Origin of the sequence: Enterobacter sp. SST3 (assembly GCF_000286655.1) — a bacterium.
GTDB lineage: Bacteria > Pseudomonadota > Gammaproteobacteria > Enterobacterales > Enterobacteriaceae > Enterobacter > Enterobacter roggenkampii.
The window spans coordinates 56,119-113,789 of sequence record NZ_ALNS01000016.1 but is presented as its reverse complement, the minus strand read 5'-3'; the positions used below and the strand labels follow the sequence as shown (position 1 = coordinate 113,789).

The 57,671-nt window shown below is 55.1% G+C and carries 47 protein-coding genes, 1 tRNA gene and 1 pseudogene (2 of these 49 only partly in view); 20 read left to right on the top strand and 29 right to left on the bottom strand.

The features are described from left to right. From B498_RS10925 to B498_RS10940, 4 genes are all read left to right on the top strand, one after another. Nucleotides 1-1,057, top strand: partial view of a lactonase family protein gene (locus tag B498_RS10925; RefSeq protein WP_008501403.1) — the 3' portion only. Its footprint begins 80 nt before the window's first position; only the last 1,057 of its 1,137 coding nucleotides appear in the window; its start codon lies off the left edge, out of view; the stop codon is at nucleotides 1,055-1,057. A 19-nt stretch (nucleotides 1,058-1,076) separates the two neighbouring features. Then, nucleotides 1,077-2,987 carry a BglG family transcription antiterminator gene (locus B498_RS10930; RefSeq protein WP_008501401.1) on the top strand — a complete coding sequence of 637 codons (1,911 nt, stop codon included), beginning with the start codon at nucleotides 1,077-1,079 and terminating at the stop codon, nucleotides 2,985-2,987. 77 nt (nucleotides 2,988-3,064) lie between these two features. Then, nucleotides 3,065-3,307: a type II toxin-antitoxin system RelB/DinJ family antitoxin gene (locus B498_RS10935; protein WP_008501400.1), complete on the top strand. Its 243-nt coding sequence runs from the start codon at nucleotides 3,065-3,067 to the stop codon at nucleotides 3,305-3,307. Beyond that, nucleotides 3,297-3,581, top strand: a complete 285-nt coding sequence (locus B498_RS10940) for a type II toxin-antitoxin system RelE family toxin (RefSeq protein WP_008501399.1) — start codon at nucleotides 3,297-3,299, stop codon at nucleotides 3,579-3,581. Before B498_RS10935 ends, B498_RS10940 begins: the two co-directional genes overlap by 11 nt. Before the next feature lie 3 nt (nucleotides 3,582-3,584). Here B498_RS10940 and nrdG read toward each other — a convergent pair whose 3' ends face one another. The 5 genes from nrdG to treR form a co-directional block, all read right to left on the bottom strand. Then, nucleotides 3,585-4,049, bottom strand: coding sequence for an anaerobic ribonucleoside-triphosphate reductase-activating protein (nrdG, locus tag B498_RS10945; RefSeq protein WP_008501398.1), 465 nt, complete (start codon nucleotides 4,047-4,049; stop codon nucleotides 3,585-3,587). Nucleotides 4,050-4,154: 105 nt separating this feature from the next. Then, nucleotides 4,155-6,293: an anaerobic ribonucleoside-triphosphate reductase gene (gene nrdD, locus B498_RS10950; RefSeq protein WP_008501397.1), complete on the bottom strand. Its 2,139-nt coding sequence runs from the start codon at nucleotides 6,291-6,293 to the stop codon at nucleotides 4,155-4,157. 376 nt (nucleotides 6,294-6,669) lie between these two features. Continuing rightward, complete coding sequence (treC, locus tag B498_RS10955) at nucleotides 6,670-8,313, bottom strand: alpha,alpha-phosphotrehalase (protein WP_008501396.1); 1,644 nt, start codon at nucleotides 8,311-8,313, stop codon at nucleotides 6,670-6,672. 51 nt (nucleotides 8,314-8,364) lie between these two features. Then, nucleotides 8,365-9,783 carry a PTS trehalose transporter subunit IIBC gene (treB, locus tag B498_RS10960; RefSeq protein WP_008501395.1) on the bottom strand — a complete coding sequence of 473 codons (1,419 nt, stop codon included), beginning with the start codon at nucleotides 9,781-9,783 and terminating at the stop codon, nucleotides 8,365-8,367. Between the two features lie 129 nt (nucleotides 9,784-9,912). After that, nucleotides 9,913-10,860: a trehalose operon repressor TreR gene (gene treR / locus B498_RS10965; protein ID WP_008501394.1), complete on the bottom strand. Its 948-nt coding sequence runs from the start codon at nucleotides 10,858-10,860 to the stop codon at nucleotides 9,913-9,915. Between the two features lie 391 nt (nucleotides 10,861-11,251). Here treR and mgtA point away from each other — a divergent pair, with 391 nt between their 5' ends. Together mgtA and B498_RS10975 are read left to right on the top strand one after the other, a co-directional pair. Further along, nucleotides 11,252-13,960, top strand: a complete 2,709-nt coding sequence (gene mgtA / locus B498_RS10970; RefSeq protein WP_008501393.1) for a magnesium-translocating P-type ATPase — start codon at nucleotides 11,252-11,254, stop codon at nucleotides 13,958-13,960. Between the two features lie 199 nt (nucleotides 13,961-14,159). Beyond that, nucleotides 14,160-16,544 (top strand): beta-N-acetylhexosaminidase, encoded by a 2,385-nt coding sequence (locus tag B498_RS10975; RefSeq protein ID WP_008501392.1) that lies wholly within the window; start codon nucleotides 14,160-14,162, stop codon nucleotides 16,542-16,544. 51 nt (nucleotides 16,545-16,595) lie between these two features. On the opposite strand, the gene ridA is transcribed toward B498_RS10975, so the two are convergent. The 4 genes from ridA to B498_RS22290 form a co-directional block, all read right to left on the bottom strand. Further along, the gene (gene ridA / locus B498_RS10980; RefSeq protein ID WP_008501391.1) at nucleotides 16,596-16,982 is read right to left on the bottom strand and encodes a 2-iminobutanoate/2-iminopropanoate deaminase; all 387 of its coding nucleotides are present in this window, start codon (nucleotides 16,980-16,982) and stop codon (nucleotides 16,596-16,598) included. 73 nt (nucleotides 16,983-17,055) lie between these two features. Then, nucleotides 17,056-17,517, bottom strand: a complete 462-nt coding sequence (pyrI, locus tag B498_RS10985) for an aspartate carbamoyltransferase regulatory subunit (RefSeq protein WP_008501390.1) — start codon at nucleotides 17,515-17,517, stop codon at nucleotides 17,056-17,058. Between the two features lie 12 nt (nucleotides 17,518-17,529). Beyond that, nucleotides 17,530-18,462: an aspartate carbamoyltransferase gene (gene pyrB, locus B498_RS10990; protein WP_008501389.1), complete on the bottom strand. Its 933-nt coding sequence runs from the start codon at nucleotides 18,460-18,462 to the stop codon at nucleotides 17,530-17,532. Nucleotides 18,463-18,496: 34 nt separating this feature from the next. After that, nucleotides 18,497-18,601 (bottom strand): pyrBI operon leader peptide, encoded by a 105-nt coding sequence (locus B498_RS22290; RefSeq protein ID WP_022646880.1) that lies wholly within the window; start codon nucleotides 18,599-18,601, stop codon nucleotides 18,497-18,499. Here B498_RS22290 and B498_RS23120 point away from each other — a divergent pair. Then, nucleotides 18,581-18,698, top strand: a pseudogene (locus B498_RS23120) (hypothetical protein). The gene B498_RS22290 and the pseudogene B498_RS23120 overlap by 21 nt on opposite strands. 3 nt (nucleotides 18,699-18,701) lie before the next feature. Here the strand turns inward: B498_RS23120 and B498_RS10995 are convergent. The 5 genes from B498_RS10995 to arcA form a co-directional block, all read right to left on the bottom strand. Next, the gene (locus tag B498_RS10995; protein WP_025912003.1) at nucleotides 18,702-19,181 is read right to left on the bottom strand and encodes an arginine repressor; all 480 of its coding nucleotides are present in this window, start codon (nucleotides 19,179-19,181) and stop codon (nucleotides 18,702-18,704) included. 80 nt (nucleotides 19,182-19,261) lie between these two features. Then, on the bottom strand, nucleotides 19,262-20,665 hold the full coding sequence (locus B498_RS11000) for a YfcC family protein (RefSeq protein WP_008501387.1): 1,404 nt from the start codon (nucleotides 20,663-20,665) through the stop codon (nucleotides 19,262-19,264). Nucleotides 20,666-20,712: 47 nt separating this feature from the next. Next, a complete protein-coding gene (argF, locus tag B498_RS11005) occupies nucleotides 20,713-21,717 on the bottom strand; it encodes an ornithine carbamoyltransferase (RefSeq protein WP_008501386.1) in 1,005 nt (334 codons plus the stop codon). Between the two features lie 26 nt (nucleotides 21,718-21,743). Then, nucleotides 21,744-22,655 (bottom strand): carbamate kinase, encoded by a 912-nt coding sequence (gene arcC / locus B498_RS11010; protein ID WP_008501385.1) that lies wholly within the window; start codon nucleotides 22,653-22,655, stop codon nucleotides 21,744-21,746. A 10-nt stretch (nucleotides 22,656-22,665) separates the two neighbouring features. Next, nucleotides 22,666-23,886 (bottom strand): arginine deiminase, encoded by a 1,221-nt coding sequence (gene arcA, locus B498_RS11015; RefSeq protein ID WP_008501384.1) that lies wholly within the window; start codon nucleotides 23,884-23,886, stop codon nucleotides 22,666-22,668. Between the two features lie 675 nt (nucleotides 23,887-24,561). Between arcA and B498_RS11020 the strand changes: the two genes are divergently transcribed. The 5 genes from B498_RS11020 to B498_RS11040 all read left to right on the top strand — a co-directional run bounded on the left by B498_RS11020 (nucleotide 24,562) and on the right by B498_RS11040 (nucleotide 31,381). Beyond that, nucleotides 24,562-25,014 carry a YhcH/YjgK/YiaL family protein gene (locus B498_RS11020; RefSeq protein WP_008501383.1) on the top strand — a complete coding sequence of 151 codons (453 nt, stop codon included), beginning with the start codon at nucleotides 24,562-24,564 and terminating at the stop codon, nucleotides 25,012-25,014. Between the two features lie 245 nt (nucleotides 25,015-25,259). Then, entirely contained in the window at nucleotides 25,260-26,168 is a 909-nt protein-coding gene (yagE, locus tag B498_RS11025) for a 2-keto-3-deoxygluconate aldolase (RefSeq protein WP_008501382.1), read from the top strand. A gap of 14 nt (nucleotides 26,169-26,182) precedes the next feature. Continuing rightward, a complete protein-coding gene (gene yagF, locus B498_RS11030) occupies nucleotides 26,183-28,150 on the top strand; it encodes a xylonate dehydratase YagF (RefSeq protein ID WP_008501381.1) in 1,968 nt (655 codons plus the stop codon). A 226-nt stretch (nucleotides 28,151-28,376) separates the two neighbouring features. Further along, complete coding sequence (locus tag B498_RS11035) at nucleotides 28,377-29,759, top strand: MFS transporter (RefSeq protein WP_008501380.1); 1,383 nt, start codon at nucleotides 28,377-28,379, stop codon at nucleotides 29,757-29,759. An 11-nt stretch (nucleotides 29,760-29,770) separates the two neighbouring features. Then, nucleotides 29,771-31,381: a glycoside hydrolase family 43 protein gene (locus B498_RS11040; RefSeq protein WP_008501379.1), complete on the top strand. Its 1,611-nt coding sequence runs from the start codon at nucleotides 29,771-29,773 to the stop codon at nucleotides 31,379-31,381. 4 nt (nucleotides 31,382-31,385) lie between these two features. Here B498_RS11040 and xynR read toward each other — a convergent pair whose 3' ends face one another. The 5 genes from xynR to argL form a co-directional block, all read right to left on the bottom strand. Beyond that, entirely contained in the window at nucleotides 31,386-32,144 is a 759-nt protein-coding gene (gene xynR / locus B498_RS11045; RefSeq protein WP_008501378.1) for a DNA-binding transcriptional repressor XynR, read from the bottom strand. Between the two features lie 175 nt (nucleotides 32,145-32,319). Further along, entirely contained in the window at nucleotides 32,320-32,754 is a 435-nt protein-coding gene (locus B498_RS11050; protein ID WP_008501377.1) for a DUF3828 domain-containing protein, read from the bottom strand. 1 nt (nucleotide 32,755) lies between these two features. Continuing rightward, the gene (locus tag B498_RS11055) at nucleotides 32,756-33,118 is read right to left on the bottom strand and encodes a hypothetical protein (protein ID WP_008501376.1); all 363 of its coding nucleotides are present in this window, start codon (nucleotides 33,116-33,118) and stop codon (nucleotides 32,756-32,758) included. Between the two features lie 277 nt (nucleotides 33,119-33,395). Next, complete coding sequence (gene argF, locus B498_RS11060) at nucleotides 33,396-34,400, bottom strand: ornithine carbamoyltransferase (RefSeq protein ID WP_008501375.1); 1,005 nt, start codon at nucleotides 34,398-34,400, stop codon at nucleotides 33,396-33,398. Further along, a complete protein-coding gene (gene argL, locus B498_RS23365) occupies nucleotides 34,370-34,465 on the bottom strand; it encodes a putative translational regulatory protein ArgL (RefSeq protein ID WP_213375672.1) in 96 nt (31 codons plus the stop codon). The genes argF (B498_RS11060) and argL overlap by 31 nt, the downstream gene beginning before the upstream one ends. Before the next feature lie 99 nt (nucleotides 34,466-34,564). On the opposite strand from argL, the gene rraB reads away from it, so the two are divergent. The 4 genes from rraB to B498_RS11080 all read left to right on the top strand — a co-directional run bounded on the left by rraB (nucleotide 34,565) and on the right by B498_RS11080 (nucleotide 36,739). After that, nucleotides 34,565-34,990, top strand: a complete 426-nt coding sequence (rraB, locus tag B498_RS11065) for a ribonuclease E inhibitor RraB (protein WP_008501374.1) — start codon at nucleotides 34,565-34,567, stop codon at nucleotides 34,988-34,990. A gap of 46 nt (nucleotides 34,991-35,036) precedes the next feature. Continuing rightward, the gene (miaE, locus tag B498_RS11070; RefSeq protein WP_008501373.1) at nucleotides 35,037-35,795 is read left to right on the top strand and encodes a tRNA isopentenyl-2-thiomethyl-A-37 hydroxylase MiaE; all 759 of its coding nucleotides are present in this window, start codon (nucleotides 35,037-35,039) and stop codon (nucleotides 35,793-35,795) included. A 30-nt stretch (nucleotides 35,796-35,825) separates the two neighbouring features. Next, nucleotides 35,826-36,548: a hypothetical protein gene (locus B498_RS11075; protein WP_008501372.1), complete on the top strand. Its 723-nt coding sequence runs from the start codon at nucleotides 35,826-35,828 to the stop codon at nucleotides 36,546-36,548. 106 nt (nucleotides 36,549-36,654) lie between these two features. Beyond that, nucleotides 36,655-36,739 (top strand) — tRNA-Leu (locus B498_RS11080). Nucleotides 36,740-37,312: 573 nt separating this feature from the next. Here B498_RS11080 and B498_RS11085 read toward each other — a convergent pair. The 9 genes from B498_RS11085 to B498_RS11125 form a co-directional block, all read right to left on the bottom strand. Further along, complete coding sequence (locus B498_RS11085) at nucleotides 37,313-38,443, bottom strand: hypothetical protein (protein WP_008501371.1); 1,131 nt, start codon at nucleotides 38,441-38,443, stop codon at nucleotides 37,313-37,315. A 38-nt stretch (nucleotides 38,444-38,481) separates the two neighbouring features. Next, nucleotides 38,482-40,566 carry a protease Lon-related BREX system protein BrxL gene (gene brxL, locus B498_RS11090; RefSeq protein ID WP_008501370.1) on the bottom strand — a complete coding sequence of 695 codons (2,085 nt, stop codon included), beginning with the start codon at nucleotides 40,564-40,566 and terminating at the stop codon, nucleotides 38,482-38,484. 10 nt (nucleotides 40,567-40,576) lie between these two features. After that, nucleotides 40,577-43,174 (bottom strand): BREX-1 system phosphatase PglZ type A, encoded by a 2,598-nt coding sequence (gene pglZ / locus B498_RS11095; RefSeq protein ID WP_008501369.1) that lies wholly within the window; start codon nucleotides 43,172-43,174, stop codon nucleotides 40,577-40,579. 189 nt (nucleotides 43,175-43,363) lie between these two features. Then, entirely contained in the window at nucleotides 43,364-46,945 is a 3,582-nt protein-coding gene (gene pglX / locus B498_RS11100) for a BREX-1 system adenine-specific DNA-methyltransferase PglX (protein WP_008501368.1), read from the bottom strand. A gap of 45 nt (nucleotides 46,946-46,990) precedes the next feature. Next, nucleotides 46,991-50,632: a BREX system P-loop protein BrxC gene (gene brxC / locus B498_RS11105; protein ID WP_008501367.1), complete on the bottom strand. Its 3,642-nt coding sequence runs from the start codon at nucleotides 50,630-50,632 to the stop codon at nucleotides 46,991-46,993. Nucleotides 50,633-50,643: 11 nt separating this feature from the next. Further along, on the bottom strand, nucleotides 50,644-51,246 hold the full coding sequence (locus B498_RS11110) for a DUF1788 domain-containing protein (protein ID WP_008501366.1): 603 nt from the start codon (nucleotides 51,244-51,246) through the stop codon (nucleotides 50,644-50,646). Continuing rightward, nucleotides 51,243-51,845, bottom strand: a complete 603-nt coding sequence (locus B498_RS11115) for a DUF1819 family protein (RefSeq protein ID WP_085930306.1) — start codon at nucleotides 51,843-51,845, stop codon at nucleotides 51,243-51,245. The genes B498_RS11110 and B498_RS11115 overlap by 4 nt, the downstream gene beginning before the upstream one ends. A 297-nt stretch (nucleotides 51,846-52,142) precedes the next feature. Then, nucleotides 52,143-52,733 (bottom strand): class I SAM-dependent methyltransferase, encoded by a 591-nt coding sequence (locus B498_RS11120; RefSeq protein WP_008501364.1) that lies wholly within the window; start codon nucleotides 52,731-52,733, stop codon nucleotides 52,143-52,145. Beyond that, nucleotides 52,733-53,746: an HNH endonuclease domain-containing protein gene (locus B498_RS11125; RefSeq protein ID WP_008501363.1), complete on the bottom strand. Its 1,014-nt coding sequence runs from the start codon at nucleotides 53,744-53,746 to the stop codon at nucleotides 52,733-52,735. Before B498_RS11125 ends, B498_RS11120 begins: the two co-directional genes overlap by 1 nt. Nucleotides 53,747-54,384: 638 nt before the next feature. On the opposite strand from B498_RS11125, the gene B498_RS22285 reads away from it, so the two are divergent. The 4 genes from B498_RS22285 to B498_RS22735 all read left to right on the top strand — a co-directional run bounded on the left by B498_RS22285 (nucleotide 54,385) and on the right by B498_RS22735 (nucleotide 56,782). Then, on the top strand, nucleotides 54,385-54,900 hold the full coding sequence (locus B498_RS22285) for a DUF2778 domain-containing protein (RefSeq protein WP_008501362.1): 516 nt from the start codon (nucleotides 54,385-54,387) through the stop codon (nucleotides 54,898-54,900). Further along, the gene (locus B498_RS11130) at nucleotides 54,881-55,399 is read left to right on the top strand and encodes a hypothetical protein (protein ID WP_008501361.1); all 519 of its coding nucleotides are present in this window, start codon (nucleotides 54,881-54,883) and stop codon (nucleotides 55,397-55,399) included. Before B498_RS22285 ends, B498_RS11130 begins: the two co-directional genes overlap by 20 nt. Nucleotide 55,400: 1 nt before the next feature. Continuing rightward, nucleotides 55,401-55,886 (top strand): Hcp family type VI secretion system effector, encoded by a 486-nt coding sequence (locus tag B498_RS11135; RefSeq protein ID WP_008501360.1) that lies wholly within the window; start codon nucleotides 55,401-55,403, stop codon nucleotides 55,884-55,886. 440 nt (nucleotides 55,887-56,326) lie between these two features. Continuing rightward, nucleotides 56,327-56,782 (top strand): SymE family type I addiction module toxin, encoded by a 456-nt coding sequence (locus tag B498_RS22735; protein WP_008501359.1) that lies wholly within the window; start codon nucleotides 56,327-56,329, stop codon nucleotides 56,780-56,782. A 44-nt stretch (nucleotides 56,783-56,826) separates the two neighbouring features. On the opposite strand, the gene trpS is transcribed toward B498_RS22735, so the two are convergent. Then, nucleotides 56,827-57,671: the 3' portion of a tryptophan--tRNA ligase gene (gene trpS, locus B498_RS11140; RefSeq protein ID WP_008501358.1), read on the bottom strand. 157 nt of this gene lie beyond the right edge of the window; the window shows 845 of its 1,002 coding nt (coding positions 158-1,002); its start codon lies beyond the right edge, outside the window; its stop codon occupies nucleotides 56,827-56,829.

Below are 57,671 nucleotides of genomic sequence, written 5' to 3'. Positions count from 1 at the left end.
GGGTACCTATAATCCAAACGGTGAAGGGCTGTACCGTTTTACTGTTAACCCGCAAACCGGCGCGCTGAACGATAAAACGCGGGTAAGCAAACTGCCGAATGCGGCGCAGTTGACCCTTTCACAGGACGGCAAAACGCTGTATCTGGCAAGCGAAGTGGAGCAGGGCGTGGTGCAGGCGCTGCGCGTCGGCGATAACGGTGAGCTGAGCCAGCTCAATCAGGTGGCCTCCGGCGGTGCCGGGCCGGTGTATCTCTCCCTGACGCCGAACGGCCAACATCTGCTGGTGGCGAACTATGTCAGCGGCTCAATTGCCGTTTTACCCGTCAACGCAGACGGTAGCCTGGGTGAAGCCACGGACATACATCAGGATCAAGGCGAACCGGGCGCGGCGAAGCCGGCAGCTGCCGTCGAGGGCAGTTTCGCGATCAGCGATCATAACGGCCCCCATGCGCATATGATCGCCGCCGATCCGAGCGGGAAATACGTGTTTTCCACCGATCTTGGGCTGGATCGCATCTACCAATACCGCTTTGACGATCGGACAGGAAAGCTGACGCCGAACGATCCGCCGTTTATCAGCGCCTCCTCGAAAGGCGCCGGGCCGCGCCACTTTGTCTTTACGCCGAAGGGCGATGCCCTGTGGCTGATTAACGAAGAGGCGTCTACGCTCACCCGGTATACCGTGAATACCAACGGCACCCTGAAAGAGGGTAAAACGGTTTCTGCCCTGCCGGAAGGTTACAAAGGCACCAGCTTTGCTGCCGGGCTCGCATTAAGCGCCGATGGCAGGCAGCTGTATGTGGCTAACCGTTTGCATAACAGCATCGGGCACTTTACCGTAACGGCGGAGGGCACGCTGACGCATCAGGACGATGTGTGGACGCGCGGTGACTACCCGCGCACCCTGACGCTCGATAAACAGGGGCGCTGGCTGTACGTCATGAACCAGCGCAGCGACAACATTACCCGCTTCCGCGTGGCGCAGGACGGGAAATTGAGCTTTGAGCCAGACTATACCCCGGTCGGCAGCCCATCCCAGATGGTCATTTCACCTTAAGCCGTAAGAGGACAACGACGTGCGATTTCCGAACCAACGTTTAGCGCAACTTTTCGACCTGTTGCAAAACGAGACGCTGCCGCAGGACGAGCTGGCGCAGCGGCTGTCGGTCTCCACGCGAACCGTCCGTGCGGACATCACCGCCCTGAACGCGCTGCTGGCCAGCCACGGCGCGCAGTTCATCCTGAGCCGGGGCAACGGCTACCAGCTCAAAATTGAGGACGCCGAGCGCTATCAGCAGCTTCAGGCATCCCACCCGCGCGCGCTGCGTATCCCGCGGACCGGGCCGGAGCGCGTGCATTATCTGGTGGTGCGTTTTCTGACCTCGGCGTTTTCGCTTAAGCTGGAGGATCTGGCGGACGAATGGTTCGTCAGCCGCGCCACGCTGCAAAGCGATATGGCGGAGGTGCGCGAGTGGTTTCATCGCTACAACCTGACGCTGGAAACCCGTCCGCGCCACGGCATGAAGCTGTTTGGCAGCGAGATGTCGACCCGCGCCTGCCTGACCGATCTGCTCTGGGAGCTGGCGCAGCAGGACAGCCTGAACCCGCTGGTGACCGACGTGGCGCTGAATGCGGGCGTGGCGGAGCAGATGGTGCCGGTGCTGCACGACGCCTTGACCCGTCACCACATTCGCCTGACCGATGAAGGCGAGCTGTTCCTGCGCCTGTACTGCGCGGTGTCGGTACGTCGCATCAGCGAAGGTTACCCGCTGCCGGAATTCCATGCCGAAGACGTGGAAGAGAACGTGCGCGAGGCGGCGAAGGATATCGCGGTGACCATCCAGCAGCTGGCGGGCAAGGCGCTTTCGCCGTCGGAGGAGAGCTGGCTGTGCGTGCACATTGCGGCGCGGCAGATTCAGGAGATCGCGCCCAGCGCCATTAACGCTGACGACGACGAGGCGCTGGTCAACTACATCCTGCGCTATATCAACACTCACTATAACTACAACCTGCTCAGCGACGCGCAGCTGCACGCGGACCTGCTCACGCACATCAAAACCATGATCACCCGCGTGCGGTATCAAATCATGATCCCCAATCCGCTGCTGGATAACATCAAGCAGCACTACCCGATGGCGTGGGACATGACGCTGGCCGCGGTGTCGAGCTGGGGCAAATACACGCCGTATGTGATCAGCGAAAACGAGATTGGCTTCCTGGTGCTGCATATTGGCGTCGGGCTTGAGCGCCACTACAACATCGGCTACCAGCGTCAGCCGCGCGTGCTGCTGGTATGCGACGCCGGTAATGCCATGGTGCGCATGATTGAGGCGGTACTGCAGCGTAAATACCCGCAGATTGAGGTGACGCGCACGCTCACCCTGCGCGAGTACGAGCTGGCGGAAACCATTAGCGAAGACTTTGTGATCGCGACCGCCCGCGTCAGCGAAAAGTCGAAACCGGTGGTGATGATCGCCCCGTTCCCGACCGACTACCAGTTAGAGCAGATTGGCAAACTGGTGCTGGTGGACCGCACCCGTCCGTGGATGCTGGATAAATACTTCGACGCGGCCCATTTCCGCATTATCGACAAGCCGATCGATCAGCAGACGCTCTTCCGCGAACTGTGTGAACAGCTTGAAGCAGAGGGCTTTGTCGGTGCGGAGTTTCTGGATTCGGTTGTTGAGCGTGAAGCTATCGTCAGCACCATGCTCGGCGACGGCATCGCGCTGCCGCACTCCCTCGGCCTGCTGGCGCAGAAAACGGTGGTCTACACCGTGCTCGCCCCGCACGGCGTGCAGTGGGGCGACGAAACCGCGCACGTTATCTTCCTGCTCGCCATCAGCAAAAGCGAGTACGAAGAGGCGATGGCGATTTACGATATCTTCGTCACCTTCCTGCGCGAGCGGGCCATGTCACGGCTCTGTAGCTGCGAGGATTTCGCCGGGTTTAAGGCGGTGGCGATGGAGAGTTTGAGTCGTTTTTGAGAGGCGTTATCCAGAATTCGATGTAATGCGAATGTAATGCTAAACTGCATTACACATTCGATTTTTCTGGAGGCATAATGGCCACGCTAAACGTCCGTCTGGATGACAAACTCAAAAACGAGGCTTATGCCGTGCTGGAAAAACTCAATATTACCCCAACGGAAGCGGTGCGATTGCTGTTTCAGTACGTTGCTGAAACGGGGCGCATGCCGGTGAAAACGGTCACCATCAGCGACAGCGAAGATGCGCTGATACAGACAGTCCGGGAGCGACTGGCTAATCCGCAAAAGGGAATAAAGGTTAGTCTGGATGACTTATGAACTGGAATTTGACCCGAGGGCGTTAAAGGAGTGGAGCAAGCTGGGGGATACGGTCAAAAACCAGTTTAAGAAGAAACTTGCCGGGGTATTGGCAAATCCCCGGGTCGAATCGGCCCGCCTGCATAATCTGCCTGATTGCTACAAAATCAAACTCAAGGCGTCTGGCTATCGCCTGGTTTATCAGGTTCAGGACAGCGTTATAACGGTATTTGTTATCGCCGTTGGGAAAAGAGAGAAATCAGCCGCTTATCACGACGCAAATAAACGGCTTTAGCGTTCATCGCAAATGATGCACAACCTGGTTGCTGCTGCCGCGCCAGATGAGCGCCGGGTCTTTTAAATCCTGCATGAACTTGCCGTCGACCAGCACGTTAATCAGATCCACGACTTCCATTTGCTGCGCATTCAGTTCATCCAGCTTGTAGCCCGTCCAGACCCAGATATCTTTTCCCGGACACTCTGCGCGAATGCGCTCCACCAGCTTCAACATATCCGGCACGTTTTGCGGGTGCAGGGGATCGCCGCCGGAGAGCGAAATCCCCTGGCGTTTGATGCGCGTGTCGTTCAGGTCGTTGATGATTTTATCTTCCATCTCCGCGGTGAACGGCATGCCGGAATTGAGTCGCCAGGTGCTTTTGTTGTAGCAACCGGGGCATTCGTGGACGCAGCCTGAAACAAACAGGGTGCAGCGGGTGCCGGGGCCGTTGACGATGTCGACAGGGTAGTACTGGTGATAGTTCATTGCGAATAACCACGCCGGGTGGCGCTGCGCTTACCCGGCCTACAAAAGAGAGCGGTCCGTAGGCCCGGTAAGCGCAGCGCCACCGGGCATTAACGTGGCAGCGGATTAACCGATCTGCCCATTTCCCAGATGCTTCACGCGGCGCTTCACTTCTTCCTGTTTGCCGGCGTTAAACGGACGGGCGTCCGGGCTGCCGAGATAGCCGCATACGCGACGGGTCACGGAGACGCGGGCCGCATCGTGGTTGCCGCATTTCGGGCAGGTGAAGCCCTTGCTCGTACACTCGAACTCACCGGTAAAGCCGCACTCGTAACACTCATCAATTGGCGTGTTGGTCCCGTAATACGGCACGTGCTGGTAGCTATAGTCCCACACGTCCTCCAGCGCCTTCAGGTTGTGCTGAATGTTCGGGTACTCGCCGTAGCAGATGAAGCCGCCGCTGGCGATCGGCGGATAGGCCGCTTCGAAGTCGATCTTGTCGTACGGGTTCACCTTTTTCTCGACGTCGAGGTGGAAGCTGTTGGTGTAGTACCCTTTATCGGTCACGCCTTCCACAATCCCGAATTCGGCGGTGTCCAGACGGCAGAAGCGGTCGCACAGGTTCTCGCTTGGGGTGCTGTACAGGCTGAAACCGTAGCCGGTTTCCTCTTTCCACTGGTCTACCGCGTCGCGCAGGCGCTGAACGATGGCGATGCCTTTCTCACGCAGGGCTTCGCTGTCGTACATGTGCGTGTCGCCAAACAGGGCGTTGATGGTCTCGTGAATGCCGATGTAGCCCAGCGAAATCGACGCGCGGCCGTTTTTGAAGATCTCGGATACGTCATCGTCCGCCTTCAGGCGCACGCCGCAGGCCCCTTCCATATAGAGGATCGGCGCGACGCGGGCTTTGACCCCTTCGAGGCGCGCAATGCGGGTCATCAGCGCCTTACGCGCCAGCTGCAGGCGCTCATCCAGCAGTTTCCAGAATTCAGCTTCATTACCTTTTGCCTCCAGCGCGATGCGCGGCAGGTTGAGGCTGATCACGCCCAGGTTGTTACGCCCGTCGTGGATCTGCTCGCCGTTTTCATCCTCGTAGACGCCGAGGAAGCTGCGGCAGCCCATTGGCGTTTTAAACGAACCGGTGACTTTGACGACCTGATCGTAGTTCAGGATGTCCGGGTACATGCGCTTGCTCGCGCACTCCAGCGCCAGCTGTTTGATGTCGTAGTTCGGGTCACCAAACTTGTGGTTCAGGCCGTCGCGAATCGCGAACACCAGTTTCGGGAACACGGCGGTTTTACGGTTTTTGCCGAGGCCGGAAATACGGTTGCGCAGGATCGACTGCTGGATCAGGCGTGATTCCCAGCTGGTGCCCAGGCCAAAGCCGAAGGTTACAAACGGCGTCTGGCCGTTGGCGGTGTGCAGCGTGTTCACCTCATATTCCAGCGACTGGAAGGCGTCGTAGCACTCTTTCTCGGTACGGGAATGCGCATAGCCGTCCGCGTCCGGAATCTGCCACTCTTCGGCGGTTTTACGGTGCTTGTTGAAGCTCGCCGTTACGAACGGGGCCAGCACTTCGTCAATGCGGTTAATGGTGGTGCCGCCGTAAATATGGCTGGCGACCTGAGCGATGATCTGCGCCGTGACCGCGGTAGCCGTGGAGATCGACTTAGGCGGTTCAATCTCCGCGTTACCCATTTTAAAGCCGTGGGTCAGCATGCCTTTCAGATCGATCAGCATGCAGTTGAACATCGGGAAAAACGGCGAATAGTCGAGATCGTGGTAGTGAATTTCGCCGCGCTCGTGCGCCGAGACCACGTCGCGCGGCAGCAGATGCTGACGGGCATAGTGTTTGGCGACGATACCGGCCAGCAGGTCGCGCTGGGTGGGGATCACTTTACTGTCTTTATTGGCGTTTTCATTGAGCAGCGCAGAGTTGGTCTGCTCCACCAGGCCACGGATCTCCTGGTTCAGGCGGCCGCGCTTCTCGCGCTGGACGTCGCGATCGTGGCGGTACTCAATGTAGGCGCGCGCCAGCTGCTTGTAGGGCCCTGCCATGAGCTGGTTCTCAACCGCGGTCTGGATCTCGTTGATATCAACCTGGCTGCGTTCATTCATCTGGCTGCTAACGACTTCTGCGACGGTGGCGCAGTAATCTGCGTCATCGACTCCCGCTGCTTTAGCTGCACGCAGAATGGCTTCCTGGATGCGCTCTGATTTAAACGGCACTTTACAGCCATCACGTTTCATCACATGCGGTGTCATGATCACTCCATTTTTAAAAACAGGTTATCCACAGAGGTGGAGAAGTATTCACCGGACGCATTTCCCGCCAGGCCAAAGACTTCCCGCGTTCCCAGCTCGTGTTATCCACAATTCCGGCCAGCGTAAGCGCCGTCTTGTTGTTGGAATAGTAGACGATAAATACAAGATGTTGGGTCGGCGTGCATTTTAAGTGCTACATATAGTGATTTGCATCAAACATGTTTGCGATTTATTTGATGCAGAACAAAGTAAAAAGACGAGAGTACAAACGACGGGCGCTTCAGCGATTGTAAAGGCGGGCGAGAAAAATCTGATTAATTATTCAACAAAAACAGTAAAGTAAGCCGGGTGCTGAGCCGCACCCGGCAGGGGAAAGTTACTGCTGCAACCACCAGACGGCTTCAAATGGACGGAGTGACGTCGTTTGCGGTGCCGGGTAGTTACTCATCAGAACCTGCGACTTATCGCTGAGAGCCTCTGTCTGCCATTCCTGCGGAGTAGGACTCAGGTTCGCCACCACCATCAGCGTCTGCCCCTGCCACTGGCGGCGATAGCACCACAGGGAAGGGTGTTCCGGCAGGAGATCCTCATAATCCCCCCACGTCAGCACCGGCAGGGTTTTGCGCAGGCGAATCAGCGACTGATAGGTGTAGAACACCGAATCCGCATCGTCCAGCGCCGCGCGGGCGTTCACGGTTTCGTAGTTATCGCAGACGCCAATCCACGGCTCGCCCTCGGTAAAGCCCGCGTTGTGCGACGCGTCCCACTGCATTGGGGTTCGCCCGTTGTCGCGGGATTTACTCGCCAGAATCGCCAGTAATTCATCCGGCTCGCGGCCGCTGGCGCGCAGTTCGGCGAACATGTTCAGGCTTTCCACGTCGCGATAGTCGGTGATGCGGCTGAAGTGCGGGTTGGTCATGCCAAGCTCTTCACCCTGATAGATATACGGCGTGCCCTGCATCCCGTGCAGCACCATGCCGAGCATCTTCGCCGCCGGTACGCGGTGTTCGCCTTCATCACCAAAGCGCGACACGATGCGCGGCTGGTCGTGGTTACACCAGAACAGCGCATTCCAGGCTTTGTTGTGCATCCCCTGCTGCCAGTGGCGGAAGAGGGTTTTCAGCGCCACGAAGTCCGGCTTCGCCAGCGTCCACTTTTCGCCGCCCGGGTAGTCCACCTTCAGATGATGGAAGTTAAAGGTCATCGACAGCTCGCGCCCGTCGAGAGAAGCATACTGCTGGCAGTTCTCCAGCGAGGTCGAGGACATCTCGCCTACCGTCATCAGGTTGCGCGGGGTAAAGACGTCGCGGCTCATCTCCTGGAGATATTCATGAATGCGCGGCCCGTCGGTATAGAAGCGGCGACCGTCGCCGATGTTGTCGTCAGGGAAATCCTGATCTTTTGAAATCAGGTTAATGACGTCCAGACGCAGGCCGTCCACGCCGCGATCGGCCCAGAACTCGCACACCTTTTTCAGCTCGGCGCGCACCGCCGGGTTTTCCCAGTTGAGGTCCGCCTGCTCTGGCGCGAACAGGTGCAGGTAATACTGCTCGCTCTCGGCGTGCCAGCGCCAGGCGTTGCCGCCAAACTTGGAGCGCCAGTTGTTGGGAAGCTGCTCCGGCGTGCCGTCTCGCCAGATGTAGAACTGGCGGTACGGGCTCGCTTTGTTCAGCGACTCGCGGAACCAGGCGTGCTGCGTGGAGGTGTGGTTAAACACCATGTCCAGCACGATGCGAATGCCGCGCGCGTGCGCCTCAGCGACCAGCTCGTCGAAATCATCCAGCGTGCCGTAGGCCGGATCGATGGCGGTGTAGTTCGCCACGTCGTAGCCGTTGTCCACCTGCGGAGAGATATAAAACGGCGTCAGCCAGATGGCGTCAATGCCGAGGGTTTTCAGATAGTCCAGACGCTGCGTCACGCCGCGTAAATCGCCGGTGCCGCTGCCGGTGGTGTCCTGGAAGCTCTTGGGATAGATCTGATAGATGACGCCGTTCTGCCACCAGTGAGGAAGGGTATTCATAATGCGTTCCTGCAAATGCGAAGGGGCGCAACTGCGCCCCGAAAGATGAAGTTAAACAATCTGCAGCGAGCCCTGACGGAACTTACGCTGGTAAACCACGGTGGTCAGCGCCATTGGGACGATGATGGCGATGGCCATTGCCAGGGCAAACACCTGCCAGTAAGCGGGCTGGATGGAGAGGATGCCCGGCAGGCCGCCGACGCCAATCCCGTTCGCCATCACGCCGTTCAGTCCACACACCAGGCCTGCCAGACCGGAACCGATCATCGCGCAGAGCATCGGGAAGCGGTATTTCAGGTTGATACCGTACATTGCCGGTTCGGTGACGCCGAGGTAGGCGGAGATGGCCGCCGGAACGGAGATCTCGCGTTCGTTGTGCTTGCGGCTGACGATAATGATGCCGGTCACCGCGGACGCCTGAGCAATGTTCGACAGGGCGATAATCGGCCAGACCGGCGTGCCGCCGAGGCTCTGGATCATCTGCATATCAATCGCCAGCGTGGTCTGGTGCACGCCGGTGATCACCAGCGGGGCGTACAGGAAGCCAAACAGCGCGGCGCCAATCGGGGCGAAGCTGCCGGTCATCAGGTGACGCACCGCGAAGGCCACGCCGTCGCCAATCATGCGGCCAAACGGACCGATAAAGGCATGCGCCAGGAAGACCGCCAGAATCAGCGAGCACACCGGCACCACCACCAGATAAAGGTAATCCGGCACGATGCGTTTCAGTCGGGTTTCAATAAAGCCCAGCGCCAGGCCCGCCAGCAGGGCCGGAATGACCTGCGCCTGATAGCCCACTTTGGCGATGCTAAACAGGCCAAAGTTCCACACCTCTGGCACCTGTTGACCAAGTAAGTAAGCGTTCATTAACTGCGGAGAGACCAGCGTGACGCCGAGCACAATACCGAGGATCGGCGTACCGCCCATCTTGCGCACTGCGGACCAGCAAATCCCGACCGGCAGATAGAAGAAGATCGCTTCGCCAATCAGCCACAGGAAGTCGTACACGGTTTTCAGCGCCGGGTACATCTGCGCCAGGGTCTTGCCGTCGCTCATCGGCACGTCACCGATGACGTTACGGAAGCCTAAAATCAGGCCTCCGCTGATCAGCGCCGGCAGCAGCGGGAAGAAGATCTCCGCGAAGTGGGAAATCAGCTGCTCGTGCCACTTCATATTCTGGCGCGCAGCCTTCTTGGCCTGCTCTTTATCCGCCGCGCTGTGCCCGGTGGTCGCCAGCAGAGCCTGATAGTAATCGCCCACTTCGGTACCAATCACCACCTGGAACTGACCGGCGTTGGTGAAGCAGCCTTTTACCATGGAAAGCTCTTCAATCGCCTTCGGGTTCGCTTTGGCCGGATCGTTCAGCACGAAGCGCAGGCGGGTAATGCAATGGCTGACGGTTGCGATGTTTTCGCGGCCGCCGACCAGGACGATCAGCTGATCAATATCTGCTTGTTTGACTTTACTCATCATGAAACCTCATGACAGATGGTGAGGGGGTGTAATGACCTGAGCGCAAGCCTACTCCTTCAGCGTAACGGCGAAAATGGGAACGTTCCCGAAATCGGGCGAAGATCACAATAAACCGATTGGTGGGGGTTATGAAAGGTGGGCAGGAATTACGATCTGACGCGGCTCTGCGCGCCCGTTGATCTGCTCGATCAGCTGCGCGGCGGCCTGTCTGCCGGACTCAGCGTAGCCCGGATCGACGGTGATGATCTCCGGGTGCAAAAACTTCATCAGCGGCGTGCTGCCGACGCTCGCCACCTGCAGACTGTCGATACGCTGCTCCTGCAGATATTTACTCGCGCCCAGCGCCAGCGTATCCGTGGCGCACACCAGCGCGGTGGTCTGCGGCGTCAGGACGCTGGCGACCTGCTCGTAGCCCTGCTTCATGCCCAGCCCCGGCAGGGAGGCCACGGCGGAGAGGTTGTGCTTTTTGCAAAACGCCAGATAGGCCTCATGGCGTCGCTTGCCGGTGGTAACGTCCGCGTGCGGTACGCCGAGGAAGCTGATGTGGCGATGGCCTTCGTCAAACAGGCGCTGCATCAGGGTGATAATCGCGCCCTCGTCGTCATAGCAGACGGAGGCAAAACCGTGGGCATCGCGCGCCAGCAGCACCAGCGACGGCTGCCAGGGTTTCAGCATCTCGTCTTTGATGCCGGTAAAGCCGAACAGCACCACGCCGTCAATGTTGCGCCGCTGAAGCATCCCCAGATGCTCTTCCACCAGCTGGGGCGAGAACTGGCTCTCCATCATGATCGGGTCATATCCCTGCTCATAGAAGGCGGGCAGCATGGTCTGCACGGCGAGGTTTTCAGACAGAGAATCCAGACGCGAGACAATGATGGCGACCACTTTGTCACTCTGCCCGCGCATGGCGCGCGCGGATCGGGAAGGGGAAAAACCGTGCTGATTCATGACCGCCTCAACGCGCTCGCGGGTGCGTTCGCTGACGCCGCTTTCGTTGTTCAGCACGCGTGAGACGGTCGATTTCCCCACGCCGCTTAAACGCGCGATGTCTTTAATCGTAAGGCGGTTCTGCATGCTGTATTCCCTGTAACAACGACAATGTAATGAATTGAGCCTAATGCTATAGCGCGATTTCGCTATGGGCTAAATCTGGTTTACGTTCGGTTTATTTGCAGGGGGGTATAATACCGCCCGAATCATCAAAAAGGGTACGCTTAAATCCTTATACTGCGCGGCGACACCCTACTTTTTACTTACCGGAGGCTTCATGGATCCCGATCCCACACCTCTCCTGAACGGGAGAATGCGTTCTTTCCGGTAAGCCAGCCTGTTGCTGACTCACCGGTGATGTGAGGCAGCAGCGTTCCAAACGTTCCTGCTTGAAAAATTGAGTGCCTCTCAGGTACGGCTTTGCCACGCCTGAAGGAAATGCTGCGTCCGCCTTTGCGGATGCGGAGGAATGACGATGTTTAAAAATATCACCCGGCAGCTGCAGGCCCTGCTGAGCCGCCACCTGCCACACCGTCTTGTTCAGCGCGACCCGCTGCCAAACGCCAAAAACATGGCGGGGGCGGCGATCCCCGCGTCCCTGACCGAACGCTGCCTGAACGTGGCGGCGATGGATGAAAACGAAGTCTGGCGCGCCTTTGGCGGACACCCGGAAGGGCTGAACGCGGCAGAAGTGGAAAAAATCCGCGCCGTGCATGGCGATAACCTCATTCCGGCGCAAAAGCCCTCTCCGTGGTGGGTGCATCTGTGGCTCTGCTACCGCAACCCGTTCAACCTGCTGCTGACCGTGCTCGGCCTCATCTCCTACGCGACGGAAGATCTGTTTGCCGCAGGGGTGATTGCCCTGATGGTGGGCATCTCCACGCTGCTGAACTTTATTCAGGAGGCCCGCTCCACCAAAGCGGCGGACGCCCTGAAGGCGATGGTCAGCAACACCGCGACCGTCTCGCGCGTGATCAACGATCTCGGCGAAAACGCCTGGGTGGAATTGCCTATTGACCAGCTGGTGCCGGGCGATCTGGTGAAGCTGGCCGCGGGGGACATGATCCCGGCGGATTTACGCATCATCCAGGCGCGCGATCTCTTTGTGGCGCAGGCTTCCCTGACCGGCGAATCCCTGCCCGTTGAAAAGGTGGCGCGCAGCCGCGACCCGCAGCAGATGAACCCGCTCGAGTGCGACACCCTGTGCTTTATGGGGACCACGGTCGTCAGCGGCACCGCGCAGGCGATTGTCACTGCCACCGGGGGCAACACCTGGTTTGGTCAGCTTGCCGGGCGCGTCAGCGAGCAGGAGAGCGAGCCGAATGCCTTCCAGAAAGGGATTGGCCGCGTCAGCATGCTGCTGATCCGCTTTATGATGGTGATGACGCCAATCGTGCTGCTGATCAACGGCTACACCAAAGGCGACTGGTGGGAGGCGGCGCTGTTCGCGCTCTCCGTGGCGGTCGGCTTAACGCCGGAAATGCTGCCGATGATTGTCACCTCTACGCTGGCGCGCGGGGCGGTGAAGCTCTCTAAACAGAAGGTGATCGTCAAACACCTTGATGCCATTCAGAACTTTGGCGCGATGGACATTCTCTGCACCGATAAAACCGGCACCCTGACGCAGGATAAAATCGTGCTGGAGAACCACACCGACATTTCCGGCAAAACCAGCGAGCGCGTGCTGCACAGCGCGTGGCTGAACAGCCATTACCAGACCGGGCTGAAAAACCTGCTCGACGTCGCCGTGCTGGAAGGGGTGGATGAAGAGTCCGCCCGCACGCTCTCCGGCCGCTGGCAGAAGGTGGATGAGATCCCGTTCGACTTCGAGCGCCGCCGGATGTCGGTGGTGGTGAGCGAGCAGCCGAACGTGCATCAGCTGATCTGCAAAGGGGCGCTGCAGGAGATCCTGAACGTGTCGACGCAGGTGCGCTATAACGGCGACATCGTGCCGCTGGACGACACCATGCTGCGCCGCATCAAGCGCGTCACCGACAACCTCAACCGTCAGGGGCTGCGCGTGGTGGCGGTGGCGAGCAAGTTCCTGCCCGCGCGGGAGGGGGATTACCAGCGTATTGACGAATCCGATCTGATCCTCGAGGGCTACATCGCCTTCCTCGATCCGCCGAAAGAGACCACCGCCCCGGCGCTGAAGGCGCTGAAGGCGAGCGGTATTACCGTGAAAATCCTCACCGGCGACAGCGAGCTGGTGGCGGCCAAAGTGTGCCACGAGGTGGGGCTGGACGCGGGCGACGTGGTGGTGGGGAGCGATATTGAACATCTCTCTGATGACGAACTGGCGAAGCTGGCCCAGCGCACCACGCTGTTTGCCCGCCTGACGCCGATGCACAAAGAGCGCATCGTCACCCTGCTTAAGCGAGAAGGGCACGTGGTGGGCTTCATGGGCGACGGCATCAACGATGCGCCCGCCCTGCGTGCGGCGGATATCGGTATCTCCGTAGACGGGGCGGTGGATATTGCCCGCGAAGCGGCGGATATCATTCTGCTGGAAAAGAGCCTGATGGTGCTGGAGGAGGGCGTGATCGAAGGGCGCCGTACCTTTGCCAATATGCTCAAGTACATCAAGATGACCGCCAGCTCCAACTTCGGTAACGTCTTCAGCGTGCTGGTGGCGAGCGCGTTTCTGCCGTTCCTGCCGATGCTGCCGCTGCACCTGCTGATCCAGAACCTGATGTACGACGTGTCTCAGGTGGCGATCCCGTTTGATAACGTGGACGACGAGCAGATCCAGAAGCCGCAGCACTGGAACCCGGCAGATCTTGGGCGCTTTATGCTGTTCTTTGGCCCGATCAGCTCCATCTTCGACATCCTGACCTTCTGCCTGATGTGGTTTGTGTTCCACGCCAACACCCCGGAACACCAGACGCTGTTCCAGTCCGGCTGGTTCGTGGTAGGTCTGCTGTCCCAGACGCTGATTGTGCATATGATCCGCACGCGCCGCATTCCGTTTATCCAGAGCCGCGCCGCGTGGCCGCTGATTATGATGACGGGGATTGTGATGGCGCTCGGCATCGCGCTGCCGTTCTCACCGCTGGCAAGCTACCTGCAGCTGCAGGCGCTGCCGCTGAGCTACTTCCCGTGGCTGGTGGCGATCCTCGCCGGTTATATGGTGCTGACCCAGATGGTGAAAGGGTTCTATGCGCGTCGGTATGGGTGGCAGTAACGGCAAGCCCGGTGGCGCTGCGCTTACCGGGCCTACGATCCAAACGTAGGCCGGGTAAGGCGAAGCCGCCACCCGGCAATAGCTTTTCTCCCAAATTCAACAACCTGTGATCTCCGTCGGCGCATTCGCTTGACGACAAAATGAGCGCATGTTAACAGAATGTTTTGCCTTTATTTGGCCCGTCAGATAAGGAACATTCATGTTACGGTACAGTCTCTTAACCGCCGGGCTGATGCTCGGCGCCTCTGCCTTTGCCGCCCCGGCAGGGGATCTCCCCTTAATGCCCTGGCCTGCGAAGGTCGAACGCCCGACGACCCAGGGCGCACTGGTGCTTAGCAACAACGTTTCTGTAAGCGTCAGCGGGGACGATCTCGGTGACGCCGTCAACCGACTGCGCCAGCGCATCGCCCTGCAAACCGGCTGGACGCTGCAGCCTCAGGCTGAAAAGCCAGACAAACCAACTATCCGCATCGCCATCGCTAAAAAGGTGAAGCCGCAGCCGCTGCCGGACAGCGATGAAAGCTATAAGCTCACGGTGGACGCCAACGGCGTGAACATCTCCGCCAACACCCGCTTCGGTGCCTTGCGCGCCATGGAAACTTTGCTCCAGCTGGTGCAGAACGGGGCGGAAAACACCTCGATCCCGTGGGTGACCATTGAAGATTCACCGCGCTTCCCGTGGCGCGGGCTGCTGCTCGATTCGGCACGCCACTTTCTCCCGCTGCCGGATATCAAACGCCAGATCGACGGCATGGCCGCGGCGAAGCTCAACGTGCTGCACTGGCATTTGACCGACGACCAGGGCTGGCGCTTCAGCTCGAAGCGTTATCCAAAATTAACCCAGCTTGCCAGCGACGGGCTGTTCTACACGCCTGAGCAGATGCGCGAGGTGGTGCGTTACGCCGCCGAGCGCGGTATTCGCGTGGTGCCGGAGATCGACATGCCGGGCCACGCCTCGGCGATTGCCGTGGCCTACCCGGAGCTGATGAGCGCGCCGGGGCCGTACGCCATGGAACGCCACTGGGGCGTGCTGAAGCCGGTGCTGGATCCGACAAAAGACGCAACTTACGCTTTTGCCGACGCGATGGTCAGCGAACTGGCGGCGATCTTCCCCGATCCGTATCTGCACATCGGCGGTGACGAGGTGGACGACAGCCAGTGGAAAGCGAATCCGGCCATCCAGCAGTTTATGCGCGACAACAGGCTGGCGGACAGCCACGCGCTGCAGGCGTACTTCAACCGCAAGCTGGAAACGATCCTCGAGAAGCATCGCCGCCAGATGGTCGGCTGGGATGAGATCTACCATCCCGATCTGCCGAAAAGCATTCTGATCCAGTCCTGGCAGGGCCAGGACGCGCTGGGGCAGGTGGCGCAGAACGGCTACAAGGGCATTCTGTCGACCGGCTTTTATCTCGACCAGCCCCAGTCCACCGCCTATCACTACCGCAACGAGATCGTCCCGCAGGGGTTAAACGGCGTGGACGTGATAGCGGATACCGACAGCGCCCAGAGCTGGGCCTTCTCCATGCCGCGCCTGAAGGGCAAGCCGGTGGAGGGGAGCTTCACGCTGGTGAAAGGGGATGCCGGCTGGCGCGGGTTTATTGATTTTGCCGGGAAATCCCGCCGCGCGGTGCAGGATATTGAATGGCGGGATGACAATCAGGTGACCTTCACCGTCGATACCTGGATGGGCGAAACGCGCCCGGTTGTCACCGTTGATAACGACAAACTCTCCGGTTATTTCCTCGTCGGGAATACGCGCTATCCGATTAGCGGCACGCGTCTGGACGACGTGCCGAAAGGCGTTCCGCCCGTCGTGCCGGACGTGGCGAACCAGTCCAACCTGCTCGGCGGCGAAGCGGCGCTGTGGGCGGAAAACGTGGTGGCGCCGGTGCTGGATATTCGCCTGTGGCCACGTACGTTTGCGGTGGCGGAGCGGCTCTGGTCCGCGCAGGACGTCAACGACGTCGACAACATGTACACCCGCCTGCAGGCGATGGACAGCTGGTCGACGGTGTCGGTCGGGCTGCAGCAGCATACCCAGCAGCAGGTGCAGTTCACGCGCCTCGCCGGTAATGCCGACACGCTGCCGCTGCAGGTCCTCGCGCAGGCGATTGAACCGGCTCAGTATTACACCCGCCAGCACCTGAAGTTCCAGGCCGGAAACTACCATCAGTTCGAGCCGCTCAACCGCTTTGCGGATGCGCTGAACGCCGAAAGCACCACCGTGCGCCAGATGCACAAGTGGGCGGACCGTCTGGTGAGCGATGCGGAAGACACGGAAAGCGCCGACGCCCTGCGTCACGTCTTTAACCGCTGGCAGAGCAACACCAGCGACGCGCTGGCCTTAAGCGAAAACAGCTATCAGCTGAAGGCGATGAAGCCGGTGATCCAGGAGGTGGATAAGCTGGCGTCGATTGGCCTGCGGCTCACCGACCTGGTGGCGCGTCAGGGCACGCTGGATGACAAAGAGATCGCCTCGATTCAGAGCGAGCTGGATAACGCGGCGAAGGTGCAGGACGAAGTGGTGATTGCGGCGGTGTATCCGCTGGAGACGCTGCTGCGCGCCACGCGGAATCAGTAGCAAGCAACAAAAAAGGCAGCCTGGGCTGCCTTTTTTCATCGCCAAAGCGAATTAGCGACGAACGGCAATCGCTTCGATTTCAATTTTCACGTCTTTTGGCAGACGCGCCACTTCCACGCAGGAGCGCGCCGGGAAGGTGGCGTTATGCTCGGTGAAGAACGCTTCGTAGGTGGCGTTAACGGTCGCGAAATCGTTCAGATCCTTCACGAACACGGTGGTTTTCACGATATCACCCACTTTCAGGCCGGCAGATTCAACGATAGCCTGCACGTTTTCCAGCGACTGACGCGCCTGCGCCGCGACATCTTCCGGCACCGCGCCGGTTTTTGGGTTTACGGGGATCTGACCTGAAGTGATGATCATGCTGCCCAGATCAACGCCCTGAACGTAAGGGCCGATAGCGGCTGGTGCATTTTCCGTCGCGAGTACTTTGCTCATGTTTTCTCCAGAATTACAGCGTTAAGAATGTTCCCGGCCATTATAACAGCCGGGATTTCATTACCAACCTCAATTAGTTGGCCAGCACCACATAATGAGAAAACTCTTTTTCGCAGTATTTGCATTTGAGCGCGATGTCATTCGCGCGCTTTTTCACTGCGAAACTGGAGGAAACCGGCTCAGCATGACTGATGCAGTTGCTGTTCGGGCAGACCAGCACGCTTTCGATACGTTCTGGCAGGCTCGGGCGGGATTTGCCGACCACTTCGTACTCGTCGATGCGGTTGACGGTGGCGTCCGGCGCGTACAGCGACAGCTGGTTAACCTGCTCGTCGGTCAGGAAGGTGTTCTCGATTTTGATCAGGTCTTTGCGGCCCATCTCACCCGACGGCAGGTTCAGGCCGATGGTGATGCGCTGGTCAGTTTCGGTCAGTTTGAACAGCGTCAGCAGCTTAAAGCCCACCTGCGCAGGGATATGGTCAATCACGGTGCCACGCTTGATGGCTTCAACCTGGAGTTTGTTATCGTGTGTCATGGTCGTCTCCCCTTACAGAGCTAATTCGCGATTCAGAACCAGTGCCAGTAACGCCTGGCGAGCGAAGATGCCGTTCCCGGCCTGCTGGAAGTACCAGGCGTGCGGCGTTTTATCCACGTCTGTGGTGATCTCATCGATGCGCGGCAGCGGATGCAGGACCTTCATGTTGTCGCGCGCGCCTTCCAGGTCGCTGGCGCGCAGCACGAACTGCGCCTTCACGTTGGCGTATTCGGACGGGTCAAGACGCTCTTTCTGCACGCGGGTCATGTACAGAATATCCACGTGGCTCATCACCTCTTCGATGCTGGCATGCAGGCTCCACGCAATGCCTTTCTCGTCCAGCATGTCGAGAATGTACTGCGGCATCGCCAGCGCCTCCGGGGCGATGAAGTAGAAGCGGTTGCCGTTAAATTTCGCCAGCGCCTGGGTTAGGGAGTGGACGGTGCGGCCATACTTCAGGTCGCCAACCATGGCGATGTTCAGGTTCTCGAGCTTGCCCTGGGTCTCCTGAATGGTGAACAGATCCAGCAGCGTCTGCGTTGGGTGCTGGTTGGCACCGTCACCGGCGTTCAGCACCGGAATGCCGCCGGAGAACTCGGTTGCCAGGCGCGCCGCGCCCTCCTGCGGGTGACGCATCACAATCGCGTCGACGTAGGTGCTGATCACTGAAATGGTATCCGCCAGGGTCTCGCCTTTTTTACCCAGCGACGTGTTGCTGCTGTCAGAGAAGCCCACCACGCTCGCGCCCAGGCGGTGCATGGAGGTCTCAAAGGAGAGGCGGGTGCGGGTCGAGGCTTCAAAGAAGCAGCTCGCAATCACCTTGTGCTTCAGCAGCTCCGGTTGCGGATTGGCCTTCAGTTTTGCCGCGGTTTCCAGAACCAGTTCCAGCTCTTCGCGGCTGAGGTCGTTTATGGAAATGATGTGTTTTTGATAAAGCGGATTCATGTTTATCTCCTGACGCCGGGCAAAAAAAAGCCCCTCAAATGAGGGGCTCTGGGAATAGGTTTAGCAACGGGAAGAAAAACGGCAGGCCAGCGTCTGATTTCAGACGCGGTAAGACGTTATGTCGTACACGCTTGACCATGCTTCCTCCCGGCAAATTGTCGGGCATTATACGCAGCTCGCTTTTCGGATCAAGCGATTTAATGCACGCTTTACTCAATGCAAACGGTTCTTTGTGAATATTAATGCGTTCTGAGTAAATAATTAATTTGTTTATGCACCAGCGCGGTGCGCTTCACCACCCGGGGGGCGACCCAGACAATACTGCTGCCGGCCACCACGCCTAAAATTTCCGGAAGCTGGTGATAATCCAGAATACGCGCCACCGCGCGGCCATATCCGGCGACGGTATGGACAAGGATAAACTCGCTATTATGCTCAACGCTGACCACCATTTCCGAAACGGTACGCGCGGCGTCGGGGGCAGGGCGCAGCTGAGGATTCAACGAATAAATCTTTAGCCCTTTGGCATTTCGAATTTTTATGACTCCGAGCAACTTCAGCAATCGCGAAACGGTCGACTGGCTGATGCTGTCAAACCCTCGCTCCTGCAGGTCGCGGCGAATCTCTTCCTGCGAAAGGTAACTCTTTTCGGCGATCAAACGCTGGCACACCGTGAGCTGCAGCTGTTCTTTGGGAGAGTACTCTTCGTAATCCATCATGTTTCCCATATCAGTTCCCGAAATAACCGGTGACACCGCACCGATCCGTAGGCCGGATAAGCGCAGCGCCATCCGGCAAATTACAACAACGCCCCCAGACTTAACGCCACCATAATCACCACCGTCAGGATCGCCAGCAGCGGCGCCACCCATTTCAGGTAGCGCACGTAAGGTACCCGGGCGATAGCCAGCCCGCCCATAACCACCGCAGAGGTCGGCGTGACAAGGTTAACGATGCCGGAGGCCGACTGGTAAGCCGTAACCACCAGGTCGCGGTTGACGTTAGCGAAATCAGCAAGCGGCGCCATGATCGGCATCGTCAGAACGGCCAGGCCGGATGAAGAAGGCACAAGAAACGACAGCACGACTTCCAGCCAGTACATCACGTTGATAAACGCTACCGTGGACAACCCGCTGACCAGCCCTTCCGCGCTGTGCAAAATGGTGTGGGTAATCATGCCCTTATCCATGATGACTACGATACCGCGCGCGATGCCGATAATCAGCGCGACGCCCAGCAAATCTCGCGCGCCGTTGATAAACGTCGACGTCAGCTCCTCTTCGCTCATGCGGGCAATCAGGCCGACAATGATCGCGCTGGCGAGAAACACCGCTGAAATCTCCGCCATCCACCAGCCCAGCACCGCCACGCCGTAAATCATCACCGCGAAGGCCAGAGCGAAAATCACCAGGATGATTTTGCGCACCGGGGTGAATTCCAGGGACTGTTCGCCCTTGTTGCCGAGGAAATGGGCGAGGTTCTCCTCCTGCTTGTCTGCAACGATGGACTGCGAGGGATCCTTACGCACCTTGCGGGCGTAGCGCATCACCCACGCCACGCAGATGATCCAGCCGATGACCAGCAGCGCCACGCGCAGGGCGATGCCGTTGGTGAAGGGGATCCCGGCGGCGTTGGCGGCGATCACCGTGGCAAACGGGTTAATGGTGGAGCCGAGGGTGCCGATCCCCGCCCCGAGCAGCACGGTAGAGGCAGCGACAACCGGATCGAACCGCGCGGCCAGCATCACCGGCACCAGTAAGGTATAGAAGGGCAGCGACTCTTCGGCCATACCGTAAATCGTGCCGCCTGCGGCAAACAGCGCCATCAGGATCGGGATCATCCACTCCTCGCGTCCGCGCAGCCGGGTGGTCACACGCTCGATCCCGGCGTCAATCGCCCCGGTTTTGGTGACGATCCCGAGGAATCCCCCGATGATCAGAATAAACAGCGCCACGTCGATCGCCCCGGCCTGGCCGGATTCCGGATCGTACAGCCCGGCAATCGGCGCCATCAGCACCGAAACCAGCCCCTGCGGATGCGCCGCGACGTGCGCGTAGGTGCCTGCAACGGGGACGTCTTTGCCGAGCGCCTCGTTCATTGCCATATGGTACTGCCCGGCCGGGACAATCCACGTCAGCACGGCCACGACGGCAATCAGAAAAAAGAGAATGGTGTAAGCGGAGGGAAACTTGAACTTGCCCATGATGTTCTCCTGAAACCCGGCGCGCCCCGCGGCGCGCCGGGCGGTGATTAGTCGCCGAGTGTCGCCACCATGACCGCTTTAATGGTGTGCATGCGGTTCTCTGCTTCGTCGAAGACGATGGAGTTCGGTGATTCGAAGACCTCTTCCGTTACTTCCAGCCCCTTCAGCCCGTACGCCATCTCGATCTCGCGGCCCACCTTAGTGTGCTCGTTGTGGAATGCCGGCAGGCAGTGCATGAATTTGACGTTCGGGTTGCCGGTGGCCTTCATCACCTGCGCGTTAATCTGATACGGCTTCATCAGGCTGACGCGCTCGGCCCAGGCTTCCTTCGGCTCGCCCATGGAGACCCACACGTCGGTGTAGAGGAAATCGGTCCCCTGCACGCCTTCTTCCACGTCGTCGGTGAGGGTGATGCGCGCGCCCGTCTCTTTCGCAATGGCGCGGCACTGCTCAACCAGCCCCGCTTCCGGCCAGAAGGATTTCGGCGCGACGAGGCGGATATCCATCCCCATCTTGGCCGCACCGACCATCAGGGAGTTGCCCATGTTGTTGCGCGCGTCGCCGAGATAGGCAAAGCTCAGCTCCGGCAGGGTTTTGCCCGGGGAGTGCTCCAGCATGGTCATCAGGTCGGCGAGAATTTGCGTTGGGTGGAACTCGTCGGTCAGGCCGTTCCACACCGGCACGCCCGCGTACTCGCCCAGCTCTTCGACGATGGCCTGCCCGTAGCCGCGATATTCGATGCCGTCATACATGCGGCCCAGCACGCGGGCGGTGTCTTTCATTGACTCTTTATGGCCAATCTGCGATCCGCTTGGGCCGAGATAGGTGACCTGCGCGCCCTGGTCGAACGCGCCCACTTCGAAGGCGCAGCGGGTGCGGGTGGAGGTTTTTTCAAAGATCAGGGCGATGTTTTTCCCGACCAGGGTTTGCTTCTCGCGCCCGGCTTTTTTGGCGGCCTTGAGCTCGATGGCGAGGTCGATCAGGTACTGGATCTCCGCCGGGGTGTAGTCCAGCAGTTTGAGGAAGTTGCGGTTTTTCAGGTTGATGGTCATGGCTAAATCCTTTTTAAAATGAGTGTTCAGTTACGAATCAGCGTGCCTTTCTCGCCCGCGAGGATCTCCGCGCCGTCGGCCAGCGCGCCGATCCCGGCTATCCCATTGCAGGCTTCAACGAACTCGCGGCAGGCGGCCACCTTCGGCCCCATCGATCCGGCGTCGAACTGCATGCCCCTGAGCAGCTCCGGCGTTACCTGCGCCAGCGGACGCTGGGTTGGTTTGCCCCAGTCGAGGTACACCGCGTCGGCATCGGTCAGGATCAGCAGGGCATCGGCTTCGATCTGGCGTGCCAGCAGGGCGGCGGAGAGGTCTTTGTCGATTACCGCCTCGATCCCGCGATAGCCGTTGGCGTTTTCCACCACCGGCACCCCGCCGCCGCCGTTGCAGATCACCAGGTGATCGCGCTGGATCAGCGCCGTGATGGCGTCGCTCTCAACGATGCGCTTCGGCTGCGGAGAGGGCACCACGCGGCGGACGTAGCTGCCGTCGGCCTTAAAAACCCAGCCTTTCTCCGCGGCCAGCGTTTTTGCCTGGGCTTCGCTGTACACCGGGCCGATGTATTTGGTCGGGTTGCTGAAGGCCGGGTCGGCGGCGTCCACTTCCACCTGGGTGAGCAGAACGCTCACCTCCCGCTGCGGCAGGCTGTTTTTCAGCGCCTGCTGGAGCATGTAGCCGATCATTCCCTGGCTTTCGGCGCCAAGAACGTCCAGCGGGTAGGGCGTGACTTTGTCGTAGGCGCTGTTCTGCAGCGCCAGCAGTCCGACCTGCGGGCCGTTGCCGTGCACCAGCACCACGCGCCACTGCGCCGTCAGCCCGGCGATGGTGCGGGCGGCCTGCTCGATGTTCTGGCGCTGGATCTCCGCTTCCAGCGGCTCGCCGCGCTTGAGCAGCGCGTTGCCGCCCAGGGCCACAACCAGAGTGGGTTTTCGTTCCATGATGGCTCCTTTAAATTCCGTCGCGTTCCAGCGGGCAGCTCATGCAGCGCGCGCCGCCGCGGCCGCGTCCGAGTTCGTCGCCCGGGATAGGCAGCACGGTGATACCCGCTTTGTCGTATTTCTCGTTGGTCCAGACGTTGCGCTCGTAGCCAATCACCACGCCGGGGCGGATGGTCAGGACGTTATTGGCGTCGTTCCACTGCTCGCGTTCGGCCTCAAAGGCGTCGCCGCCGGTGGTGATCAGACGTACCTGGTTAATGCCGAGCGCTTTCTCGATGGCGTGCAGCAGGTCGGTTTCCTGCGTGCGCAGCAGGCCGCCGCGTCCGTCCGGGGTGAGCGTCCAGCACTGGGCGTCTTTGCGCACCACTTCCGGGTAGACGGAGAAGGTATCCACGTCGATGTGGGTCATGACGGTGTCGAGGTGCATGCAGGAGCGGTGTTTTGGCAGCTCAACGGCAATCACGCGCTCGGCCTGACGGTGTTTGAACAGGCTGTTGGCGAGGAACTCCACGCCCTGCGGCGTCGTGCGCTCGGACATGCCGATCAATACCGCACCGCGGCCAATGACTAATACGTCGCCGCCTTCTAAAGTGGCGTGGTCGTAATTAATATTCTCGTCGCCGAAATACTTAATAAAATCGCCGTCGGCGAACGCCGGGTGCCAGCGATATATTGCCCGCAGGTTATTGGTTTCACGCTGACGGGCCGGTTTGGCCATTGGGTTAATAGAGACGCCGTTATAAATCCAGCAGGAGGTATCGCGGGTAAATAAATGGTTCGGCAGTGGCTTCATAATAAAATCATTCGCCGTGTGGGTATCCACCACCATATTTTTAATGGCTGCCGGAATTTCACCGTAGGTTAATCCGCCGCTTAATCTGCGCGCCAGTTCCCGGTGCGGCATATCCGCCAGCCAGCCGCGCACGTCGCCAGCAAAGGTTGGGCCGAGGCGGTAGTCAGAGATTTGCGTCTCCAGCAGCCAGGCTTTCGCCTCAGCGATATCAAGGGTTTGTGTCAGCAGGTCGGTCAGCAGCAGGACTTCCACCCCCTGCTCGCGCAGCGTGTTGGCGAAGATGTCATGCTCCTCACCCGCCCGCTCAACCGAGAGCACGTCATCAAATAGCAGCTCCTGACAGTTTGAGGGGGTTAACCGTTTCAGACTTAAATTTGGGCGGTGCAGCATAACGCTACGCAATTGACCAATTTCAGAACCGACGTAATGCTTTTCCATAATTATTCCTTTAACTGTTTTTCAGAATAAAAAGGGCATGCGCCATGTCATGTATTTAATTGCATGGCGGCTAAGCTCAATTGATTTCGTGGTTCATACTAGGCAGTTAAATAATCCGTATTGTGATATTGCTCACGCGAAAATGGATATTAAGCGGTTTGTTTTCATTTGCATGATTCGCATCAGATAATGATTAATTGGCTATTCTGGCGAGGTGAATAGCTAAGCACTATCCGTTGTCATTATTTGCAGTTGTTAGTGTTTTGTAGAATTTAATGCTTTGAAATATTTTGTTAAGATATTGATTTTAAATGTCTTTGTGGTTTTCGTGGAATGACTATGCAATATTGCTAATTAACTATTTTTGGCTTAAGGAAAATCAATAAATATTTATTGAATTTAATAGCAAATTATCAAAGTGCTAAAATGTGAAGCGGTAGCCAGTTTTGTTGTTAAGGCCTGACGATCAATGAGTTAGCGCAAGGGCGGGATAACGAAGAGCTGAAGATATGCATAATGACTGCATAAATGCCTGCGAGGGCTTAACAGCAAATTAACACCATTCCCAATAAACATGCGTTCGCGCAAAACCCGTCTAAAAAGCGCTGGTATGGCAGTCGGGATTCTCGTATAAAAGATAAAAATGAAACGTTGTTTTATATCGAGGGTTTTCTGATGATTATCGGCAACATCCACCATCTGCACTCCTGGCTACCTGACGAACTGCGACAGGCCATTGAGCACGTTAAAACTCACGTCACCGACGCGACGCCGCTCGGCAAGCACGACATCAACGACAGCAGCCTGTTTTATCTGGTCTCCGAAGATACAACCCAGCCGTTCGCCGAGCGTCGCGCCGAGTACCACGCGCGCTATCTGGATATTCAGATCGTGATGAAGGGTCAGGAAGGGATGACCTTCAGCACCCTGCCGCATGGCACGCCCGAAACCGACTGGCTGGCGGATAAAGATATCGCCTTCCTGCCGGAAGGCGAGCAGGAGAAAACCGTGGTGCTGAGCAAAGGGGATTTTGTGGTGTTCTGGCCGGGTGAGGTGCATAAGCCGCTGTGCGCGGTGGGGGCACCTGCTAAGGTCAGGAAAGTGGTGGTGAAGATGCTTGTAGAGTAACTCTTACCCCTCACCCTAACCCTCTCCCCACAGGGGAGAGGGGACTGCTCCGAGCCGTCTTTTCCCCCTCGCCCCATTGGGGAGAGGGCCGGGGTGAGGGGGGACAATGTGTGATCCAGCTTAAATTTCCCGCACTCCCTCTCCATCTCTCATTTACCTGCGCTTTTCCTGCGTCATAGTATGATCGTTAATTTATCGAACACTATTCTATAATGTAGAACAAAATGATTCAGCAAGGAGATCTCATGCCGCAGTCCGCGTTGTTTACGGGAATCATTCCCCCTGTCTCCACCATTTTTACCGCCGACGGCCAGCTCGATAAGCCGGGCACCGCCGCGCTGATCGACGATCTCATCAAAGCAGGCGTTGACGGCCTGTTCTTCCTGGGCAGCGGCGGCGAGTTCTCTCAGCTCGGCGCCGAAGAGCGTAAAACCATTGCCCAATTTGCTATCGATCATGTCGATCGTCGCGTACCGGTCCTGATCGGCACCGGCGGCACCAACGCCCGGGAAACCATTGCGCTCAGCCAGCACGCGCAGCAGACGGGGGCGGACGGCATCGTGGTGATCAACCCTTACTACTGGAAAGTCTCGGAAGCGAACCTGATCCGCTATTTCGAGCAGGTGGCGGACAGCGTCACGCTGCCGGTGATGCTCTATAACTTCCCGGCGCTGACCGGGCAGGATCTGACCCCGGCGCTGGTCAAAACCCTGGCCGACTCGCGCAGCAACATCGTCGGCATCAAAGACACCATCGACTCCGTTGCCCATCTGCGCAGCATGATCCACACCGTCAAAGCCGCCCATCCGCACTTCACCGTGCTGTGCGGCTACGACGATCATCTGTTTAATACCCTGCTGCTCGGCGGCGACGGGGCGATTTCGGCGAGCGGCAACTTTGCCCCGCAGGTGTCGGTGAATCTTCTGAAAGCCTGGCGGGATAAAGACGTGGCGAAAGCGGTTGAGTATCATCAGACCTTACTGCAAATACCGCAGATGTATCAGCTGGATACGCCGTTTGTGAACGTCATTAAAGAGGCGATTGTGCTCTGCGGCCGCCCAATTTCCACGCACGTGCTGCCGCCCGCCTCTGCGCTGGATGAGCCGCGCAAGGCGCAGCTGAAAACCCTGCTGCAACAGCTCAAGCTCTGCTGAGCCGGACGATAACCATGACCATCGAGAACATTTTCACCCCACAGGACGAGGCGTTTTATGCGGTGATCACCCACGCGGCGGGGCCGCAGGGCGCGCTGCCGCTGACCCCGCAGATGCTGATGGAATCCCCCAGCGGCAACCTGTTCGGCATGACGCAGAACGCCGGGATGGGCTGGGATGCCAACAAGCTGACCGGCAAAGAGGTGCTGATTATCGGCACCCAGGGCGGCATCCGCGCCGGGGACGGACGCCCGGTTGCGCTGGGCTACCACACCGGCCACTGGGAGATCGGCATGCAGATGCAGGCGGCGGCGAAGGAGATCACCCGCAACGGCGGGATTCCGTTTGCGGCCTTCGTCAGCGATCCCTGCGACGGCCGTTCTCAGGGCACGCACGGCATGTTTGATTCCCTGCCGTACCGTAACGACGCGGCGATCGTCTTTCGCCGCCTGATCCGCTCCCTGCCGACGCGCCGGGCGGTAATAGGCGTGGCAACCTGCGATAAAGGGCTGCCCGCCACCATGATTGCCCTGGCCGCGATGCACGACCTGCCGACCATTCTGGTGCCGGGCGGGGCGACGCTGCCGCCAACCGTGGGGGAAGACGCGGGCAAAGTGCAGACCATCGGCGCGCGCTTTGCCAACCACGAACTCTCCCTGCAGGAGGCCGCCGAGCTGGGCTGTCGCGCCTGCGCCTCGCCGGGCGGCGGGTGTCAGTTCCTCGGCACGGCGGGCACCTCGCAGGTGGTTGCGGAAGCGCTGGGTCTGGCGCTGCCGCACTCCGCGCTGGCGCCGTCCGGGCAGGCGGTGTGGCTGGAGATCGCCCGCCAGGCGGCGCGGGCGGTCAGCGAGCTGGATAACCGCGGCATCACCACGCGCGATATCCTCACCGATAAAGCCATCGAAAACGCCATGGTGATCCACGCGGCGTTCGGCGGCTCCACCAATTTACTGCTGCACATTCCGGCCATCGCCCACGCGGCGGGCTGCACGATCCCGGACGTTGAACACTGGACGCGCGTCAACCGCAGGGTGCCGCGCCTGGTCAGCGTGCTACCCAACGGCCCGGACTATCACCCGACCGTGCGCGCGTTCCTCGCGGGCGGCGTGCCGGAGGTGATGCTCCACCTGCGCGATCTCGGTCTGCTGCACCTGGACGCCATGACCGTGACCGGGCAGACGGTGGGCGAAAACCTCGACTGGTGGCAGGCCTCCGAGCGCCGTGAGCGCTTCCGCCAGTGCCTGCGCGAGCAGGACGGCGTGGAGCCGGATGACGTGATCCTGCCGCCGGAGAAGGCAAAAGCGAAAGGGCTGACCTCAACGGTTTGCTTCCCGACGGGCAACATCGCGCCGGAAGGCTCGGTGATCAAGGCCACGGCGATCGACCCGTCGGTCGTCGGTGAAGATGGCGTTTACCGCCACACCGGCCGGGCGCGGGTGTTTGTCTCGGAAGCGCAGGCGATCAAGGCCATCAAGCGGGAAGAGATCAAGCAGGGCGATATCATGGTGGTGATCGGCGGCGGGCCGTCCGGCACCGGCATGGAAGAGACCTACCAGCTTACCTCCGCGCTGAAGCATATCTCGTGGGGCAAGACGGTGTCGCTCATCACCGATGCGCGCTTCTCGGGCGTGTCGACGGGCGCCTGCTTCGGCCACGTGTCGCCGGAGGCGCTGGCGGGCGGGCCGATTGGTAAGCTGCGCGATAACGACATCATCGAGATAGCCGTCGACCGACTGACATTAACGGGCAGCGTCAACTTTATCGGTACCGCAGAAAACCCGCTGACGCCGGAGGAGGGGGCACGCGCGCTGGCAATGCGGCAGACGCACTCGGAACTGCACGCCCACGACTTTTTGCCGGACGATACCCGGCTGTGGGCGGCGCTGCAGTCGGTCAGCGGCGGCACCTGGAAAGGCTGTATTTATGACACCGATAAAATTATCGAGGTAATTAACGCCGGTAAAAAAGCGCTCGGCATTTAATTATTTTCTAAGATAAAACCGTCTGCGGGAAATATTCCGCGGACGGTTTTCGCATGTCTGTAATTTGCTAATTTAAACAATACGTTGCGATATATCGTTGGCGTCACAAAAGCAAAATAACGTAATTCAGAAATAAGATATGACCATTGCTGGTTAATTGAACAGCTCATTACACTCCATTAACACGATGTTGTAATTCAGCACACTACATAAGGGTGTAATTCTGATGACGCAATTAACCATGAAAGACAAAATTGGCTACGGGCTGGGTGACACCGCCTGCGGCTTCGTCTGGCAGGCCACGATGTTCCTGCTGGCCTATTTCTACACCGACGTCTTCGGCCTGTCGGCGGGCATTATGGGAACGCTGTTTTTGGTCTCCCGCGTGCTCGACGCCGTGACTGACCCGCTGATGGGGCTGCTGGTCGACCGCACCCGCACGCGGCACGGCCAGTTCCGCCCGTTCCTGCTGTGGGGCGCCATCCCGTTTGGCATCGTCTGCGTGCTGACCTTCTACACGCCGGACTTCTCCTCGCAGGGCAAAATCATCTACGCCTGCGTGACCTACATTCTCCTGACCCTGGTCTACACCTTCGTTAACGTGCCGTACTGCGCCATGCCCGGCGTCATCACCGCCGACCCGAAAGAGCGTCACGCCCTGCAGTCGTGGCGTTTCTTCCTGGCGGCGGCGGGATCGCTCGCCATCAGCGGCATTGCCCTGCCGCTGGTGAGCATCATCGGCAAGGGGGACGAGCAGGTGGGCTATTTCGGCGCCATGTGCGTGCTGGGCCTGACCGGCGTGGTGCTGCTCTACGTCTGCTTCTTCACCACCAAAGAGCGCTACACCTTTGAGGTGCAGCCGGGCTCGTCGGTGGCGAAAGATCTCAAGCTGCTGCTCGGCAACGGCCAGTGGCGGATCATGTGCGCGTTCAAGATGATGGCGACCTGTTCCAACGTGGTGCGCGGCGGGGCGACGCTCTACTTCGTGAAATACGTGATGGATCACCCGGAGATGGCGACCCAGTTCTTACTCTACGGCAGCCTCGCCACCATGTTTGGCTCGCTCTGCTCCTCCCGCCTGCTGGGCCGCTTCGATCGCGTTACCGCCTTCAAGTGGATCATCGTCGCCTACTCGCTCATCAGCCTGCTGATTTTCGTCACCCCGGCGGAACATATCGCCCTGATTTTCGCTCTCAACATCCTGTTCCTGTTCGTCTTTAACACCACCACGCCGCTGCAGTGGCTGATGGCCTCTGACGTGGTGGACTACGAGGAGAGCCGCAGCGGGCGCCGCCTCGACGGCTTGGTGTTCTCCACCTACCTGTTCAGCCTGAAGATTGGCCTGGCGATTGGCGGGGCGGTGGTGGGCTGGATCCTGGCGTACGTGAACTACTCCGCCAGCAGCAGCGTGCAGCCGGTAGAGGTGCTGACCACCATCAAAATTCTGTTCTGCGTGGTGCCGGTGGTGCTCTACGCGGGCATGTTCATCATGCTGTCGTTCTACAATCTCACCGACGCGCGCGTGGAGGCCATCAGCCAGCAGCTGATCAAGCACCGCGCGGCGCAGGGCGAGGCCGTTCCTGACGCTGCGACAGCCGCATCCCATTAACCGGAGGCACTATGCAAATCACCAACCCGATACTCACCGGCTTTAACCCGGATCCGTCCCTGTGCCGCCAGGGCGAGGACTACTACATCGCCACCTCGACCTTCGAGTGGTTCCCGGGCGTGCGCATCTACCACTCCCGCGACCTGAAAAACTGGTCGCTGGTCAGCACGCCGCTGGACCGCGTGTCGATGCTGGACATGAAGGGCAACCCGGACTCCGGCGGCATCTGGGCGCCGTGCCTGAGCTACGCCGACGGCAAATTCTGGCTGCTCTACACCGACGTAAAGATTGTCGACTCGCCGTGGAAAAATGGGCGTAACTTCCTCGTCACTGCGCCGTCCATCGAAGGGCCGTGGAGCGAGCCAATCCCGATGGGCAACGGCGGGTTCGATCCGTCCCTGTTCCACGACGACGATGGTCGCAAGTACTACCTCTACCGCCCGTGGGGGCCGCGCCACCACAGCAACCCGCACAACACCATCGTGATGCAGGCGTTTGACCCGCAGGCCGGCACGCTCTCGCCCGAGCGTAAAACCCTGTTTACCGGCACGCCGCTCTGCTACACCGAGGGCGCGCACCTGTATCGCCACGCGGGATGGTACTACCTGATGGTGGCCGAAGGCGGCACCAGCTACGAGCACGCCGTCGTGGTGCTGCGTTCAAAAACAATCGACGGGCCGTACGAGCTGCACCCGGACGTGACGATGATGACCAGCTGGCACCTGCCGGAGAATCCGCTGCAGAAGAGCGGCCACGGCTCGCTGCTGCAGACCCACACGGGGGAGTGGTACATGGCCTACCTCACCAGCCGCCCGCTGCGCCTGCCCGGTGTACCGCTGCTGGCCTCCGGCGGGCGCGGCTACTGCCCGCTGGGACGCGAGACCGGCATCGCCCGCATTGAGTGGCGCGACGGCTGGCCGTACGTGGAAGGCGGCAAGCACGCGCAGCTGACCGTGAAAGGCCCGCAGGTGGCGGAACAGCCTGCATCCGTTCAGGGCAACTGGCGGGAGGACTTTGACGGCAGCACGCTTGACCCGGAACTGCAGACCCTGCGCATCCCGTTCGACGACACTCTCGGCTCACTCACCGCGCGCCCGGGCTATTTACGGCTCTACGGCAACGACTCGCTCAACTCGACCTTTACCCAGTCGACCGTGGCGCGCCGCTGGCAGCACTTTGCCTTCCGGGCGGAGACGCGGATGCAGTTCTCGCCGGTCCACTTCCAGCAAAGCGCCGGACTGACCTGCTACTACAACAGTAAAAACTGGAGCTACTGCTTTGTGGACTACGAGGAGGGGCAGGGGAGAACCATCAAGGTTATTCAGCTCGACCACAACGTGCCGTCATGGCCGCTGCACGAGCAGCCGATTCCGGTGCCGGAGAGTGCGGAGAGCATCTGGCTGCGGGTGGACGTGGATACGCTGGTCTACCGCTACAGCTACTCGTTCGACGGCGAGACGTGGCACACCGTGCCGGTAACGTATGAGGCGTGGAAGCTATCGGACGACTACATTGGCGGGCGCGGCTTCTTCACCGGCGCGTTTGTGGGGCTGCACTGCGAGGACATCAGCGGCGACGGCTGCCACGCGGACTTCGACTACTTCACCTACGAGCCGGTTTAACGGCTCAGGCCGGGTAGCCCAGCGCGCGTGAAAGCTGAAGCCCGGCCTGCTGAAGCTGCTCGCGGAAATTAGCCAGCTCAGCGTCGTCCACGCGGGAGGTCAGCGTTGACAGGCTCAGGGCGGCAATCACGCGGGATTCATGGTTCCACACCGGCACCGCCACGCAGCGCACGCCCTGCTCGTTCTCTTCGCTATCCAGGGCGTAACCCTGCTCGCGGGTCTGCGCCAGGGCGCTCATTAAGGCTTCGCGAGAGGCAAGGGTTGAAGGGGTATAGGTGGTGTACTGATAGCCCTCCAGCAGAGCGTTCAGCTCGGGCTCGCCCAGCCAGGCAATCAACACCTTGCCGATGGCGGTGGCGTGAACCGGCAGGCGGCGGCCGATGCGCGAATAGGCGATGGCGGCCAGCTTGCCTTCAATCTTCTCGATATAAACCCCTTCACGCCCGTCAAGGATCCCCAGATGGGTGGTCTGCCCGGTCCGCTGGGACAGTTCGGTCAGCCAGCCCTTCGCCTTCTGACGAATATCGATGGAGCCCACGACAAAATGGCCGCGCTCGACCAGCTTCATGCCGAGGCGATATTTGCCGTTCTCCGGGTTCTGATCGATATAGCCGTGAAGCTGCAGAGTTTTCAGCAGCGAGTGAAGGGTACTCTTGCTCAGCCCCATCAGTTTGCTGATGTCGGTGATCTTAAGCTCGGTGGCCTGCTCGTTGAACAGGTCGAGGATCTGCAACGCACGTTCAACAGACTGAATAATCGGCATAATGCTGGTATGTCCACGCTGGAATTAAGGCGAAAACGTACCTTTTTCGGGGTGAAAAATCAATGAAATGGAGCTGGCCTGATCCGCCCGGCGGCGCTACGCTTGCACGGGCCTACGGGTTGTGTAGGCCGGGTAAGCGCAGCGCCACCCGGCTACATTATTGTTAGCGGAGGAATCAATTATTATCCCGTGCAGCGACAGACTGAATTTTCCAGATCCCATCTTCTTTAACCATGCAATCAATAACTGTGTGCTGGGTCTTTTTGCCGAACGTGATATTCACGTTTAAACAGACCGGGTCTGAATCATACGAATCAATAGCCACATTCTCAGCCCAGTCCTCGCCGATATACTGCGATTTCATAAAAAAATCAGCCTCGTAAAATTCAGCATCGGCATAACGGGGATCGTCTGCATGACGTAATTTTTTCATGGTACTGGCCGTAACGAACTTATCGATTTCATTTCCCTCCTGGATAGGATAATGTTCGTTGTTAACCTGTTTGACGTACCAGCGATTGAATTCAAGAGCGCGCTGCATCGGTATCTGAAAATCTTCGGCCCCCAATGCGGCTGTGCTGAATAACACAATTAAGATGAGCTTATTCATATTAATAATGCCTGTATAAGGTGACGGCTGGCTGGAGTTGGCGATACGTTGGCCCCGGGTACATTGTTCTCTGTTTAAAATCTGAATACCAGGTTCCAGCACCATCGTAAATGCAGACATGCCCGTACTGATTCGGGCCGGGCAAGGCATCAATCACCGCGATATCCCCCTCTATGGGAGTGCCATAGACTTTTGTGAACCCTGCTTTTTCAAGAGAACGCCAGAAATCCTTAGCGTTTGCCCCTTCGATTTTAAGCCCTCCGGCTCGAATGGCGGCGGCGATTGCGCGAGCGCAATAATGTCCAGTATGGGTTAGTGCGTGGCTACGGGCGTATGACACAGCTTCATGCTTATTCCATGACATAAATAATCCTTATTAACGAAATGCAGCAATAAGGAAATATTACGCCGATAATATACGGTGTTTTGTAACTGATAATGATCTGATATTAACCATTATCTACTCAGTAAATAATGGTTAATAAAAATATAAATATCTATTATGGTTAATGCGTATCTGAGAAAGCGTCAGTAAAATGAATTTGTCTGCCCGACGATAACGCTGTTGTCGTTTTTAGTGTTTTCTCCCTCTCCCCGTGGGAGAGGGCCGGGGTGAGGGCACCAGACCGCAGAGGAGTCAATCACTCCCCAAGCGTCGCCACCATCACCGCCTTAATCGTATGCATCCGGTTTTCAGCCTGGTCGAACACGATGCTCGCCGCCGACTCAAACACCTCGTCCGTCACCTCCATCCCGCCGTGCAGGTCGAACTCTTTCGCCATCTGCTTGCCGAGCGTGGTCTGGTCGTCATGGAACGCCGGCAGACAGTGCAGGAACTTCACGTCCGGATTGCCGGTCAGCGCCATCATCTGCGCGTTCACCTGATACCCGCGCAGCAGCGCAATCCGCTCCGCCCACTTCTCTTTGGCTTCGCCCATCGACACCCACACGTCGGTATAGATAAAGTCCGCGCCCTTCACGCCCGCCGCCACGTCTTCGGTCAGGGTGATTTTGCCGCCGTGCTTCTGGGCCAGCGCGCTGCACTCCGCCACCAGGCTCTCTTCCGGCCAGCAGGCTTTCGGGGCCACCAGGCGTAGATCCAGCCCGGTCAGCGCCGCCGCTTCCAGCATCGAGTTGCCCATGTTGTTGCGCGCGTCGCCCGCGTAGACCAGCGTCATCTCGTTAAACGCCTTGCCCGGCAGGTGCTCCTGCATGGTCAGCAGGTCCGCCAGCAGCTGCGTCGGATGAAACTCGTTGGTCAGCCCGTTCCACACCGGCACGCCCGCATACTGCGCCAGCGTTTCGACGACTTCCTGGCCGTGCCCGCGATACTGAATGCCGTCGTACATCCGCCCGAGAACCCGCGCGGTGTCCTTAATTGACTCTTTATGCCCAATCTGGCTGCCGCTCGGCCCTAAATAGGTAACGCGCGCGCCCTGGTCAAATGCGGCAACTTCGAAAGAGCAACGTGTACGGGTCGAGTCTTTTTCGAAGATGAGCGCGATGTTTTTACCGGTAAGCTTTTGTACTTCCTTGCCCTTTTTCTTATCGGCTTTGAGCTGTGCGGCAAGGGTCAGCAGAGAAGTGAACTGTGCAGGGGTAAAGTCGAGCAATTTCAGAAAGTGTTTTTTGTATAAATCGGACATTTTATCCTCACATGGCGAACGCCACTAATTGAATTAAAATTCACTTTATATGTGTAATTATTCATTTGCAACCCCGTTTCACAAATCTTTCCAACAAAGGTGGAGGCAAACCCGTCCGTGTGTGAAAATAGAAGTATCTGCCGCACTTTAAAGAGGATTGAGCCATGGCAAACCCGGAATTACTGGAAGAGCAACGCGAAGAGACGCGTCTGATTATTGAAGAGCTGCTGGAAGACGGTAGCGATCCGGACGCGCTGTACACCATCGAGCACCATTTCTCTGCGGATGATTTCGACGCGCTGGAAAAAATGGCCGTGGAAGCCTTCAAGCTGGGTTACGAAGTGACCGAGCCTGAAGAGCTGGAAGTGGAAGAGGGCGACACCGTCATCTGCTGCGACATTCTGAGCGAAGGCGCGCTGAAGGCGGAGCTGATCGACGCGCAGGTAGAACAGCTGATGAACCTGGCCGAGAAGTTTGACGTGGAATACGACGGCTGGGGAACCTACTTCGAAGATCCGAACGGTGAAGACGGCGAAGAAGGCGACGACGAAGATTACGTCGACGAAGACGACGACGGCGTGCGTCACTAAGCGTTTCAGGCGGTGGCGCGCGCCACCGCTTTTTCAAGGCAGAACCATGGATTACCCGCAGATACTCGCCCCCGTACTCAACTTCCTCCAGTGCCCGACCCCGCAAGCATGGATTGATAAAGCCCGCGACCCGGCGAACCTGCCGCTGCTGCTCACCGACCACATGGTGTGCGAGCTCAAGGCCGCCCAGACCGCGCTGCTGCTGGTGCGTAAATACGTCGCCGACGAAAGCGGTGCCGACGCGCTGCTCGAGTGGCTCAAGCCCTACGAACAGTTCACCTTCCGCGACGGCCCGGAGCCGGACTTCATCGCCCTGCACAGGCAGATTGGCAAAAGCGTGATGCCCAAAACCGACGACCCGTGGGGCCAGGCGCTTATCGACAGCATGGTGCTGCTGATTAAAGAGGAGCTGCACCACTTCTGGCAGGTGCGCGAGGCGATGCTGGCCCGCGACATTCCGTACGTCAAAATCACCGCCAGCCGCTACGCCAAAGGGATGCTGAAGGACGTGCGCACCCACGAACCGCTGACGCTGATCGACAAGCTCATCTGCGGTGCCTACATCGAAGCCCGCTCCTGCGAACGCTTCGCCGCGCTGGCTCCGTTCCTCAACGACGACCTGCAGAAATTCTATCTCTCGCTGCTGCGCTCGGAAGCGCGCCACTATCAGGACTACCTGACGCTGGCCCAGCAGGTGAGCGACGACGATATCTCACCGCGCATACAGCTTTTTGGCGAAATTGAAGCCACACTTATCTCGACACCGGACAACGAGTTTCGCTTCCACAGCGGCGTGCCGGTGTAAACCGGCATAACTCAAGGATAAGGATGCGAGATGAATAAAACGTGGACCCGTATTGTGATTGTCGTCATTGCGGCTGCCGCCGTGGCGTTCTGGGTGTTTTTCGACAGGCAGCGCGCCCCGGAACGGCAGATGGATAACGCCCTTAACGCGATGCCCGCCTGGCAGGTGATTAAGGAGCAGGAGCCCGCGCTGCATCAGCGCATCCTCGACCAGATGGCCGCCCTGCAAAAAGCGGGCGAGCCGGAGCAGCAGATTATCGACACCATCCAGCCGCAGATCCTGCATCTGCAGATGACGCGCCTGCAGAACGCCCCGGACGCCAACGTGGTGAACTACATGACCATCAATATGGAGCAGACCGCCGCCATCCAGAAGGTGAGCGACGACGCCTGCTTCCGCTTCCTTTACCCGATGGTGAAGGGTGGCATCAACCCGATGCGCATGCTGGATAAAGACCTGATGGCGCGGCGCATGCAGGCCGACGCCGACATGATGCGCGCGGCCTACGGAAAAAATCGCCACACCGTGACCCCGGCCGAACGCGAGGCGGCTGTCGAAGACGTGCGGCCGATTATGAAGGAACTTGCCGATAAGTACGGTGAGGACATCCAGCTGCTGCAGATGCCGGAAAAGGCGGCGGGCAAAGAGAAGCTCTCCTGCGACATGGTGCAGGAGATGTGGGCCAAGGTGCTGGCGCTGCCGGAGCAAAAGGCGGCGAGGGTGATACGGCTGGCGGTGTCTGAGCTGGAGTGACAAAGGGCGCTGGTTTTTTGGGCACTTAGCGCGGGTTTAGCGCGTCGTCGCTTGCATGGCGGCGCGCGACAGGTATAATCCACAACGTTTCCGCATCCCCTTCAGTGCCGAAGTGGCGAAATCGGTAGACGCAGTTGATTCAAAATCAACCGTAGAAATACGTGCCGGTTCGAGTCCGGCCTTCGGCACCAAAAGATGCAAATCAAAGTCGCTTAAGGGCGGCTTTTTTTGTGTCTGAAATCCTGTAGCCGTAAGGCTGTCCTCGCTTTTCTGCTCAACCTTAATTAACCTGATTCAGTCTACATAAGCTTATTGATGTGGTTACAACTGTAGATAATGACGTCGATCTCAGTGAGAGTAACAAAGCCTTAAGGTAGATCAGGAGCGATAACGTGTAAGGTTGTCTACATTGCATAGTGCTCGTGCATTGGAAATGCCCATAGAGAATCTCTTTACCGCAATTGGTAAGCAAAACACTGAGGAACCGGAAATGCGGAATTTACTTGTCCCATAAAGATGGGGATCAACTGGGTAACTCGAAGGCGCCGCCCGGTTACAGCAACGCACTGCAGCGATTATGCACAATGCTGTACAATCGTCTACACCCCCGGCCAAGAATTGCCGATACTGTTGCTAAAGCGATAAAACAGCATCTTACAGCATTAGGAACTTAATTGAATGATGACTAATATCCTACATGTATAGTATTATAATACAGCCAGAATTAAGATATAACGATATATAAATAACTGGTTCCTTAAAGCTTAAAGTGAACTGGAAATATCTATTTGATGCTGGGATTTTAGCTGTTCCTTCTTTAAGAAAAAAAATTGTATGTCATTTTCGATTTGCTGAACAGCCAAATCAATCATTTTAGTAATTTTCTGATTTGATTCTTTTTTTAAATTTTTTCGGAATAATAGCACGGACGCTGAAATGTTATCGACAATTTTCCAGTATTGAAATGCGATCAACTCATCTTCTCTACAGACACTCAACGCCTTCATTGTTGAACCTTCATAATAAACATGATGAATATTCTGTGAGATATAATGTAATTTTTTATCGTTTGTCCCGACCCAATGTTCGGTCTCAAACTTTACACCATTTACAGTGATGAAAGATCCTATATCTTCTGAAAAATTAGCTCCCGTAAGCCAGTGTAAATCCATCGCTGCATCAAATGCATACCATCGACATTTATCAAGATTACTTCCGTTCTTATAAAAATTCTCTTTTATATATTTTCGACGCGTATGTATACTCTCTGGCAGCTGATTAATGGTGTTTGAGTCAAGATCCCAAAAAGCATATTTTGCTATTTCTAAATCATACGCACTAATCATGTCAATGAAGCTTATCATGCTATAAAGATATACTTCGAATCTTTTTTCAGGCGTGAGATGAGAATAGTTTAATTTTATATTTTGAATTTGAAGCATAGATATATAATGAAGGCCATATACTGTCCTTGCTTCAACGGAAAGTTCCTGAAAATTAATTTTCTTTTTTTCAGAGTCTGGGGTGTATTCCCTGAAAGTCGCCTCGGGATCGTCAATATGACCAGGCCAGAATCGGTGGCAAAAGTTCTGATAGGCCGCCATTGATTTCTCAACCCATATATCAGGCATTTCATTAACACCAATTGCAGTTAAACATACATTTCCTGATTGTAATAAATTTACTAACGGCAATAGACCAACTCGTTTTACATCCTCCAGAGTTGATGTCGATAATAATTCCTCCATTCTTTGTAAAGAGCAATTATCTAAGTTTATCTGAACCACTTTTTTCTGCGTCAAACACTGCAAAGTATAAGCTGGGGTCAATACCTTATTATTTTCATATATGGAGAGGCAAGGTCTTATGAATTTAATTTCAGAGCGTTTTCCCATTTGTAGCCTCTTCAATTTTTAAAAAATTGGTTTTAATTCTAATTGACACCCAGCGCCTTATAAACCGCATCTACAGGTTCAGAGTAAAAACTGACCTGGAATTTGGTAAACAACTCGGCTGGCACAGTCGGAATATCTACCGCAGAAGACATCGGCAGAAGGACTTTTTTCGCGCCGCTATCGAAAGCAAGTTGTAAGCTAGCCGCCAGATCCTGAACAGGGTTGATTACTCCACCGAGCGTCATGCTACCTAAGACGACCATTTGTTCCTGAACGGGTTTCGCCAGTAAAACGGAACAAAGGGCAATAAGTGCCGCCAGACTGGTCGCGGTACTTGGTCCAGTATTATGCAATTCGACTACGTGCAGGTGGTACTCATGTTCAGAAAATTTTGCTGTTGCGCTAACGCGGCTGAGGTTGCCTTTGAAATAGTCAAATCCAACCCGGATAGCTTCCTTTGCCGAGGTGCTTGATCCCAGACCGGAAACGCTATGCTTACCGTTGCCTGCGGTCATCTGAGTTTCGAAGCGGTACAGACCCGTCATGCCACTTTCCGCTTGCGTCACTAAATGCACTACGCCTGGCTTTGGCATGCCAGCAGGAATTAATTCGCTGCCGCCCTGTTCTGGTACGCTGACGAAGAATTCTTCCAGCGTCTCGTTATCGATGTAGCTGAAATTCACATCGAAGAACTCCAGACCGCCCAGCTTTTTAAGCTGTTCCTTGACTCGACGACGGGCTTCCATGGCGTAAGTCAGGCAAACACGGACGTCCTCTTTGCTGTAAGAGCCATTGGGATGAAGAAGTTTCAATAGACCAGAAACCGTGCGCCTTACCGCGATAACATCTCGCTGGTTGAGGTTATTACCCAGCTTATAGAACTTATCGATCGCGTCGGAGAAGCTGCGCTTACGCATTTCCCGCATGTATTCGGCGAGGTAATCTGTGATAAGGCCGTAGCGATTGGTAAAGAATTCCGGGCGCATTTTCGGGATTTCCCAGCCGGGGATATAGGCATGGAAGCGGTCGAAAAACGCCGTATCGATCATCGCGGCAGGGAAGGGAGCTAACAGATGGCTGGTCTTGACTAGCGTCTCAACGCTCTGATTGATGTTGCCGACGAACACCATTGATGCTTTGCCTTCAATCGAATCTCTGCCGCGGGAAAACGAGCCAGACGCCATGTAATCTTTCATGATTTGCACGCCGTCTTTGTCTTTGAAGGTGATCCCAGCTACTTCATCAAACGCGACCACATCCCACATACCGACCAGGCCAATCTGGCGGCTGGCCATGTTGTAAAACAGGTTTGCTACCGTGGTTTGCCCGCCGGAAACTAATAGCGAGTTTGGCGAACACTCTTTATAGACGTGACTTTTACCGGTGCCGCGTGGGCCCAGTTCGCAGACGTTATAGTTGTTTTCCACGAAAGGGATCATACGGGTGATCAGGTGCCACTTGGTTCGCTGCTCAATGTTAGCAGGTTCCATACCCACGGAACGTAGCAGGACGTCAATCCACTGGTCGCGGTTGAAGTGCGTACGTGCGGTAAATACCTCTTCCATGTCCATATTGGGCATCTGGATAGGTTTGAGCGTCATCAGAGAGAAGGGGGACGTTTTCTGTCCTTCCTCAAAGAAGTAGTTCACGGTGATCATGCACCAGATGCCACCGGTCAACAGCTTCTCGTTGTCCTTGACCATCTGCGGCGGAACCAGTGCATCTTTAATGCCTAGGTTGGAGAGCTGGGCTTCGTAAACGTCTTTCTTCTGATTGAGCTTTACCGACACTTTATCGATGATCTTGTAGGATCCTCGCTCACGAATGAGCGATTTCACCTTCTCTGCTTCATCAGGGCGGACGTAGTTATCGGCCAGAATGCGCTTAACGTTCTGCAACCCTTGCTCAACTATCTGGTTATCGTCGGAAGCGCAGTACATACCGAGCAGATACTCAAGCACATAGACCGGGACGTTAGCCCCTTCCTTGAGCTGCTTGGTTAGATCTTTACGCACCACCCGACCACGAAAATGCTGATTCAGTAAGGCGTCCAGATCGTAACCTTCTGCGACGAGTTCCCCTTCGGAGACGGCTGGAACGGGTAAGTCATGATGGGTTTGCATATCGCCTCACTTAAAAGAAATCATCCTGAAATGCCAGATCGATAATCACAGGGTACTTCTGGTAACCCGTTTCCGTTTGTGCATCTTCCAGTATCAGCCAGTACTCATTACGGCGATTGAAATTCGCGCCGATCAGCTTCAGCGTAACGTCACGCACGCGTTTTTCCATTGTGTTGTTATCGCTGTCAAAGCAGATTCGCTCTTTACCGGATACCACATTATTGGCGTTGTCGACTATGAAGATGTTCAGAGTACGCGGTTCGTATAACTCACCTACCGGATGGGTTTGCAGTAGGCTGACTTTATCAATGTTATTGACGAGTTTGATCAGCGGATGGTAATTCACGATGTCTACTGGACGACGCTGAGGTTGCTTCTCGGCAGCCGTTTTCTGCAGCGCTTTCACCTGTAATACGGGAACGCAGACTTCCTGTAGCATGGCACCACCATGCACAAATCGCGCGCCGCCCGAGAAATGGAAACGCTGGATCCCTTTCGGAATCAGGAACTCGCTGTTATCGCTGACGCCTGAGGTATCCGCCACTTTTCCTTTCCAGCAAAAATCATCGGCAGGAAGCTGATGACCGATAATAAAGCGTTTGTGATTTTTAATCGTATTGTCTGGCTTGATCTGCAGCGTGGTTTTATCTTGGCCGGAAAGGGGCTGCTGCTGGAACAGGAAGCCGTGGTCCGCTGTTACGATAATACGTGTACCGTGGAGACGGTTTATCACCCGTGTCACCAGGTCTTTCAGTTCAACCACCGCGTTGCGACACGCTTCGAAGGTCTTCTCCTCCGTAGATGCGCTGTCGCCCATGGCATCAATGGTGTTATGCCAGATATAAACGACTTCGTAATCGCGAATAAGATCCCGTCCTTGCTGATTTTTCCATTTCAGCAGATCGTCCGATTTTACTGCCATCCCTTTATATTTCTTAAGGATGGTATCGCGGTTAGGCGTACCTGAGGTGGATAACCCGTCCGCATAAACGATGTCACCACTACCCGGTTGGTAGCATATCTCGTCATGTGGCAGCAATGCCGCCATTCCCAGCTGGGTATAGCTGGGTAACACGCCCAACTGGGAACGCAGTTCTGCAGTAAAGCGTTTCTCGGTATTGATCTGGTTGCCCAGCTCTTCTGCCACTTCATAACGCAGCGCGTCGGAGATAATCACGAATACGCGCTTGATTTGTGGATTGTTAAACTGCGGCTTAACCACCTCATTGTAGAAGTTCTGCTGTCGTGGAACGCCCGCAATACGCCACTCCTGCATACGGTTTTCGGCTTCCAGAACCTTATTCCAGCTCCGGCTTAATTCTGCCAGATACCAGTTGGAATACAGCGCTTCGATATAGTCATCCAGGCTTTTCAGGATCATTGCGCCTTTGCTGTGAACCAACAGCGCGTACTCGTTAAACAGGCGGTAGGCCTGGTCAAAGCGGAACAGCTCTTCGCAGTACGCTTTCCAGAACGTTGCGCTGTCCTGATAGTGGAAACCATCAATATGACGATTACGCAGATTCAGCAGCCGCTCAGCCTGACGAAGCGCATCATAAATAGCGTAGTATTCCTGACGCGTCTGGCACCAGTATTTGCTCTGGCGTTCAGACAGAAGCTTCTTAAAGGCTTCACGATCAAGCGTGGTGCTCTCTTCCAGAAGCTGCGTCACCAGCGCATGAATGATGGTCTGTTCAATGCTCAGCGTGGTTTCGCACTCGTGCAGATCATATGGCGAGCTGAGACGGTACTGGTCTTCTGGTCGCAGCGCATCTTGCATCTGTTGTGCGCAGTAATCATAGGCTTCTTTGTAGCGACGGTCGGCACGCCAGGTGACCATAAAGGCCAGCGCGGATGCTCTGCCTGACGGCGTGGTCAGCACGTTTTTTTCCAGCCATTCGCGTTTCTGCGGATCAGCCTGCGCGGAGAGATCGGTACAGAACAGCTTGAGGATTAGGTTCTCCAGAGAAGGCTGTTCGGCCTGGTAGCCCATTTCCTGATTCAGAGTGTCCCACAGAACGCCTTCCAGGTCGTGGCGTTTCAGCATTGCCAGCGTGTTTTCCAGGTCGCTGTAGTCATCTTTTTTCTGATTAACGTATTGGGTAATCAGGCTGAACAGAATCTCTTCCGTTTTTGCGGTTTTTACGCCAGCGATGACCGCAACCATCTTCTTATCAAGAGAAGCTTCGTTTTCCTGCTCAGTGACCAGTCCCTTTAGGGCAGAAAGACGTTTAGTACTGAAAAATGCCTTCCGGCGTTGTATGTGCTCGCGTAGGCCAAGCTGCGGAATGCCTAACGTATTCAGCGTGATGGCGGCGAAATCGGCATGGAACTCCGTACTATAAAGACGAATATCCAGCAGCCAGTCGAACTCTTTTGGAGGCACGTCGTGGGGGAACCACAGCAAAAACTGCTGTTCAGGCTCATCAATTTCAATGCGCTTTTTAACCGCCAGCTGCGACTGATCGGTCATGTCGAGCAGCGTGAGGTTCTCCAGTTTGAGATTACCCAGCTCTTCGAGGAAACGCTTATCGGGATCGTGCCAGAAAACGATGCGATGTTCGGCGAATTTTGCTTTAAGGCCGGCAATAAATTCCTGATTTTGCAAGGTCACAATCCCATGTTGATTCGGTAAGTTCGAAGATGTCTGAACGCCTGGAAACCATGTTCCGCGTTCTGACACAAAGCCGCATTTTATCATGAACTGGAGGTGACGGATGCCTGAATAAGGCCGGTTTCCCGTATCGAGATCACCACCAGGCTGAAGCCCGGTGGTGTGGGAAGGTAAGTTATTCGATTAAATCACCTCAGGCGCATTGCCGGTAATGGCTTTCACATCCGCCAGCAGATCGCCAAACTTACCGTAGTTAACCTTAACGCCGTCGTCGAGATCAATACTGATTCTCATATCAGCATAGTGGCGTAAGCGATCGTCGAAGCTGCGCAGTTCGTTGAATTTCTTGCTCAGATTGTCGCGATCGCGCTTCAAACGGGTGGCTTCGCCGCCGGAGGCACCATCGACCTGTTCGTTCAAACGATCGATATTGGCCTGGTAGCGCGCCAGCAGCGGCACCACGTATTCGGTACGCATTCTCGCCAGCGTCGCGTCGTTGTAGCGATGCAGATAGACCAGACACTCAAACGCTTTCTCTTTACCGGAGCTGAACAGCCAGTAGATCGGCCGCTTTTTATACATCTTCATATGATCTTTCCAGAACTGGGTGGAAAGATAGCGACGGATGGTATCCAGCGCAGATTCTCCTTTTTTCGGCTTGAGCGCGTATAAACAGAGGCTTTCAGCGATAAAGTCTAGGTTTTCCTGCAGGTGTTCTTCGCTCCAGACGGTGCGGACAAACTCTTTGACGCGAGAGGTGACGTCGTCGTCAAACCACTCGTCATCCATCAGCGGCAGGATACCGTCATTGTCCGCAGGGAAGGTTTTGTATGCGCCTTCAGCGACAAGTTCGGCAAATCCTTTGTTGCCTTCATGGGCGTAGACTAGGCCTTCGCGATCGAGGGAGTAGCGACCCATCATGCAGCCGATGTTCACACTTATGTAACGTATAATGAGCTCTTTAAGCAATATACTATTCACAATCGCTTTAGGTTTTGAGTAGGCTATTCCTACAATATTGCAAACTTTTTCTTCGTTTAATATTGTTAGGTCATTTATTTCTTTTTCTTTTTTTGTTAACTCTTCTTCATTAAATTTAAAAGAATCTTTCATTTTTAGTTTCTTGCAAAGCAACTTATGTGCATTGAAAAAAATTGAGCGCTCATCAAATAGAGAAATTTCTTTTTTGAGGATTAAAATTTTATCTATATGGCTCCAGTCTTGTGCCTGCGCATTCTGAGGTATAGGTAAAGATGCCACTTCTCCAGGATTAAGGTGAATAGATGGGTTTATTATATTAAAAATATATCTTGCATAATTTGAATTCAGAAACCCTAATAAAAAATTGCTATCTTTGTTATTTTTTAATATCATGAAATGCGATGTGGAATTAGGGATATAACCTTTTGGAAACTTTGCGAAAGAGTAGTTCCCTGAGCTCACGTCAGCCCAAGAAATACATTCTTGAAAATAACTTTCTTTATTTCTTAGCGAACCATTGCCTGGCTTGGAGTAATGTGAACCATTGTCTTTATAATCAACTAGGGAATCACTCTCTCCTAGGAAAGCCATATTACTTATTTGATGAATTAAAGGTACCCATTTTTTATTACCGATGGGTTCGCGTGAGTTTGTTAAAAATTCATTGATTTTATTCACATTTACCTCATGCTTAAATCGAATGAATTCATCTGTTCCTTTTGTGATCAATCCGCTCAAGCAACAAGCATAATCAGATATAGCCGCCCATTTTTTAAAGCCTAATAAAATGTCAGGGGATATCCAATAGCAAATAGGATTTGAAGGAATAGAGAAAAAATCTTTTTGGGTGTATATATTATAATGGAATTCATTATTGTAAAGTGCAACAGCTTTACTGGACGCATTCAGTGAGGTTAATTTTATAAATTTTGGTTTGTAATCATAATAATTAGTTTTGCTAATTACAAAAGCAGTTGTTTGAACTATTTCACCAGATATCTGTTCAAAAGCTCGTGCGCCTAAGTGCAGCATGTTAATTATAGTATGATTTATAAGGATATGTTTTCTTAATTTTTTGAATGTTGATAAATACATCCAGACTTGCATATTTATTTGTGCATTAAACCCATTTTCTTTAAGCAAAGAAAAAGCATGCTGCATAAACATCGAAAATAAATCAGCTTTACTATCCGGGAAATTATTTTTGGCAAACTCTTTCAGCTCACCATTCATTCCTTTACTGCCCATATACGGCGGATTCGCCACTACCGCATCATACTGCTGCACCAGGATCCACGCCTGCTGAATATACGGAATAAACGCTTTCGCCGCTGCCTTCTGCTGGAAATCTCCTTCCTGTTCCAGTCGATACAGCGCATTGAGAAACGCCTTCAGTTCCGCTTCTTCTTCCTGTGGCACCTGAATCAGCGAGCCCAGCGTTTTGGCATTTACAAAGCGCTTCAGCGTGCGCAACAGCAGCTGGTATTCCGCGCTATCGGCATGAGCTAATGCGGTATTTTCCGCAAACATATCTCCCATGCTGCCGGTCTGGCTCTGCTGGTGGAAGTTCAGCTGTTGCCACAGCTTAGCAATATCCAGATGCAGACTATCCTGCAGGGAGACAATATTCAGGCGCACGTCGCGGGTGAATATCCGTCGGTCATCCTGACGGGCCATCATTAATAATGCAAAACCGGAAAGTTGGGCAGCGCGGTCGTCGATATCGAGACCAAAAATATTATGTTCCAGAATCAATTGCGGAATATCGCGGGCGCGATAACCGCGCTCTTCGTAGATATTTTTCAGCACATTATAGGCTTCAATCAAAATATGTCCGGAGCCGCAGGCCGGGTCGAGTACCTTGATGCTTTCCGGTTCAATACTGGAAGGCGTAATCGCCGCCAGCTGCGCCTGCACTTCCGGCGTTTGCTCCGCAGGCTCGATGTAGTAGTCCATTTTGCTTTTCAGCGGCGAATCCGGATAGGTCTGCAACCACTGGCGGCCGACGGAGTTCTGTACCAGATACTGCACAATCCAGTTTGGGGTAAACAGCTGGGTGGCAGCAGGAATATCTTCGCTCTTTACTACTTTGCCGATAACCGCATCTTTTTTCTCAGATATATAGAACTGATATAGCCAGCCGATAACCTCAACTTCTTGCCAGTCTTCTTCCGGAATACCGTCCACCAGACCGCGTAGAATGGAGTCGGTGCGGGTCAGGTTATCCGGCAGCAGCAGTTCAGCTTCATCGTCGACTGCTTCAAACAGGAAAGGCATCGCGCGGTGCAGGGCGTGGCACTGGGCCAGCAGCAATTCACGGTAGATGGCTTCGTCCTGGTTGCCGGAAAGCTTCATCTCGACCAGCTGCGCCTTTTTCTCTGGCAGCAAAGCTTCCGCGACTTCCGGCACGTGGTCCAGCACTTCAAAGCTGTTTGGGTTATCCGGGTGCGAGAGCATACGGAAGCCGTGGTCAAGATAACTGTGGATTTCCATATAACGAATGGCGCATAAGCGGTTGAACCAGGTGTAGGCACAGTGCTCAACCAGCACGTCAAAGCCCTGCTCGCGGGCGCGTTTTACCAGACGATCTCGGCGGGTGAGGGTGGATTTGGGGTAGTCGAACTGACCATAGCGCACGGTTTCGCCGACGAGCTCGGCATCCGCAATTTGCAGATTGCCTTTTTTATCAGCGGAAATCCCCAGCGTGGTCAGCTTTTGGATCACCGCATCGCGGAACTGGTTACGGGCCTGTGGAGCGTATTTTTTGATGTTATTGGTATTCATAGAAAATCCTGCAAAGGGCAGCAGAGCGCTGCCCTGAAATGGGGGTTACTGAAGACGAATCCGGTCACCTGCCTCAATGGCTGCCAGCAGCACAGCGCGAAGCGTATCAAGCGCTTTTTCCACCTGCTCGGCGGTTTCCAGCACTTCACCACCGGTGGCTTTGCGCATCTCGCTGGCGACATTGACCAGATGCGTTTTTTTCGGTACCGGTTGGATAACGGGTTTTTCTGCCACAACATAGGTCTGTTGTGATTCTGCAGCGCGTGTGGTTTCATTCGCTGCTCGTAGCTGGGCTTCCTGCTTTTTACGCAGCTCGTCGATCCACTGGTTAATCTTCTTCTCTGCATCCGTTTGTAGCGCTTTCGTCTCTTGCTGTTCCGCCAGAATTTCCGGAATCGAATGGCTGACCTCAGCGCGCTTTCTGGCTTTTTGCATCGGCAGCAGAACGCTGTTTTGCAGCTCCGATGTGGCATGCGCTTCCTGCAAACGTTGACGACTCTCTTCGATGCGGGCGTCAATTCGTTCCAGGGCGCGCTGGCGGTGCTGTTCAACTAACTGATGGTTAACGTTCTGAACCTGTTCAATCAGCGGCGTGATGCGATTGAGATGCTTGTAAGGCTCCGGCATCTGCCAGATACTTTCCAGTTCACCCAGCGCTTTTACCGCCACGGCGTCTTTTTCCAGCGCGCTGCGGTTGGATTTAAAACTGCCATTCAGTGCAGCACCCAGTTTTTGCCAGGTGGCAAACTGCTTGCGGTAGAAATCGACCAAATCTTCACGATCTTCACTGAAATCCAGCAGTTCATTGGCCTGGCTGGTGACCTTCTCAATCAGGGCAAAATCTTCTTTTTCATTCAAAATGGAATTCAGCAGGCGCAGACCTGACTCAATCTCATTTTTGCCTGGATTGTTTCCACCTTCCGCTTTTGCTCTGAAGACATTCAGCTCCTGCTTCCAGTCGTCGAAGACCTGACGGATATGTTCGACCAGTGCGGGTTCTTCACGTTCGCTAAACGGCTGTTGGGCAATATCCGCCATAAGTTGTGCGGCTTTGCGAATTTGTGATTCGTCGTGACGACGAATTTTGTGCAGACGCAGCTCGCTGTGGCGACGACTGTTATTGAACAGTTCCCACACCTGCTTACGCTCGATATTGTTATTCTGCTGGCTAAAGCTGAATTTGCCTTTACGTGCCAGGCGAGCAACCAACAGCTTCACTTCTTCTTCTGGCCATCCATAAGGTCGACGAGCAAAGTGGTTCAGGACATCGCGTAAATAGACCGGTTTATTGTACTCGATGTTCATACTGACCCAGGTTTCCACTTCCCGCATCGCCTCAGGATTAGATTCCTCCAGCTCGCCTAGATCCAGCTCTGTATCATTCTCTACTGTAAGCAGCGCATGGATTTCACGTGCGATATCGCCGTTGAACGGCTTCAGCATTTTTAGCTTGGCAAACGTATTTTCAATCACATAGCGGCAGGCTTCATCCACGATGCTGGACGGCGTCGAAGATTTCTTCGGTAAACGCTCGCCAATCGCCCAGACGTCTGCTTCGGCAATAAGCGACTCTAGCTGGACGCGCAGCATTTTTTCGCGAACGCTGTTCTCGCGGGCTTTTTCTGAAAGCAGGCTGGCCTGTTCCGGGCGTTGTCCGGCGTTGTCCTTGAGGAATTTTTCGGTCTGAACGACTAAATCAATGTCGGTCCAGGTGCGCCCCTCCTCTGGGAGGCGAATCAAAATACAGCCATCACCTTCCGAAGTATAAGGACGGCAGGCGGCATCGCTGTTATAGAACGTATAGGTCGGATCTTTGGGGGTAAGAATTTTTACCACCAGATCGTTAAGCATTGCGCCGTCTAACGGGTGCCCGTTAAGGAAGCGGCTGATATCAAAGTCCTGCTTATTCGCTGGATAGCGATATTTTCTGTTTTTCAGAATGTCATCAAAGATGATCGACGCCAGTTTTTTATTGATCGCTGAGAAATCGATTTCGACGTTGCGGATCTCGTTCTCGATCTCTTTTTCTTCGTTGGTCAGGAACACGTATTTGTCTTCAACACGTGCTATCAGCATTTCCCGTTCCAGTTTGTTCAGGCTTTTTTCAACGCGGCGGCGAAGCTCGACTTTATCGGTATCGATTTTATCTATCGAAAGGGTGACCAGATTATCGAGTGTACTTTTCAGAACATCGACATAGCGGATCAAGAATAGCGTTTTCAGTAAGTTGCCATCGAACTCATCAAGAATACCATTCTGGCAGGCCTGAGTAATGGTACGGCTGACGGCAGGCTCCAGGAAGCTTTCAATTGCGGCATAGAAACGCCAGAACGGAACCAGAGAATCCAGACCTCGCGGGGCGATCTGCTGTGCCGCAGTCTGGAACGCTTCTAACTGCGAGCGTTCACCCATGGCTAACTGTTTACCGGCGGCACCTTTGGTCCGGATAGACTCAAAAACCTTCTGCAGAATCTGGTAGTGCCACGGGACAAACGGGTAGTTATCAATAAATTCTTCTTCACTGGTGTAGGGGCGCAAAGAAGCGGTGGTTGTAGGATCAAAGGCAAGCTGGTTACGCAGGATGTCGCCTTTTTCCTGCCAGACTTTCGCCAGCGCGGGTCTTGCAGCATCAGTTTTCACCAGCAAACGTTTTTGGATAACTTCGGATGTATTGGAGCTTGAAAGCTGCAAACGGGTAGAGAAACGGCCCTGAATTTTAGAGAAGTCCTGTCCGTCACGGCTGCTCATCCCACCAATGGCCGCATTGATATCCGCCTGGGAGGTAACAATAACCCATGCGCGTCCACCGCAGATCACACCCAGGTTTTCAGTGATAGTCTGTAGCTTCAACATCATCTGCGTATTTTTACCGATGAACTGGCCGACCTCATCCACCATGAAGAGGATGTTTTTGCCGTTTTCATCCAGCCACTCTTTGACCCACTGGCAAAAATTATTGATATCTAATGGGAAGTTCTTATCCAGCTGTTCCACCCATTGACGCGAGGCGTCAACGCTTTGACCTGTGGCCTGGCTTAGAGCTTCTGCCATTTCATCGCTGATGAAATAGTAGGAATCGCGCTCTTTTTCCCAGCTTGAACCAGTGATAGTGGAAAATGCGGTCTTAAACGCGTCGTATTGGCCGCGTTTAGCCAGCTCACGCTCCAGATGAGCGATGTGCGGAAAATCAGCGCAGTAGCCAACCCGTTCGTTAAATACCTTCAGGAAGACTTTAAGGATGGCGTCTTCTTTGTCATCGACGTTAGCACGAGAATCAATATTGAATAGAATCACTTCCGTCGGATGATGGACCGCTTTGTTGATATCAGCGAGGAACAGAGCATCTTTGATTTTGTCTTCAAAGAAGGAGTATGCATTACGTTCTGTACCGTTATGGCTGACTTTGCGGTTAGACAATAGATACGACAGAATCTTGATAAAGTGTGATTTACCTGAGCCAAAGAACCCTGAAACCCATACGCCAATTTTGTTTTCCATGCGTATACGCTCCGGACCGGTTGCCGGGACATAAGATTCGAAGAAATGGCGAAGATGTCCTTCCAGTTCCCGGGTGATGACGTATTCATCAAGCTCAATCCAGGCACTGGCATCGTCCGTCTGTTCGGCTTTCACAACGCCATTAATATTTCGGTCCAGACGTTTCTCAAAGATCTGTTCAATATTCATTGCTGTGCTCTTTAACGAGGATTCAATGTCGCCGCAGGCCCGCTTTCGGGCACCAGCCTGAAGGCGCGATAATAATTTCGGGAATCAATACCCGCCAGGGGGGAGAGATCGTGTCCGCTATAGGTTCCCGGATAAAACATCAACAGAGGGGTAAAACCCATTACGTCCTGCAAGGCGCTCATCAGCTCATGGCCACGAACCAGCGGCCAGGCATTCCCCATGCCTGTCAGGATGACAAATTCTTGATTCTGAAGATCGACTTTTTTTGCTATGTAATCCGCGATTTTTTTCTGATTCAATAAGCCAACGAGTTGTTTTTTCAGCGCTTCGGTACCGACTTTCACTTCCTGCTGACAGACGCGCTCAAATAGCCCACGTTCGGTGAGCATGCCGATAATGATCTGAAAGATGTTGAGGTGCGTGAACTTGTGGTCCTTTTCCAGATTACGGAAAAGATACTTCAGGTGTTCACGCACCTGTAGCTCATTCTCAGCAGGATAATCAAATATCCAAAAACCAATCTCATTACCGGAGCCGTTGTTTTTGAGAAAGCGCTCTTCTCTAATGCGGCTTTGAACCTGTGACAGGCGGTATTCAAGCACGGGATCGATCACCGTTGCCCCTCCAAAATAGGACCCAATTCCTGCTGCCCGAGGCGCTGCAAGGTTGCCTGGGTTTCTGGTAAAAGAAAGACTGACTGGAGATTACGTCGGCGTGGCGTATCCAGATAACCCGCCTCAGCCAGTGCTTTAATCAGGTTGTTACCCATTTTTTTGATGGATGAATCTGAGTAACTAGTGAGTACGGGCTGCTGACGAAGATGGCTGGTCACGAACTCATCCCAGCTATCTATAGGGAGCTTTTCTTTAAATTGTCGGCGCAGATCGTTTACCACTTCAGCCAGGAAGTCTTTAACAACCGGTGAATGGAGTACCAGAGCGACAAATAGCAATTGCTGACGCTCGCGCTCGCTCCCTTCCGCAATAAGTGACCACGCGGCTTTATCAAGCGTATTCAGGCGTAGTTTTATCGTTGTGGCATAGCGTTTCGCTGTATTGGCCGAGGAGGCTTGCAGAATGTTATGACCGACGATCTGCTCTTGCCAGGTCTGTTCATCGGGTGCGGTAAGCATAAGTTCAGCGATGATTCGACTTTCCCTGCTCATCAGCGGCCCGCCTAACAGGTCTCCAATCCATGCCTTGTCGTTCTTCACCGTCATTTCTACCCTCTGAAAACTGCTATGCTGCTCGCAAAAAAACAAATGATGATTGTAATGGGGGAAGGGGCGGGATGCCATGAGAAAAGGCAAATTGTGAGAGGGCAAGGTCCGAATGATAGAGTGCTTATCACTTCCTGGTTCCCCGATGGGTAAGAATAGGCTCTTTTGTTTGAGTGCGCACGGCCAGAACCGGTTAGACCAAGAGATCGCGCTTGATTGAGCGATTGCCTTCAATCTATGGGTCAGCTATAGATAATTAATGACTGTATTCAATAGTCTGCTAGCTTAAACTTACAAATTAATGGGTTCTTTTCTTAATGTCCCATTCAGCCAAACCTCAATCCTTCCAGGACGATTATCCTTTGTCATCCATAGCATATTGATCACGACGCCCGGAACCGCCTTCAGCAACTCCCGCAATCCCTCTTCATCCAGATCCGTAAACCGTCTTTCACCCTGCACGCGTTCACCGTTGCCATACTTAAAGGATACATACCAGACGCCGCCAGGCTTAAGCGCATCCGCAAGTTTCTGCATCACCGCAGGCAACTCAGAAGAGGGAACATGCAGCAAAGAGGCACAGCACCAGATCCCATCGTACTGCGCTTCACCGTCGATCTCTGAAAACGTCATCAACTGCACGGGTAACCCGGTATGTTGCCTTGCCAGCTCCACCATCGCGGAAGAGGCATCAAAAGCATCCACCTGAAAACCCATCTCATGAAAGGCTTTTGCGTCCCGGCCTGAACCGCAACCCGCATCCAGAACCCGGGCACCATGAGGCAGATGCTGGGTAAAGGCCTCGTAAAGCGGGGTCATATCGACATTGACCGTGCCATCGAAGAAATCCTGTGCGTGGTTCTGATAATAGTGAAGAGTCATTAAAACGTTGCCTCGCCTTCCGCGTTGGGTTTCCAGGTATGGATAAGTTTGTCCAGCGCAGCCTGCCAGTTGCGCTGAAGAAAGCTTTTTCGTGCTTCAGGACGTTGCCCCGTCTGTAGAAAAATCGTCTCATGTAACGGCAGTTTGCTCTGAATAAAATACTCATTGCGGGTGTGTAACCGCTGCAGGAGCCTGAGCTCGGGAATGCGTGCAGATTTGCCTTCAACGCCACGGTTACAACATCGACAGGCCAGCACTAAGTTCCATACGCCGTTAATATTGCTCACTTCATGGCGGGCAGCCCAGGGAATAAAGTGGTCGACGTCCGCCAGTTCTGCGTCTCCCGGTACCAGGCTAATGGGTTTGAAGCAGTAAAAACATCGTCCTTTCTGATAACCATTCAGGCTGTCGCGGCAGCTGGTGATGTCTACGCGACGCGCGTTCACCTTCGTGAACAACAGCTGATTATCTTCGTCGAACTCCACGCCTACAAGATTACGTGAAATCCCCATCGACCATGCCTGTTCCACCAGGTTCCAGCGGGCATTGGTTTCAAAGGCGAGGTTTTTATACTGCAAGCGTTCGCCCAGTAAAAAGAAGTTATGCGTCAGGCGGATCCCGTTGTTGGTTTTGCGTTCATCAAGGAAAAAACGTTTATCGATCTCGCCCTGGTTCACGTAATGAAAGGCATCAATCACGTTGTTAAAGCCAAGGCGGACCGTCGCTTCAATGAGCTGGGCATGGGTGATTTCACCTCTGTTGAATTTCAGACAGGTTTCCAGGAATTGGCTGCTGCGAGAGGTAATCTGTTTTGGCGCATGCTTCAGGTGCTCGCAAAGATAGCGGCTAAACGGCACAGCAAGCTGGTCGAGCGTAATCAAATCGCTGCCCGTCTTATCCACTTCATACAACGCTGACGCCAGCGCAAATTTGTAAGATGCGACGTTCCTTCCAAAGAGGATCACACCACGCCAGTAGTTCTCAAGCGTCGGATCGGCCTGATAAAATTCCATCAATGAAGTCCTGTTACGGTTGGCTGGGCAGGGCGTTACTAAAGCCTGTAACAGGATCACATAACAAAATCAGGGTGATGTAAATCGTTAATCTATAGGTTTGATCAATTTTTGTGGGATCTGAGAAGAGGGGCTGGATGCGATGAATTTGTCGTCTAAGGTACTTTAGCGAATGAATAGATTTCTGGATGAGGAAAATAAGACTGATTTTCAAGCCAGCGATTTACCAGTATCCCCCAAACCCATTTCCTGAATCCCCCTCGTATTACCCAATTTTACCTGTCGCAAAACCGCTGTATTTATATTCAGTTCTGTATAATAGGCAGCAGTAATTACGCCAATCGGAAAAACGCCTCTTCATGGGAATGTCCTCATGTGGCTTATGAAGACATTACTAGCATCAGGGAGCAGTTCACTCTGCCAGCGGTTCGGTCTCGCCCCTGAGGCTACATGGTCAACTTGATAAACTTAGCTTCCTGACTCACCTCTGATGTTACCGCCTAACGGCCTTACACGTTGTCTTACCACCAACGGGCTATTGTCTGAAAATCAGAGGTCTCTCGGAATAAAACCTTCTTATGTCCGATTGCGTAGGAGTACGATAAGCCAACAAATCATTATAGATAAAAGGGTTATCTATGGCTCTACATGGAAAGTTCGTAATTAATGATGCGTACTACTCCCCGTTATCGTTTCCTGGTATAGGCACGTTTTTAGCTTTCTCTGGTAATGGTGCTTACCGTAATCGTGGGGCATGTGGAATGATCCCCAAAGAGGGGCCAGTACCAGCGGGTAAATACTGGATTGTTGACCGCCCTCAAGGTGGACTCAAGTCACAGCTAAACACAGTGGGAAGAGACATTTATAATCACTTCGCCAATGGTGCAACGTTCAAACATTCTGAATGGTTCGCATTATGGCGTGATGATTGGGGGATCGACGATTACACATGGATTGAGAGCGTTCAGCGTGGCAATTTCCGTTTGCATCCAGGCGTACTATCAGAAGGTTGTATCACTCTCCCACATGATTCTGATTTTGCCATGTTGCGTAATGCTCTGTTGAGAAGCCAAAAAATAGATGTTCCTTGCATGAGGAAGCTACAGGCATACGGCACGATTGAGGTGATCTCCAATGGTAAAACATGCCCTTAGTTTATTCATCAAGATAGTGCTGTTCGCTGTTGTTGTGCTGATCGTTGCTGAAATGGTTCCGTATGATGGATTAGTTAATTCTATTACGGGGCTTTTTGATTTCCAGAGCGCCGACAAGTTTACCCGCTTCATTTTGGGTGAACCTGATTTAGAAGTTTGGGAATCGTTAGACGGCTATTTTAGCATCTTAATCAATACATTAATCAGCGTACCTGTCATGAGCGCCATAACCACGGCGTACAGTGGCGCGACAAACAAAGTTAGTCCAGCTGGCATCCCCAGAGAGTGGTTCAGTTCCACACTGCGACGGTTAGCTAAAATCTTCGGGTTTACCTTCCTGTTTTGGGCGTTATTTCGCTTGCTGCCTTATCAGTCTTTATTCCCGGATCAAACGTATTCAAATTTCACAATGGCGGCGATTGTGGGCTTTCAGTTGCTCTTAACGATTGTTTGCTACTGGTTCATCACGAAGAAAATCACAACTAAAAGGAGTTTGTAAAATGCCTATTCCGGCTTACATGTGGCTTAAGGACGATGGCGGCGCAGACATTAAAGGAGCCGTAGACGTTCAGGATCGTGAGGGGAGTATAGAGATTGTTGGCTTTAGTCATGGTCTGAACATTCCAGTAGACAGTGCCAACGGGAAGATTACTGGCAAGCGTTCACATTCTCCGATGATGATTGAAAAGGAGTTTGATAGCTCCAGCCCGTACCTATACAAAGCCGTTGCCACCGGTCAAACGTTGAAAAGTGCGGAGATTCGCTGGTATCGCATTAACCATGCAGGACAAGAAGAGTGCTACTTCGTCATGACCATTGAGGGTGTGAAAGTGACGGGCATTAACCCAGGGATGCCAAACGCTAAAATGGCAGGAAACTCGCAGATCAACCACATGGAATCTGTTTCCCTGATGTATGACAAAATCACCTGGCGTTATGTTGATGGTAATGTCCAGTATACGGACGATTGGAACGTAAGAGCGTAACAAATAGAAAGGAGGCATTGAGTGCCTCCTCTTTATTAACGCTTATCCTCTCAAAGGAGCCTGTCCGTAATGCTGTGTAACTGTCATCGTATTAAAGGTGATCGCTCAGTCGGTCACCGAACTTGATAATAAAACGACGCATTTCCAGCCCGCAGATCGGCGAATGGTTGCTCTGAGGTTCATGCGTGCGCTCACCTTATATTCTGATACTCCTCGCTGCGTAATTCCCTGACCCAACCCTTTTCCTGAATCTCCCTCGCAAATTTCAAATTTACCCCACACCAAAACGCTGTATTTATATTCAGCCCTGTATAATGAGTACCAGAAATCACGCCGAACGGCAAAGGAAGTATCAAAGAAAATTTAACGAGGAATTCGCGATATGAAGGTGCTGCAACACCCCCATACCGCTAACCACAACAACTACTGAGGAGTTGAAAATGGCTGCGACGAATTTTAAGCCAGAGTTTACCGTTTGCAAAACAGAATCAGCCGCTTTCACCGGCATGATTGAAAACCGCGAGCTGGTGCGCAAAAACAGCGCCCGCCGTCTTCACGGCAACCAGCCCAACGCGGCGCCCGTCCATCCCCGCGCGGAGACGCCGCAGGACAGTGCCGCCTGCTGCGAACTCTATGCACGCATAGACATGAAATACCTTCTTCTGGGCGGCGACTGGCTAACCCGGGCAGGTTTTATCAACGGTATGCCGGTGAAAATCCGCGCCATGAAAGACTGCATTGTGATTACGCCACAACATACAAGAGAATTATGGGGATGCCTGGAAGGTATGAGCGTGGTGAATATCAATAAACAGAAAGTCGCACAATGGTTAAAAACATTTCCGGGAGCATTAAATGACACCGGCGATATTCCGGTGATTAAGCGTAACGCCTGATAAATATCCCGGCCTTGCGCCGGGATTATTATTTAAGCTGTGTTTTAAAACACCGGCACCCCCAGCCCAACCTTCACCTCCCTCAACGTCCCTTGCGTCACCCCCTGCGCCCGTTCGGTCCCGCGCTTCAGCATCGCCATCAGCTCGCCCCTGTCACGCATATACATCGCCCTCCGCTCCCGCATCGGCGCAATCAGCTCCTGCAGGCACGCCTCCAGCTCGTTCTTACAAACCCGGTCCCCAAGCCCACCCGCCTGATAGTGCGCCTTCATCGCCGCCACTTTCTCCTTGTCCGGGTGAAACGCATCGAGATACGTAAACACCACGTTCCCCTCAATCTGCCCCGGATCGCTCACCTTCAGGTGGTGCGGGTCGGTGTACATGGCGCTGACCGCACGGTGAATGGTCTCTTCGCTGGCCGACAGGTGCAGCGTGTTGCCCAGCGATTTCGACATCTTGGCGCTGCCGTCGATGCCGGGCAGGCGGCTGGTGTCGCTCAGCATCGCCTTGCAGTGGCGCAGCACCGGGGCGGGCAGCAGGCTATTCATCTTGTGCACAATCTCGTTGGTCTGCTCAATCATCGGCAGTTGGTCGTCGCCGACGGGCACGCACTCGGCCTTAAACGCGGTGATGTCCGCCGCCTGGCTGATGGGGTAGGCCATAAACCCGACCGGCAGCGAGCGGGCGAAGCCCTTCTGTGCAATCTCGTTTTTCACCGTCGGGTTACGCTCCACGCGGGCGACGGTGACGATGTTCATATACAGCATCGTCAGCTCGGCGAGAGCGGGCAGGGCGGACTGCAGGCAGATCGTGGTCAGGTTCGGGTCGATGCCGGCGGCGAGGTAGTCGGCCAGCACTTCGGGAATGTTGTCGCGGATCTTTTGCGGGT

Excerpts from the sequence above, each read along its gene's own strand:
- argL (WP_213375672.1), bottom strand. The coding sequence starts at position 34,465 with ATGAATAATTACACATATAAAGTGAATTTTAATTCAATTAGTGGCGTT.
- B498_RS11130 (WP_008501361.1), top strand. The coding sequence starts at position 54,881 with ATGGTAAAACATGCCCTTAGTTTATTCATCAAGATAGTGCTGTTCGCT.
- B498_RS10935 (WP_008501400.1), top strand. The coding sequence starts at position 3,065 with ATGGCCACGCTAAACGTCCGTCTGGATGACAAACTCAAAAACGAGGCT.
- B498_RS10995 (WP_025912003.1), bottom strand. The coding sequence starts at position 19,181 with ATGATGGATTACGAAGAGTACTCTCCCAAAGAACAGCTGCAGCTCACG.
- brxC (WP_008501367.1), bottom strand. The coding sequence starts at position 50,632 with ATGAATATTGAACAGATCTTTGAGAAACGTCTGGACCGAAATATTAAT.
- B498_RS22285 (WP_008501362.1), top strand. The coding sequence starts at position 54,385 with ATGGCTCTACATGGAAAGTTCGTAATTAATGATGCGTACTACTCCCCG.
- pyrB (WP_008501389.1), bottom strand. The coding sequence starts at position 18,462 with ATGAATCCGCTTTATCAAAAACACATCATTTCCATAAACGACCTCAGC.
- yagF (WP_008501381.1), top strand. The coding sequence starts at position 26,183 with ATGACCATCGAGAACATTTTCACCCCACAGGACGAGGCGTTTTATGCG.
- arcC (WP_008501385.1), bottom strand. The coding sequence starts at position 22,655 with ATGGAACGAAAACCCACTCTGGTTGTGGCCCTGGGCGGCAACGCGCTG.
- rraB (WP_008501374.1), top strand. The coding sequence starts at position 34,565 with ATGGCAAACCCGGAATTACTGGAAGAGCAACGCGAAGAGACGCGTCTG.
- nrdG (WP_008501398.1), bottom strand. The coding sequence starts at position 4,049 with ATGAACTATCACCAGTACTACCCTGTCGACATCGTCAACGGCCCCGGC.
- B498_RS11135 (WP_008501360.1), top strand. The coding sequence starts at position 55,401 with ATGCCTATTCCGGCTTACATGTGGCTTAAGGACGATGGCGGCGCAGAC.
- yagE (WP_008501382.1), top strand. The coding sequence starts at position 25,260 with ATGCCGCAGTCCGCGTTGTTTACGGGAATCATTCCCCCTGTCTCCACC.
- B498_RS10940 (WP_008501399.1), top strand. The coding sequence starts at position 3,297 with ATGACTTATGAACTGGAATTTGACCCGAGGGCGTTAAAGGAGTGGAGC.
- B498_RS11040 (WP_008501379.1), top strand. The coding sequence starts at position 29,771 with ATGCAAATCACCAACCCGATACTCACCGGCTTTAACCCGGATCCGTCC.
- B498_RS11085 (WP_008501371.1), bottom strand. The coding sequence starts at position 38,443 with ATGGGAAAACGCTCTGAAATTAAATTCATAAGACCTTGCCTCTCCATA.
- B498_RS11035 (WP_008501380.1), top strand. The coding sequence starts at position 28,377 with ATGACGCAATTAACCATGAAAGACAAAATTGGCTACGGGCTGGGTGAC.
- treC (WP_008501396.1), bottom strand. The coding sequence starts at position 8,313 with ATGAATACCCTTCCTCACTGGTGGCAGAACGGCGTCATCTATCAGATC.
- treB (WP_008501395.1), bottom strand. The coding sequence starts at position 9,783 with ATGAGTAAAGTCAAACAAGCAGATATTGATCAGCTGATCGTCCTGGTC.
- arcA (WP_008501384.1), bottom strand. The coding sequence starts at position 23,886 with ATGGAAAAGCATTACGTCGGTTCTGAAATTGGTCAATTGCGTAGCGTT.
- B498_RS11020 (WP_008501383.1), top strand. The coding sequence starts at position 24,562 with ATGATTATCGGCAACATCCACCATCTGCACTCCTGGCTACCTGACGAA.
- argF (WP_008501375.1), bottom strand. The coding sequence starts at position 34,400 with ATGTCCGATTTATACAAAAAACACTTTCTGAAATTGCTCGACTTTACC.
- B498_RS11125 (WP_008501363.1), bottom strand. The coding sequence starts at position 53,746 with ATGGAATTTTATCAGGCCGATCCGACGCTTGAGAACTACTGGCGTGGT.
- nrdD (WP_008501397.1), bottom strand. The coding sequence starts at position 6,293 with ATGACACCGCATGTGATGAAACGTGATGGCTGTAAAGTGCCGTTTAAA.
- ridA (WP_008501391.1), bottom strand. The coding sequence starts at position 16,982 with ATGAGCAAAGTACTCGCGACGGAAAATGCACCAGCCGCTATCGGCCCT.
- B498_RS11050 (WP_008501377.1), bottom strand. The coding sequence starts at position 32,754 with ATGAATAAGCTCATCTTAATTGTGTTATTCAGCACAGCCGCATTGGGG.
- pglX (WP_008501368.1), bottom strand. The coding sequence starts at position 46,945 with ATGAATACCAATAACATCAAAAAATACGCTCCACAGGCCCGTAACCAG.
- B498_RS11055 (WP_008501376.1), bottom strand. The coding sequence starts at position 33,118 with ATGTCATGGAATAAGCATGAAGCTGTGTCATACGCCCGTAGCCACGCA.
- mgtA (WP_008501393.1), top strand. The coding sequence starts at position 11,252 with ATGTTTAAAAATATCACCCGGCAGCTGCAGGCCCTGCTGAGCCGCCAC.
- pyrI (WP_008501390.1), bottom strand. The coding sequence starts at position 17,517 with ATGACACACGATAACAAACTCCAGGTTGAAGCCATCAAGCGTGGCACC.
- treR (WP_008501394.1), bottom strand. The coding sequence starts at position 10,860 with ATGCAGAACCGCCTTACGATTAAAGACATCGCGCGTTTAAGCGGCGTG.
- miaE (WP_008501373.1), top strand. The coding sequence starts at position 35,037 with ATGGATTACCCGCAGATACTCGCCCCCGTACTCAACTTCCTCCAGTGC.
- argF (WP_008501386.1), bottom strand. The coding sequence starts at position 21,717 with ATGACCATCAACCTGAAAAACCGCAACTTCCTCAAACTGCTGGACTAC.
- brxL (WP_008501370.1), bottom strand. The coding sequence starts at position 40,566 with ATGCAAACCCATCATGACTTACCCGTTCCAGCCGTCTCCGAAGGGGAA.
- B498_RS22290 (WP_022646880.1), bottom strand. The coding sequence starts at position 18,601 with ATGGTCAAGCGTGTACGACATAACGTCTTACCGCGTCTGAAATCAGAC.
- B498_RS11000 (WP_008501387.1), bottom strand. The coding sequence starts at position 20,665 with ATGGGCAAGTTCAAGTTTCCCTCCGCTTACACCATTCTCTTTTTTCTG.
- xynR (WP_008501378.1), bottom strand. The coding sequence starts at position 32,144 with ATGCCGATTATTCAGTCTGTTGAACGTGCGTTGCAGATCCTCGACCTG.
- B498_RS22735 (WP_008501359.1), top strand. The coding sequence starts at position 56,327 with ATGGCTGCGACGAATTTTAAGCCAGAGTTTACCGTTTGCAAAACAGAA.
- B498_RS10975 (WP_008501392.1), top strand. The coding sequence starts at position 14,160 with ATGTTACGGTACAGTCTCTTAACCGCCGGGCTGATGCTCGGCGCCTCT.
- B498_RS11120 (WP_008501364.1), bottom strand. The coding sequence starts at position 52,733 with ATGACTCTTCACTATTATCAGAACCACGCACAGGATTTCTTCGATGGC.
- B498_RS11075 (WP_008501372.1), top strand. The coding sequence starts at position 35,826 with ATGAATAAAACGTGGACCCGTATTGTGATTGTCGTCATTGCGGCTGCC.